We start from the raw sequence: 53,116 nt of genomic DNA, 5'->3' as shown, positions 1-53,116 counted from the left end.
GCGAACCCGTGCGGAACAGATCGGCCACCTGGTTCGGGTTCTCGCCCAGCGTCATCACGTGATCTTTCAACTGTATCAGCTTCTTGAAGCCCGGCTCGATGTTCTGCTGCGAGCCGCCATTCATTTTCGCGGCGATGATCGCGAGGTCCACCGCTTCGGCCCATTCGGGCGGCGGCAGAAACAGGCGTCCGGCGTACTTCGGGTCCCACAGGGCTTCGTACGAAGACGGCGCCGTCTTGACCGTCGACGTGTTGTAGATCAACCCGTCCGACCACAACAGATAACCGATGCCAAAGCCGTTCGCGCCCGTGCGATATTGCGGCGCGACTTCCTTCAGGTTCGGCAGCTTGTCGAGATCGGGTTTCATCAGCAGACCGGCATCGCCGAGACCCGCCGCGCCGACGCCGGCCAGCGTGATGACGTCGTATGTGGGGCGATCGCCCGCGGCCTTGACCTTGGCGACCATGCCGGAGGTGCCGTCGGCGCGGTCGGCGATCACCTTCGCGCCGGTCTTCGCCGTGAACGTGGCGGCGATGTTACGCAAGGCGGCGGCGCCGGTGTCGTCCGACCAGGTCAGCAAGCGCAATGTCTTGCCGGAAAAGTTGTGCTCCTGTGCCCGCACGTTGATGAACGGCATCGGCAAGGTGGAAGCCGCGAGTGCGGCGCCGATCGTTTTGATGGCCTGCCTTCTACCCCGTTTGATCTCTTGCATGGCGGTCTCCTGTGTTGAACGCCTGTTGCGTGGTGATATTCGCTTTGACCGCTGCCGCTGCATCGCCCATTCGCGCTGCCTGTCGTACCCAACCCCATGTACCCAACCCCACGCGATACCGGATGTGTCGCGTGTTGATGCACTCTAGGTTTGCCAAAATCCTCCAACAAACGAAATATGCGCATGGAGCGCATGACGGAATCTCATGGCCTGGTTGTCGTGCGACGCTAGCGGCGGTTTTGCTGCGATCCGTGGGAACGCCAATCCAGTGGCGTATCGGGGTTAACATCCATGATTTTTTTGCGCGGGCGGGCTGGCGGGAGGTATGAGGAAAGCTCGGTTCTGGTGCGGTATCCGGCGGGTATTGCCCCGAGTTGGTGCGAGCGAATGGGTTCAGACCGGAATTGACAGACAGGTCATGAGCGGAATGCATGCCTATTTGCCCGCGTACAACGCGTGCGTATCATTCTGATCGCGTATCCTGTCGCCTCAAGGGGCGTGATGGCATGCAACGCTGCACGCCCGGGCAATGATTTTTCCTGATCCTGGACTACCCTGATGCGACGTCTCCCGCCGCTCAATGCGCTGCAGATTTTCGAAACCGTCGCGCGGCATCGCAGCTTCACGCGCGCCGCCGACCACCTATGTCTGACGCAGGGCGCGGTCAGCCGGCAAATCATCGCGCTCGAGGACTATTACAAGTTTCCGCTTTTCAAACGCCACGCGAAAGGCCTGACGCTGACCGCCGAAGGCGAATTGCTGCTGCCGGCCGTGAAGGAGAGCTTCGCGCGTATCGAAGAGATATCGCTGCGTCTCACGCGTCAGCGCACCGATCTCGCGCTGAAAGTGCCGACCTGCGTGATGCGCTGGATGTTGCCGAAGATCATGCGTTTCCAGTCCGAGTATCCCGAGCTGCACGTCCAGATCACCACCACCTGGCAGCACGACGTCGACTTCCAGCTCGAGCCGTTCGACGCCGCGATCATCTATGGATCGTCACCGGGCGCGGATGTGCAGGCGGTGCCGTTATTCGAGGAGCGTTTGACGCCGGTGTGCGCGCCGGATCTGCTGAAAGACAAACCGTTGGACTCGGTGGCGGACCTGGCGCGCCACACGCTGCTGCATCCGACGCGCGATCATCGCGACTGGAAGATGTGGCTCGCCAAGGTGACCGAGGCCGATGCCGCGAATGCACAGGGCGTCGACGCCGAACATGGCCCGAGCTTCGACACGCTCGACATGGCGACCAACGCCGCGTTGCAGGGCTTCGGCGTCGCCATCAGCGATCTTGCCCTGATCGACGAAGACGTCGCGGCCAAGCGTCTCGTGCGGCCATTCGATACGGTGCTCAAGACCGGCTGGCGCTATTACTTCGTGTATCCGGACTCAGTCGCGCATCAGCAGAAGCTGAATCTGTTTCGCGACTGGATTGCGGAGCATTGGGAGGAGTAGGCGGGAGTCGGCTGTTTGCGCAGCGCGCGGCCCCTGCCTGGGTGATGCCCGGAGTCACGGCGCGAAGGATAGAAACAGATACGCCGCGAACAGTGACAGATGCACGGCGCCTTGCAGGATCGTCGTGCGTCCGGTGCTCAGCGTCAGGGTGCCGACCACCAGCGTGAGCATCAGCAGCACGGTTTCCTTGCCGTCGATACCGAGTATGAGCGGCTGACCGGTCCACAAAAACACGGCGGCGACGGTCGGAATGGTCAGCCCGATACTGGCGAGCGCCGAGCCGAGCGCGAGATTCAGGCTGTTCTGCAAACGGTCGGCGCGCGCCGCGCGCACGGCGGCAAGTCCTTCAGGCAACAGCACCAGCGCGGCGATGATAATGCCGACCACCGCCGGCGGCGCGCCCGCGTTCTTCACGGCGGTTTCGACCACGGGCGAGAGCACCTTGGCCAGCAGCACGACGGCGACCAGGCACACCACCAGCAAGCCGCCGCTGGCCAGCGCAACGCCGACACTCGGCGGAGCGGCATGGACGTCCTCGTCGGGGACGCCGGCAAGAAAGTAGTCGCGATGCCGCACGGTCTGGACGAACACGAACACCCCGTACAGCACCAGCGACGACATCCCCGCGAACGCCAGTTGCGACGACGACAGAAGCGGGCCGGCGCTAGTCGTCGTGTAGTTCGGCATGACCAGCGTCAACACGGACAACGACGCGAGCACCGCCAGCGCGGCCGCCGCGCCGCGACTCTGAAAATCCTGCTCGCGATGCCGGATGCCGCCCACCAGCAGGCAAATGCCCACGATCCCGTTGCAGACGATCATCACGGCGGCGAATACGGTGTCGCGCGCAAGCCCGGCCTTTTCCGGACCGGACGTCAGCATGACCGAAACGATCAGCGCGACCTCGATCACCGTGACGGCCACCGCCAGCACCAGCGTGCCAAACGGCTCGCCGACCCGATGCGCGACCACTTCCGCGTGATGCACCGCGGTGAACACCGCTGCGCACAGCGCGACCCCGATCAGCGCGAGCAGCAGCCCGTTGCCCGGCAGGGCATACGCAACACCCAGCACGATCCAGGCGACGAAGGGCGCGGCGATGGTCCAACGGGGCAAAACGGTCGCGGGCGTGGTCATTCAGGGCTTCCTTTCATTGCGTGTTCTGGTTACTTGTATTGGACCGGTGCGACGCACGCGGACGAGCGCCAATGAGCGCCGATGAGACCCGAGGGCGAGCGCGAATGCTAAACCTTCCTGTCAATAACACGCTCTAACATATTAAATTATAAAGGATAATTAATAACGATCGAGGCACCGTCATTTCACGCTTCGGATTATGCCGACGCCGTGGCGAAAGCAGCCGGACAGGCAACGGCTGTTCTGAATCTGAAGGAGTGTGACGCGGGATCGCGCGGAGAATGCAGCGCGTTTTCGAGGGATGAAACGTCATCAGACCACCACCGCCGGGCTGACAGCTTCAGGGAAAGAACCGGATGTTTGGGTCCGGGCGCACCGTTTCGTGATGAAGCGATGCGCCCAGGTGCAGCGTTACAGCTAAAGCCGACCGCCGTGGCGGTTTACTGACCGACCGGACGGATCGACAGGGCGTTCTTGACCGACGTCACGCCCGGCACGGCTTGCGCGGCCTGGGTTGCCAGGTCGACTTGCGGCTGCTCAGGCACGGTGCCGGCCAGCGTCACTGCGCCGCTACGCGCGCGCACAGTGATGTTGGTCACGCTCAGGCCCTTGGTTTTCGACAGTGCGCCGCGCACTTTGCGTCCCAGTGCACGGTCCGCCTGCTTGACCGACTTGGCGCTAGGCGCGGACGAAGCAGCCGCCGGAGCCGCAGCGTCGCTGCTTTGCGCGTAGGCGTTGATGGATGCCAGAACGATCAGCGCACCGCCGACCATCTTGATTGCCTGGAATGCTTTCATTCAATTCTCTCCTTTTGTCATGAATACGACGGCCCACGGATGGGGCCGGTGTAGTGCACCAGCGGGTACTTCGGGATCAAATCTGGATGGTACGTTGCTGCGGGTCGTGCGATTTCTTGCAAACTGTAAGTTGATCAGGCACGTCTAAACGCACGCATGCCGGCAAGGGCTGTGCTGCAGGCCGGAAACACACGATACTCCAATTAGTGCCATGGTGAATGCGACGGTGCCAGGAAGTGAGGTTTTGGTACAACGAATGGGCCGATGAAGGCAGGCTGATGGCGCGCTACCGCTTGGTGCGGCGCGGGTTGCACGTCCGTTGGAGCGTCTGCTGCGCTGCCACGTCGCACATTGATCGAACCCTGCGCCCAGGCGCCTAACGACCCCCGGTCCGGATCGCATGCCAATTCAGCCGCTGTCTATTCTCCCCTTATCTCGTGACGATTTGCCGCTCGATACCGTCGCGCTGGCGCGTTTCATGATCGGCAAATATCTGGTGCACGATCTTCCTGAAGGCCGTATCAGCGGGCGGATCGTCGAAACCGAGGCGTATCCGCTCGGCGATTCGACCAGTCATGCGTTTCAGGGCCGCCGCGCGTATAACGGCTCGATGTTTCTCGCCCCCGGCCACGCTTATGTCCGGCTCACCTACGGGCTTTCATACATGCTGAATATGTCCGCCGAAGCGGAAGAGGTCGGCGCCGGCATTCTGCTGCGCGCCGTCGAGCCGCTGGAAGGCTTGCCCCTGATGGAAGCGCGGCGGCCAGGCGTGCCGCTGCGCGATCTCGCACGTGGTCCAGGCAGGCTCACCGTCGCCTTAGGCATCGATCAGTCGTTCGACGGCCGCGATCTTTGCACCGGGCGCGGCCTGTGGATCGGCGTGATCGAGATCGGCGACGTACCGATTGGCGTGACGACGCGAATTGGCTTGTCGCGCGAGATGCATCGGCCGTTAAGATTTTTCGAACCGGGCAGCGCGTTCGTCAGTGGGCCGCGAAAATTGCTGCTCCCGCCTCATGCCGGCGCGTTGTCGGGTGCGCAAATCTGACCATTGGCAACAGGCAATACGGAAAAATATGCTCAGCGGCGGGCGCATTGTCGAAATATCAGACAGAAAGGTTACGATCCCGACAATTATTACGGTAATGCGACGACATTGATGATGCGCAGCGGTAAATTTCGCCACATTCTTGCGATTTAAACAATTATCTATCTCGCAATTAAGGGTTTTCCCGTGATGATCGGGTGACTAGACTGAAATCACTCGCTTCTCACATGGTGTGGCAAGCGAAGCAAAAAAACCAGGTCTGGAGGTAAATCATCATGAAATCGCTCATCAAGGCAATCGCCATTGCAGCTGTTCTCGCCGCCCCGGTCGCTTCGTTCGCTCAATCGAGCGACCAGCCCGTGACCCGCGCGGAAGTCCGCAGTCAGTTGATCCAGCTTGAACAAGCGGGTTACAACCCGGCCGCCAGCAACGACACGAACTATCCGGGCGACATTCAAGCCGCCGAACGCCGTGTGCAGGCGCAGAACCCGGCCGTCGCGCAGACGCAGGAACCGGTCGCGGATACCAGTGGGTATGGTGGCGCGGTGAGCGGGTCGTCACAAGCGGGTGGCGTCGTGCAGCCGATGTCCGGCCCGAAGTCGGTTTATTTCGGTAACTAAGTTCGATGGCGGCCAGCGGGTCCCGCCGGCCCAATTAACCTGATCGAAACGGAACGTGCGCGACGCGGTTGAGCGCACGTTCTGCGATCAGCAGGCAGTCAGCGCGTTGATGCGGGTAGGGAAATGCGCGCTTTATGCGATGCGCATCGAGGAATGGTGTGCGTCGCCGTCTCACCACCATGCGGCTGTTTGTGATTGTTCATGCCGCCAGCCTGACCATGCCGCCGCGCCGCACCTGCTCGCGGTCCACAATTCAGGAACCTCCGCTGCCGCAAGGTAGCTTCGCCCAACCTTTTTCAAGGATTGGGCTTTTTTTGCTCCCTATTTCAACAGGATACGACGCCGCGAACGGCGGCGCGGCGGCGATAGGCTGCGAACTTCAGGGCCGCTCGCCGTGAATATAGAACTCGAGTTGCTGAATCGTGAATTGCTGCTCGGCGATGATGTTCTTCACCAAGTCACCGATCGATACCATGCCCACCAGCCGATCGTTTTCGATTACCGGCAAGTGGCGCATGCGCCGTTCGGTCATGAGGGCCATGCAATCGTCGGTGGTCTGGTCGGGACGGACAAAGCGCACGGCTTTGCTCATGATGTCGCGCACCGGCGTAGCCTTCGACGAACGGTCCATCAGGACGACTTTGCGCGCATAATCGCGCTCCGTAATGATTCCGGCGATGCTGTCGCCGTCCGTCACGACCAGTGCGCCGATACCTTTTTCGGCCATCAGCTTGATCGCCTCGTAGACGGAATCGTCGGCCCCGATGGTGAAGACGACGGTGTTGTTCGGTTTCGTTTTAAGAAGTTGTGCAACGCTTGTCATGGAGCGGCTCCGTTTCGCAGTGCAGCACGCCGATGCGGCGCGCTGTCGTGAGGGACAGGCCATTCCAGTATAGGCGCGACGCGCGCCCGAAGTACCTCGGGAATACCTGTGGCGTGCGCTGCGTTCAGTCTGATCTGGCGCGCGCGAGCGGCGCGCGGCCACAGCGGTTCCTTGTGCGGCGCATGGACATCCGGGTGCGTTGCGCCGATTAGCGGTAAACTCCCAGTCCATACCTTATCCCCGGGTTGATCGGGTTCATGTCAGCACCATTGTCCAACGCCATGCTCACGTCTCACGATCCGTCGCAAGCAGCAGACGGCGCAACCAGCGGCGAATGCGTCGTTCTCGACGCTACCGCCACGCTTCCCACGCGCTACGGCACGTTTACCTCCTACGTGTTTCGCGTGGCCGAAAGCGGCGCCGAACATCTCGCGCTCGTGATGGGCGACGTCGCCAACAAGTCGTCCGTGTTGACGCGTCTGCACTCCGAGTGTCTGACGGGCGACGTGCTCGGCTCGTATCGCTGCGATTGCGGCGAACAACTCGACCTGGCGCTGCGCTATATCGCGGCTGAAGGCTGTGGCGTGCTGCTGTATCTGCGCGGTCACGAAGGGCGCGGCATTGGCCTGTCGAACAAGATTCGCGCGTATGCGTTGCAGGAACAGGGCCGCGACACCGTCGAGGCCAATCTCGATCTCGGCTTGCCCGACGACTCGCGCGAATACGATTCGGCGGCGGGCATTTTGCGCACGCTTAAGGTCACCTCGGTGCGCCTGATGAGCAACAATCCGGAGAAATTCGACACGCTGTCGAAGCATGGCATTCCGGTATGCGAGCGGGTCGCGCTGGCGATTCCGATGCGCGAGGAAAACGAGCGCTATATCCGCACCAAACAGTTGAAGTTTGGTCACTACTTTGATGAAAACGAATAACCGGCGCAGGGGTGTCGGCCGCCTTTTGCAAACGGCGGCCGGCGTTGCGGCGGCGGTTTCGTCAAGGTGACGCGGCGTTGTCGCGCCGGTTTCGTCAAAGCAGTGCGGCTTTATCGCGGCAGGTTTTCGCGGTATTGACGACGCCGCGGCGCAGGTCTTCAGCGTATTTTCGGCGTGGCTTAGGTGTGTCGGGCCGAGCTGGGTGGGGCCCGCCGAATCGATTCGAACCGCGGCGGATCAGAACAAGCCGAAGTCGTCGTTGCTATCGGGAATTGCGTTGAGCACGTCCCGAAGCGCTTGCCAGCCTGTCAGTCCCGCAAGACTTGCCCGAATCGCCATCCGGTAGCGTGCGCTCGTGCTCGCGCGCGTCCGCGAGATTCGACGCGCCACGCTCTTCCGCGATTCCATCGATGCGCGCAGCAAAGGGCAGGTATGCATGCTATTTCTCCTGTTGCGCCCGCCGTTTAGCGGGCTTCGTCCGCGGCATGTGCTGTTGCTGTTGACGTTGCCGCGACGCGCGCCAGGATCGACGCAAACACGTCCGCTAGCGCGGTCGTGCCGAAGCGCCGCTCGCTGATCTCCCTTTCGACGTCGATACGGCCCGCGTTGTGCGCGTCGTACAGATCCGTGATGAGCCGCGCGTGGTGCTCGCCGAGTCCCGCGCCATGGAGCATGGCGGCCCATTCGCCGCGTGGCACTTCGTGGGCCGTGATCTGACGGTGCGTCAATGCACCGAGCGTGTGGGCAACATCCAAAGCGCTGACGCGCGTTTCACCTTCGATACTCACTATCCGTGGCGACACCTTCGCCGGTCTGTCGTCGAGCAACAGTTCGGCGGCCAGCAGTCCGACGTCCTGGGCGGCGACCGTCGGAAACAGCTTGTTCAACGGGTGATGCAGACTCGGCAGCACGCCCCTCGCGAGCGCGATCGGCAGCACGCGACCCCAGTTGTGCATGTGTTCCGCTGAACGCAGAAACGTCAACTGTGAGGCAATGGGCGCGAGTTTCGTTTCGAGGCTGTGAAACAGCGTCGTGATGCCGGTGCCGCTCGCGTGTTCCGCGCCGTAGTCGGACAGCGCGAGCACGCGTTGCGGCGGGTTGGCGCGCAATGCGTCCGCGCTCACGTCGATCATGCGGCGCATCGTGATTGCAGGGTCGGCGTCCGCGTGCGGCACTGGACACAATACCTGGACAGCGTATGCGCCTTCGATCGCGCGTGCGACCGAAGCGGGATCGAGCAGATCAGCGATGGCGATTTCACAGCCGATTTCCGCCAGCACGTCGCCTTGCTTACTGTGGCGCACGACCGCGCGCACTTCATGGCCCGCCCGGCGCAACGCCGCCGCGCTCACTCTGCCTACATTGCCTGCTGCTCCGAAGATCACAAACACGTCGAACTCCTTGCTGGGTCGCTATGTCGCCATCATAGGGAGACGTGGATCGGGAAACGCGCGGGCACGGATCGTCGTGCGCAGATTCGGATGATTGTTTTTCCTTGTGGCGACGCAGCATTGCTATCGAGGCGGTGCAAGCCAAGCGAAGGAGTGAAAAACGCAGCACAATGCACACACATTGGCCGCCATCTACGAGGGGAAACAATGAATGCCGTGACACCGATACCGCAGCCGCACAGCGGTTCCCGCATCGCGCTGCTCTCGAGCAAGTCGCTCGGCTGGCGAGGCTTCGGCGCGGAGCTGGTGAATGTGTCGGCGGGGCTGCACCGGATTCCCGCGCTCAAGCATCATCGCGTGGGCGTGCATGTCGGCGCGCCGGTCAAGGCGCGTTGCATGTGCAATGAGCGCCGTTACTCGCGGATTCAGGCGCATGGCGACGCGGATGTGATTCCCGCCGGCGTCGACGGGCAGTGGACCGATGAGGCCGCCTGCACGATTTTCAGCGTGTGGATCGGCGAGGATTTCGCGCAGCGGACTGTCGAGCAGTTGGAATTGAAGACGAGCGAAGCCCGGCTGCGTCCGCAGTTCCAGATGCGCGACCCGCGCTTTCAGCATCTGGCCTGGGCGTTGCGTGCGGAACTCGAAGCGGACGATGCGTCCGATCCGCTTTACGCCGAAAGCCTGTGTACGGCGATGGTGGTGCGATTGATCGGCAGCGCGCCGGTGCTCGACAGGCTCGAGAACAAGCGCCGCACGCTTGCGCCGAAGACCGCCGCTCGCGTGATCGAGTTTATTGAAGCGCACCTCGATCAGCGCCTCACGCTTGACGAACTGGCGGCGCACGCCGAACTGAGTGTCCCGCATTTCAAGGTGCTGTTTCGCGAAACGCTCGGTATGCCGGTGCATCAGTATGTGGTGCAGCGACGCGTGGAGCGGGCTAGAGCGCTATTGCTTCAAGGCAGGCTGAGCGCGAGTCAGATCGCACTGGAGACGGGCTTTGCGCATCAGAGTCATATGGCGCATTGGATGGGGCGCTTGTTGGGCGTCACGCCGCGAGAGTTAGTCAAGTCAAGTGCGAATGCAGGCCGCATTGTCGACCTCGATGCTTTCAATGCCCGCCGCATCGCAACACCGCGCTAAACCTTCAAAACGCACTGCAGCATAAACAGTTTGGAGTTCCTGCTCTATTGCCCTCAATCGATTTGTATAGCTAAATACGCGGACTTCGCAACCGGAGGCCGTCACATGTCGAAATCGAAGGGTTCTCGCATCGTCGCCTGGGCGATCGCGGCTGTTGTCGCCAATGCGCCGCTCGCCGCGCTTCTCACCCTCGCCACACCGGTTGCCATCGATCGCGCCGTTGCCGCGACCTCAACCACCCGTGCCGACGATTACGCGGCAACCCGCTATCCGATCATCCTCGTCCACGGCCTTACCGGGACCGATAAATATCTCGGCGTGCTCGACTACTGGTACGGTATTCAGTCGGACCTCCAGCAGCACGGCGCAACCGTTTATGTGGCGAACCTGTCAGGCTTTCAGAGCGACGACGGTCCGAACGGCCGCGGTGAACAATTGCTTGCCTACGTGAAGCAGGTTCTGGCCGCAACCGGCGCGCAGAAGGTGAACCTCATCGGCCACAGCCAGGGCGGCTTGACCTCCCGCTATGTCGCGGCGGTAGCGCCGGAGCTCGTTGCTTCGGTCACGACGATCGGCACGCCGCATCGCGGTTCGGAGTTCGCCGACTTCGTGCAGGACGCGTTGCAAAAAGACCCGACTGGTCTTTCGACACCGATTATCGGCGCGTTTGCGAATATATTCGGCATCCTGACGAGTAGCAATCACAACACCAATCAGAATGCAGTCGCCGCATTGCAAACGCTGACCACCGCTAACGCAGCGGCCTACAACTTGCGTTATCCGAGCGCCGGCCTCGGCGCCCCAGGCTCCTGCCAAACCGGCGCGGCGACTGAAACCGTCAACGGCAATACGCATCTGTTGTACTCGTGGGCGGGCAGTGCGATTCAACCGACCTCGATACTCGGCATTTCTGGCGCCACCGACACCAGCGTCGCCCCCATCGATTCCGCCAACCTCCTTGATCCGTCGACACTCGTGCTGTACGGCACCGGCTCGATCATGCTGAGCCGACAGTCAGGGCAGAACGATGGACTCGTCTCGGTGTGCAGCGCGCTCTATGGCAAGGTGCTCGGCACCAGCTATAAGTGGAATCATCTCGACGAGATCAACCAGTTGCTCGGCGTGCGTGGTGCAAATGCAGCGGATCCGGTGGCAGTGATTCGCACGCAGGCAAACCGGCTGAAGACACAAGGCGTGTGAAGGGATGCGGCGATTGGCGCGGCAGCGGGGGAGTGCGCGGAGTCAGTGGCTGGTTTTCGTGGTGGTGGGCGCGATGTCGGCAGGCGCCGCGCTATGGCTGAACCGCCCGCCTTCTGCGCATGATGCGTCAGCGCTGCATGCGACGAACGCAGCGAATTCTGCGCAACCCGTGCTCGCTTCGGGCAAGAACGTGGCCGCCGACGCGTCGATGGCCGGCGCATTACCCGCTTCGCTCGACGGGTCGTCGCCACCGCATCTGCCAACCGACGGCCACGGCCACCTCGCACGTACGCGTGCGGTCCGCGATTTCTTCGATTATTTCCTGACGGCGCAAAATGAAATCCCGGCCGCAACGCTCGACGCATTAGTGCGCCGGCAGATTGCCGCACAACTCGACGGCACGCCGGCCGTGGACGAAGCGGTGAGCGTCTGGCAACGCTACAACACTTATCGCACGGCGCTCGACCAACTGCCGCAAACCTCGCCAATCCCAAGCCCGAGTGGCGCAAAACTGGACTTCGACGCGCTGCAACTCTCGCTCGACCAGCGCGATGCCTTAGGTGCCCGGCTAATGGGCGAGTGGAACGAGCCGTTCTTCGGCGCCGAATCGCAGCGGCAACATACGGATCTGGCGCGTTTGCGCATCGCGTCAGATGGCTCGTTGAGCGCCGCGGAAAAAGACGCGCGTCTCGCCACGCTAGACGCGGCACTGCCGCCGGAAACACGCGCGGCCCATGAACGGGAACGCCAGCAGCAGGCCGCGCTCGATGCCATCAGTCAGGCGCAGAAACAGGGTGGGTCGCTCGATACGATGCGTGCGCAGATCACGCAGACGCTTGGGCCTGAAGCGGCGCAACGCGTCGTGCAGATGCAGCAGGCCGATGACGCCTGGCAGGCCCGCTACGCGGACTATTCGAGCCAGCGTGCGCAGATCGACAAACAGGATGTGCCGCCTCAGCAACGCGACGCGCAGATCGCGCAGTTGCGCCAGCAGTTCTTCGCCAATCCGAGCGACGCGATGCGCGCGGCGTCGCTCGATCGCGGCAGCGGGTCAGCACATTGAACCCGCTATCGCGACGTGGCGCGGTATCTCAACCCGGCGCGGCGCCCGTCAACTGCGAGTACACGTCATGCGACAGTTGCAACAGCAGCTTGCGATCGATCCCGCCTGACACTGCATATCCAAAGTCGCCGTCGACCCAGTAGAACACGTTCACCGGTCCATCCTGATACAGCTTGAACGCGGTGGTATTCGAATTCACCTGACGGTGCGAAATGCACAGCGTCACGCGTTCGCCGTTCGGCCCGCGATACATGAACTGCGCGGTCGGTCCATCGGCGCCCGGCAACAGGCGGCCGCCCGAGAGGTTGAAACCGCTCCGCGAGAGCATCGGCGGATGCACATTGGTGCCGAGCCGGTTGGACAGCCATTGCACGAAATCCTGTTCGTGATCCGCGGTCATTTCAGCCGGACGGTCGACGGCGGGCATATAGACGACATGCGCCACCGCGGCTTGCCGTGCGAACATTTCCGAACTGTCCGCACTGACCGGGCGGGTGTCCGAGTGGCCGGCGACCGGCGCTATGACGTCCTGTCCCATGTGCGTGCCCACGCCGATGCCCACGCCTAACACCAGCGCCGCCGCCATCCCGGCGAACTGCGGCCAGTTGGCGGCAATGCGCCAGCGGCGCCCGCTGGCAAGCGGCGTCTGCAGACGTTTGGGCACGGGCTCGCTCAGCACGCGGTCATAGCGGTCATGAAACATGTTGTTCAGCGCGAAATAGTCGCTGACGCGTGTGGCCAACTCGGGGTTCTGTTCGAGCGCGCGCTCCACCGCGACGCGTCGTTCGTCGGACAGCGTGCCGTCCACGTAGGCGTGCAGGTCTTCTTCGCCGATCGGCGTGTGTTGGTCGCTCATCGCACCACCTGTAATTTTGCACCGGGCTGCGTGCCCGCCATCAATGCCCGAAGCCGTTCGCGTCCGCGTGAAAGGCGCGACATCACCGTGCCGATCGGGATGTTCAGCGCGAGCGCGACATCGGCATAGCTCATTTCCTCGAGACCGACCAGCAGCACGACTTCGCGCTGCTCCATCGGCAGACGCTGCAACGCGTAGTCGAGGTCGCGCATTTCCAGCGAACGGGTCTGATCGGATGGCACGGCAAATTCGCTTTCGTGGACGCTGTCGTCGTCGACCGCCACGTGGACCGCGCGCGCCGACGCCTTGCGCGCCTGATTGGCGAACACGTTATGCATGATCGTGAACAGCCACGCACGCAGGTCGGTGCCGGGCTGGAACATGCCAGTGCGGCCGAGCGCGCGTTCGAGCGTGTCCTGCACCAGATCGTCGGCGAGATCGCGGTTGTTGATCAGCGCTCGCGCATAGCGCCGCAAGCGCGGCACATGCTCCATCAACTCGTCACGGACATCCATTTTTCATCCCAGTCGTGGGGCTTCTCGTGGGGCGCCGGGTAGGCGGCCATCGATTGAACCGCCACGCGCACTCGAGATACAAACACGCGTGGACGCATTTTATTCCGTTGTTTTTGTTGCATTGCGAAAAAACTGGCAAGGCCTTACCGCATGGTCATCACATCGGCGGCGCGCATCAGGCCGTGGGTGCGGGCGTCGCCGGCGACCACGAAGCGCTGCCATTCCGCCGTCCAGGTCAAGAGCCTGATCTCGCCGATGCGCAGGGCGACCCACTGCGGCTGGGCCGGCGCCAGTAGTGCCAGCGTGGAAATCAGCACGACGGGGCGGTTGTCGCCGTTCAGATAGATGAATTCGGTGGCGCGTTGGAACGGTCCGAGCGATAGAACCCTTTGGTCCACGAGCCGCAATCCGATCGCCGCGAGATTGGGCGCGGACACGTCGGTTCGCGTCGGCGAGGCAGTGGAATACGATGCGGCGGCGGTTTCCGCCAACGCCATCACAGCGGCATTGTTGAGTGCCTGACGGGAGACCTCGGTGGCGGCAAGCCAGCCGCTTGCCGCCACCAGCGTCAGAATGAGCACGCCGAGCACGTTGAGCGTTTTGCCACGACGTTTCGCGGCCTTCAGCCGGTCGAGTGCGCCGCGCCATCCTTCGGCGCGAGTCGAAACGGGTTCGTCAGTTGTCTGGAAGGCCTGTTGCATCTGCGCATTGAGCCGGCCGTAAAAGGCCACGCGGCGCGCTTCGGCCGGATCTTTCCCCAGATAGTCCTGCAGAAACGCAGCGCGTTCCGGCGTCAGCGTGCCATCGGCGTAGGCCTGAATGTCAGCTTCGGAAAGCGGCGAATCGGAGGGCGGGGGGCTTGAGTTCATGATGTCGGCATGGGTCGGATTTCAGCTATCGAGTGGCGAACACATGCAAGTGTCGGTTTATTCCATGGATTTGGCACGCCATTTTCGCCGCCGTCATCACACTGCCTGGACATTGCTGAACGGCGAGCAAACCCGTTTGCATGCTGCTTTATTCCGCGCTCGGGATATGTTTTTCCTGAAGTGAAAACGCAGGAATAAAAACCGGCAGCGCGTGGTTTTCCCTCATGCGAACCCGCACAACACTCTCTGGAGTTCATCATGAAGAAGATCGCTTTTGCCGCATTGTCCCTCGTCGTTCTCGCCGCTTCATCGAGCGCATTTGCAGAAGGCAAGACACGTGCTCAGGTCTACCAGGAATTGATCGAAGCCCAACAGAACGGCCTTAACTATGTGACCGACGCATCGTATCCGGATGTGAGTCCCGTATTCGCACAGCAGGTCGAGCGCAACAAGGAAGCATTCGCCGCCCAGGCGGCCGCCGCGAGCCACGTCGCGAGCGGCAGTATGGCGACAGGCGGCGTCAATTGAGGAAAGCGATATCTGGCGCGAATCACGAACGGACGCGCCGGATATCGAATGGAATAGATCGCCGAATCGGGTGTTAGCCGGTAAGTGCGTCTTTCCGAAAGAAGGAGTTGTCGTGACAAAACCATCCGTTCCTAACGCTGGACCTATATGTGTGCCATGCCGGCTCGCCGCGATCGGCGCGGTCGTGCTGGTCATGGCAGGCGGTTTCGCCTACGTGGCCGGCTGGCTCACGCCACAGCGCCTGACCCCGCATCGTGTCATCAATGCCTTCGAAACCGACAACGGCAGCCATCCGGGCTTTCGCCGCAATCATGCGAAAGGCGTGTGCGTGTCCGGCTATTTCGACAGCAACGGCAATGCCGCGGCCCTCTCGAGCGCGAGCGTATTTGCGCCGGGGCAAACGCCGGTGATCGGCCGTTTCGCGATTCCAGGCGGCAATCCGTCTGCGCCCGATACCAGCGTGCCGATCCGTAGTCTCGCCTTGATGTTCACACAGCATGATGGCGAACAGTGGCGCACCGGCATGAACTCGGTGCCCGTGTTCCCAGTTCATACGCCCGAGCAGTTCTATCAACAACTCGTCGCCGCGAAACCCGATCCGGCCACCGGTAAGCCCAACCCCGCAGCGCTCAAGGCGTTCTACGCAGCCAATCCGGAAACGCAGCCGTTTCAGGCATGGGTCAAGGGGCATGCGCCGTCGTCCAGTTTCGCCAACGGGTCGTACTACAGCGTGAATGCCTTCCGCTTTGTGGACGCCAATGGCGAGGCCCGTGCCGTGCGCTGGGCAATGGTCCCGGAAACACCATTTGCACCGATCACCGATGCACAAAAGAACGAGAAGAACTTCCTCCAGGCCGATCTCGCCCAGCGGCTGCAAGACGGTCCACTGCGCTGGCATCTGATCGTGACGGTGGCCGCACCCGGCGATCCCGTCAACGACGCCACGCTGCAATGGCCTGCCGGCCGCCAGCAGGTGGATGCGGGCATGCTCGTGATCGAACACGAGACCTCGCAGGACGACGGTCCATGCGGCGATGTCAACTTCGATCCCACGGTGCTGCCAACCGGTATCCAGCCTTCGGACGATCCGTTGCTCGCGGCGCGTTCTGCAGCCTATTCGCTTTCGTACAACCGGCGCACTCGCGAAGAAGCGCTCAACCCCAATCTGCACCACCCACAGCCGAACGGAGGCCGGTCATGACGTCGACGCATGCACATTTCAGCCCGCTACAGAGACTGCTGCATTGGACGATGGCCTTGCTGATTCTCACGATGCTGTTCGTCGGGATCGGTATGGTCGCGACGGTTTCTCATGCGCACGATACATTGATCGCACTTCACCGTCCGCTCGGCATTGCGATACTGCTGCTGGTGCTGCTGCGTATTGGCGTGCGGCTCAAGCGCGGCAGCCCGCCGCTGCCGGACGATATGCCGGCGCTGCAGCGTGGCGTCGCCAAACTGTCGCATCGGGTGCTGTATGCGCTGATGCTGGCGATGCCGCTGATCGGCTGGTCGATGCTGTCGGCTGCGGGTTACCCGGTTACGCTGTTCGGCACGATCCATTTGCCGCCGATCGTACCGCACGACGTTCGGCTCTATGCCTTGCTGCGTGCCTTGCACACGTATCTGGCGCTTGCATTATTTCTGACCGTGCTGGGTCATCTCGCCGCTGCGCTGTTTCACGGCTTGATCCGCCGCGATGGGGTGTTTTCGAGCATGGCGCGCGGCGCACGCCGGGCATGAAGGATGCGCCGCCCCCGTCTTTCCGGCGAGGACGGCGCAGTGTCGTAGGGCAGGGGCGGACCCTGCTGATCGACCTTGACGGGGTGTTAGCGGAACACCACGGTTCGATGTCCGTTGAGGATCACCCGATGCTCGAGATGCCACTTGACCGCCCGCGACAGGGCGACACATTCCACGTCGCGTCCGATCATCGTCAGCTCGTCGGGATCCATGGCGTGATCCACGCGTTCAACCGCCTGTTCGATGATCGGTCCTTCGTCGAGATCGGTCGTCACGTAATGCGCCGTTGCGCCGATCAGTTTCACGCCGCGGTCGTAAGCCTGATAGTACGGCTTGGCGCCCTTGAAGCTTGGCAGAAACGAATGGTGAATGTTGATCGCGCGGCCGGCTAGCTTCTCGCACAGGTCCGCCGATAACACCTGCATGTAGCGCGCAAGCACCACCAGATCAATTGCATGTTCTTCTACCACCTCCCAGATCTTCGTTTCTTGCGCGGCCTTCGCCGCAGGTGTCGACTGCAGGAGCGGGAAATGATGGAACGGAATGTTGTAGCTCGCGGCTAACTGATAGAAATCCTTGTGATTCGACACAATCGCGGGAATTTCGATGTTCAGTTGTCCGGTGCGATAGCGGAACAACAGATCGTTCAGACAATGTCCGATCTTCGACACCATCAGCAGGACGCGCGGTTTGTGCGATGCGTCGGCGATCTGCCATTGCATGTCCAGGCGTTGTGCGAGCGGTTCGAACTGCTTGCGCAGATCGTCGCAGATCGCGCCGCCGCCACCGGCTTGCAACTGAAAATGGGTGCGCATGAAAAAGCGCTCGGTGCGGCGGTCGCCGAACTGCGCGGAGTCGACGATATTCGCGCCGCTTTCGAGCAACGCGGCCGAAACGGCGTGCACGATACCCGGCTGATCGGGACACGACAGCTTCAGGATGTAGCTGTTTTCAAGGTGTGGCATGAGCGGTTCCGGTTCGTTCAGCTTTTGACGCGTTCCGAGCGCGGGTCGTAGGGCGCTTTGAGATGCACGGTGGCAGGCAGGAGGTCGCCGGCCACGTCGATCTCGTAGCGGCCGCTGCCCAGATACGCCGTGTCCGCGGCGCCGTCCGGATTGTTGATGTAGCCCATTGCCACCGGGCAGCCGAACGTATGGCCGAAGGCTGCCGAGCTGACGAAGCCGACGGGCTTGCCGTCGCGCAGGATCGCCTCGCCGCCCCACAGCATGTGATCGGCCGCGCCGTCGGCGGTGAGTACGACCATGCGCCGGCGCAGCGGCTGCCCGCGCAGTTTCAGCAGGGCTTCACGGCCGCGGAACGGAATGTCTTTATCGAGCTTGCAGGCGAACGAGAGACCTGCCTCGAACGGATTCGAGTCCGGCGTCAGTTCACGGCCCCATGCGCGATAGCCTTTCTCGATGCGCAGCGAATCGATGGCGTAATAGCCTGCGTTGACGAGGCCGAACGGTTGGCCCGCCGCCTGCAGCGTCTCGTAGACACCCGCCGCGAATTCAACCGGCACGTACAGTTCCCAGCCTAGTTCGCCGACGTAGGTGAGGCGCGTGGCGCGCACCGTCGCATAGCCGATATCCACTTCGCGGCTCTGGCCGAACGGAAATGCCGCATGACTCCAGTCCGCCTTCGAGATGCTCTGCAGCAGCTCGCGCGAGCGCGGGCCCATCACCGCCAGCACTGCGTATTGGCCGGTGACGTCGACCAGCGTGCAGTGTTTGTCGTGTGGGATCGATTTTTCGATGTAGTCGAAATCGCGCGTGGTCTGCGCCGAACCGGAGACGATCAGGTATTGATCGTCGGCCAGACGGGTTAGCGTGAAGTCGGACTCATAGGTGCCGCGCTCGTTGAGCATGCCGGTGTAGACGGTGGTGCCGGTCGGCACGGCCACGTCGTTGGTGACGATGCCTTGCAGCACGTTCTCGGCATCGCGCCCCTTCACGAGGAATTTGGAAAACGAGGTCATGTCGAACAGCGCCACGCCTTCGCGGCAGGCGCGATGCTCGGCGCCGCTCCACGGCAGCCAGTTCTGCTGACCGAAGGCGTAGTCGATCTTCGCTTCAGCCACGCTCGGCGCAAAGAAGTTCGGACGCTCCCACCCCATCTTGCTGCCGAAACTCGCGCCCTGGTCGCGCAGCATCGGGTAGAGCGGCGAGCGGCGGAACGGGCGCGCGGTATCGAGTTCGCGATTCGGCCAGGGCATCGCGTAGTGCAGGCCGAGGGTTTCCTTCACGCGGTCGTGCAGCCAGGTGTCGTTGCCGTTAAAGCGCGCGAAGCGGCGGATATCGACCGGCCACAGGTCCATCGTGGGTTCGCCCGCGACGATCCATTCGGCGAGCGCCATGCCCGCGCCGCCCGCCGATGCGATCCCCATCGAATTGAAACCCGCGCCGACGAAAAAGCGCCGCAATTCCGGCGCTTCGCCGAGCATGAAGTTGTTGTCAGGCGTGAACGACTCCGGGCCGTTGTAGAACTGTTTCACCTGCGCTGTTTCGAGCGCCGGTACGCGCTGCAGCGCATTTTCCATCAGGATTTCGAACTGATCCCAGTCGTCGGGCAGCAACTGGAATTCAAAGTTGTCCGGGATGCCGGTCATGCCCCACGGCTTCGCGTTCGGCTCGAAGCCACCCATGACGAGGCCGCCCACTTCTTCCTTGAAATAGATGAAGCCGTCTGGATCGCGCATCACCGGCAGGTCCGGATGCACGCCGGCAATGCGTTCGGTGACGATGTAGTAGTGCTCGGCCGAATGCAGGGGCACGGTCACGCCGCACAGGCGGCCGACCGCTTTGGCCCACTGGCCCGCGCAGTTCACGACAACATCCGCGCTGATCGTGCCTTCTTCTCCGTCCTTGTTGCGCCACGCGAGGCCACTGACCTCGCGTGCGCCTGTCGTGCCGTTTGCCTTGTCTTCGAGCGCGGTGCGCGTGTGGATTGCTGTGACGCGAGTGTTCTCGACGATACGTGCGCCGCGCGTGCGGGCGCCGCGGGCGAGGGCCTGGGTCAGATCGGTGGGATTCGCTTTGCCGTCGCCGGGCAGCCAGACGGCGCCGAGCAGGTCGTCGGTGCGCATCACCGGCCACAGATCGCCGGCTTCCTGCGGACTGATCACGTCGCATGCCACGCCGTAGGCGCGCGCGACGGCGGCCGTGCGCTTGAGTTGCGTCATCCGTTCGGCCGTGCGGGCTACCGAGAGCGAGCCGCATTGCTTCCAGCCGGTCGCGAGACCGGTATCGGCTTCGAGTTCGGCGTAGAGGGCGGTCGAGTAGCGGATCAGTTTGGTCATGCTTTCCTGCGCACGCAGTTGGCCGACGAGGCCGGCCGCGTGCCAGGTCGTGCCGCACGACAACTGACCTTGTTCGAGCAGAACCACATCGGTCCAACCCAGTTTGGTGAGGTGGTACGCGACCGAGCAGCCAATGATGCCGCCCCCGATGATGACGACGCGGGCGTGGGTTGGGATGGGTGTGGACATGTGTGGAATTAGGTTGAATTGATGTGCGTAGATTGCAACAAAATTTGGCAAAAAGCAACGATCGATTGGACTGATTTGGGATCAAAGGATGCGATGGATGCATTGGCGCCGCCGCAACTACCTTTTTATAACCAAGTAGGTTAATGTTTGGGAGGAGGCACGATTGGAACTTGAAGGAGTTGTGAGCATGAAATGCCCGAACTGTGGCGCGGCCGAACTGGTGCGCGATACGCGCGATATGCGCTATGTCTACAAGGGGGCGACGGCCGTCTTCGAGGCCGTCACTGGCGACTACTGCCCGGCCTGCGACGAGGCAGTGCTCGGCATGGACGAGGCGACCCGCACGGGTCAAATGATGCTGGCCTTCAACAAGGAGGTGAATGCATCGCAAGTGGATCCCGCATTCATTGCTGCCGTACGTAAGAAGCTTGAACTGGATCAGCGAGAGGCAGCGGAAATTTTCGGCGGAGGGGTGAACGCTTTTTCACGGTATGAGAATGGCAAGACCCGGCCGCCGCTCGCGCTTATCAAACTGTTGAAGGTGCTGGACCGGCATCCGGAGTTGCTGGCGGAAGTGAGAGCGGCTGAGTTTTAGCGTGTCGTATGTGGGTTCATATGGAGGTGAGTTGGGATTTCTTGGTGAATGATGAGGTGTTTGCTAGACTGGGCGCGGTTATCTTTGCTGCCATCCTATGTTTTCCACTGAACGCCAAGCCGAAATCCTGCGACTCGTCCGCGAGCAGCGCACCTGCACGATCACCGATCTGGCTGGCCGTTTCGAGGTTTCCGACGAAACCATTCGTCGCAATATCAAGCCGCTGATCGCCGATGGTCTGCTCATCAAGGTTCACGGCGGCATCATGCTGCCCGAGCGTCTCGACGAGCCACCGTTCCAGCGGCGTATGGTGGCAAGCCGTGAGGGCAAGCAGGCGATTGGCGCGCGCGTCAGCGAACTGGTGCGGGACGGCGAGTCGCTGATTCTCGAGGGCGGGACGACCTGCCTGCATATCGCTCAGGCGCTCACCGCGCGCTCGCGGCTCACGGTGGTGACCAATTCCATCGAAGTCGCCCGCGTGCTGGCGTCGCGCAATGGCAACCGGGTGTTCATTGCGGGGGGCGAACTGCGCGCCGACGACTCCGCTGCCGTGGGTGACAGCGTGCTTGCTTTTCTGCGGCAGTTCCACGTGCGCTATGCCATCGTCTCGGTCACCGCGATCGATATGCAGGGCCGTTTTATGGACGCGCTGCCCGCCGACGTGGCGTTTTCGCTCGCAGCCTTCGCGCAGGCCGAGCGGCGCGTGGTCGCGGCGGATCACGCGAAATTCGGCCATAGCGCGCTGGTACACGCTTTCGGTCCTGATTCGGTCGATCTGCTGATCACGGATGAAGCCCCGGCGCCCGCGCTCGCTCAGGTGTTCGCCGCAGCCGGGCTGGAAGTGAGCGTCGGGGCATCTGCCAATCCTGCGCGCTGAGCGAAGCCTCGCCGTCCCTCTTCCTTGCACCGCCTTCGAGCCCGTCTCCACAGCCGATTGCGTCCAACGCGTAAAATGGCGGGTTACCACGGGCAATCTATGCGGGACCGAAACTGCGTGGGCAGTCGCCATTCATCGCCTGCCGCGCCGCTTCTGGGTCTGTGCCCAGGCGCCTTCGCCGGCTTGAAAAGGAATGGACCCTGATGTCGTCAGTTTTCTTCGATCGGGAACGGATTACGGAATGGCTGGGTGAACACACCGTCGCCAAGGCGCGCTCGGTCGGCGCAGTCACGAAGGTGGAGTGGCGCGGCGACACGCTCAGTGGCCATGTGCAAGGCACGCAACATCAGCCCTACCGCACGCGAGTGCGATTTCGCACCGACGGCGGGTCGCCGTGGGCGCAGGGCGACTGCAGCTGCCCGGTCGGCCGCAACTGCAAGCACGTCGCCGCGCTGCTGTTCGCCGAGCTCGAGTATCACGACGAGATGGACCACATCACCCACGTCGACATGGGCTCCGATGAACACCCGTCCACTGGCGATCCGCGGACGCCGTCCGGATCGGCACTCCAGGCGCCGTCCGGCGTGCGCCCCGAACTGGTCAGCTGGCTCGAGCGTTTTCGCGCGCGCGCCGAAGCCGCCGATGCCGTTGCCCAGAAGGCGAGTGCCGCACGGACCCAAACGCTGGCCTATCTGCTGAACTGGTCCAGGTTCCACATGCGCCATGAGGTCGTCCTGTATCGGGCGCGCTGCAATCCGGATGGCAAGATTGTCGAAGTCGACGAGCCTTGGGGCAACGTGGAAGCGGCCCTGCTGAAGCAACCAAAATTCGTCTCCGACGAAGACCTGTCGATCCTGCGCGGGCTCTGGCTGGGGCGCTCACGCGAGGATTTCGGCCAGTTCATTCTGCGCGGTACGAGTGGCGCGGAGATGTTGCAAAAGCTGATCGCCACGGGGCGCCTCTTTTTCGAGTTCAAACCCGCGCCAGGCCGCTCGGAGCCGGCACCACTGTCGCTCGGCGCCGAGCGGCCCGGGCGGATCGAATGGGAGCCGCTGGTGGACGAACGTCTGCGACCCGTCCTGTGCACCGAGCCGCGCGCCACCATGGTGTTGCCCACCGAGCCGATCTGGTATGTGGACGGCGTCGCGAATGAAGCAGGCATCGTCGAATCGTCGTTGCCGTTCCAGCAGTTGCCCGATTACCTCGCCATGCCGCCGATCTCGCTCGCCGAAGCGCCGCTCGTCGCCTCGGTGTTGCGTGAGATCGCGCCCGATCTGCCGCTGCCGCCCACGCACGACGCCTCGTCGATTCGCGTGATCGACGTCGACCCCGTGCCGGTGCTGACGCTCAATAGCCATGCGCTGCCGTCTGCGGCCAAGGTGGGCCAGCGCAAATCCGAGGCGGTCGAGCTGGCTGGCGTGAGCTTCGACTACGACGGCGTCAGCATCAATGTCGACAGCAGCGTCACGCTGGTGCCCATGCCGGGCGGCGACGTCATCCATATCCGCCGACGCTACGAAGCCGAGAAGAAGCGCTTGCTCGAACTGCGCAAGACCGGGCTGCAGAAAGTCCCGACCAGCCGCATTTACGCGTCGCGGCTTCTGCCCGACACAATGCTCGGCTTGCCCGATGCCGAAGCGTGGTCCGCCTTCGTCAACGACGCCGTGCCGGAGCTCGCGAGCAAAGGCTGGCGCGTGACGATGGCGCCGGAATTCCGCTACAACGTCATCGAGATCGACGCGATCGACGGCACCGCGCAGCAAGCGGGCGATGGCTGGTTCGATCTGGAGATGGGCATCCGCATCGGCGAGCGCAATGTTCGGCTCGAACCGCTGCTTGCCGATCTGTTCCGCCGTGACCGGCGCTGGCTTGGCGGCGCACTCGAGGCCATCGCGGACGACGAGCCGATCGAGTTGAAGACCGAAGAAAACAAGCGTCTGCGCCTGCGCGCCGACCGGTTGAAGCCGGTGGTGCGCGTATTGGTCGACCTGTTCGACGCACTGGGCGGCACGTTGGCCGACGGCGCGCCGCTGCGCGTGCCTTCCGTCGATGCGGGCCGGCTCGAAGCATTGAACAGCACCGGCCGCTGGCAATTCCAGGGCGACGACTCGATTCGTCAACTGGCGCAGCGTTTGCAGGCTGGGCCGGGTTTGCATGAGGTGCCGGTGCCGCGCGGCCTGAAGGCGGAACTGCGCGTGTATCAGCAGCAGGGCCTGAACTGGATGCAGTTTCTGCGCGAACACGATCTGGCCGGCGTGCTGGCCGACGACATGGGTCTTGGCAAGACCGTGCAAACGCTCGCGCACATTCTCGCGGAGAAAGAAGCCGGACGGCTCGATCGTCCGGCGCTGATCGTTGTGCCGACCACGCTCGTGCACAACTGGCGCGAGGAAGCACGGCGCTTCGCGCCCGAACTGAAAGTGTTGATATTGAACGGGCCGCAACGCAAGGAGCGTTTCGAGCTGATCGGCGAGCACGAACTGATTCTCACGACTTACGCGTTGCTCTGGCGCGATCAGAAAGTACTCGCCGAGCATGACTATCATCTGTTGATCCTCGACGAGGCGCAGTACGTCAAGAATGCCAGCACGAAAGCCGCGCAGGCGATCCGCGGATTGCGCGCGCGGCATCGGCTGTGCCTGACGGGAACGCCGCTGGAAAATCACCTCGGCGAACTGTGGTCGCAGTTCGACTTTCTGTTGCCGGGTTTTCTCGGCAGCCAGAAAGACTTCACCAAACGCTGGCGCAATCCGATCGAGAAGAACGGTGACGGCGTGCGCCGTGCGCTGCTGGCGCGCCGCATCCGGCCGTTCATGCTGCGCCGTCGCAAGGACGAGGTCGCGAAGGAATTGCCGGCCAAGACCACCATCGTCTGTTCGGTCGATCTGGAAGGCGCGCAGCGCGATCTATACGAAACGGTGCGTACGGCGATGCAGGAGCGGGTGCGGGCGGCGGTCAGCGCGCAGGGTCTCGCGCGCAGCCACATTATCGTGCTCGATGCCTTGCTGAAGCTGCGCCAGGTTTGCTGCGATCCGCGCCTCGTGCGGAAAATCAAGGTTGACGAGACGCCGGGCGAACCGGGCGAGAAGCGCGGCAAAGCGGAAAGGGTGGAAAGGGGTGAAAAGGGCGAAAAGGGCGCGCGCGCCACCCGCTCGGCCAAGCTCGATTTGCTTCTGTCGATGCTGCCTGAATTGATCGAGGAGGGACGGCGTGTGCTGCTGTTCTCGCAGTTCACCGGCATGTTGTCGCTGATTGCCGAAGCGCTCGAGGAAGCCGCGATTCCCTATGTGATCCTGACCGGCGACACGACGGACCGCATCACGCCGGTCGAGCGTTTCCAGCAAGGCGAGGTACCGTTGTTCCTGATCAGTCTGAAGGCGGGCGGCGTGGGTTTGAACCTGACCGCCGCGGATACCGTGATTCACTACGACCCATGGTGGAATCCGGCCGCCGAGAATCAGGCGACCGACCGCGCGCATCGGCTGGGGCAGGACAAGCCCGTGTTCGTCTATAAGCTGATTGCCGCCGGCAGCATCGAAGAAAAGATCGTGGAGTTGCAGGAGCAGAAGGCGGGACTCGCCGACAGCATTCTTTCCGAAGACGCCGCCGGCGCTGCCAAGTTCTCGGACGACGATCTGGATGCGCTATTCGCACCGATGCCGGAGATTGAAAGCAGCAGGTGAAAGGTGCGGGCTGCGTTTATACCCCCAAGGGCTGAATTTCCTGCCAATGGGTCAAAGGTCTGGTTTCAATCAAAACGATCTAACAATCCTTAAAGGATTGTGCTGAGCCTTTATTGGTAGGGTTGCGTCAAAAAAGTGACGCTGGATCTGACGCTGAACCCGATGAATTTTTCTTCCTCGGCGGCAACGGCTTCGGCTCAGCCACCATCTCAGCAGCCGGAAACAGGTTCAGGAATGACCTCGCCTCGTCGGTCGAACGTGCACCCAACCAGTCTCCATATTCCTCAGGACGCAGGATCACGACGGAACGTTTCTCGGCACCGGGTCGGTGGAATCGCTTCATGAGCGGATGCTCATCGGCGTTGACCGTGAGCATCGTGAACGACAGCGACGGGCCGTCTGGATCGTCCCACGCGCGCCAGAGTCCCGCGATTGCGAATGGTCGGCCACCTTCAACGCCGATTTGCCACCGTACCGCTTTGCCCGTCTCCCAGTTCGGCTCATAGAAGCTCGCACACGGAATCAGGCAAAGTTGCAGTTTCTTCCAGGCTCCGCTGAAACTGCGCTTTTCGCCGATCGTCTCCGAGCGGGCGTTCATCGTGTCGAATTTCTTGATGTGCGCCGGTATGTGCCTGTACGGGACAAGCCCGAACGTCGCCGGGTCCGTACTGTGCTCGCCGTCGTTCAGCCTCAGGATCGGCGCGACGTAATCCTTGTACGTCTCGCGAGGATAGTCGAACCGCGGCGCCGGGAAATCCGTGAACGCTTCGAACAGGTCTGCCTCTGGCGGCCGGTAGTTTGTACACATGGAAACCTCCGTGGATGTTCCCATGATAGTGCCAGATGCGGTCCGCAGAATCCTTGTTACACTGTATGGATATACAGGGTTTTGCAATGGCACTTCCTGACTTCGAAATTCCTACTATTTACGACTTGCGCCGCCTATGGGTTGAGCGCAAAGGTGATCGCGAGGTCCGCTGTCTCATTCTTGAGATTGAGCGGACGCGTCGCGTGATGCAGGAGATCAAGCGACTGCATGCCGTAATCGACAAGTGCTGGAAAGCGGACGTCGGTGGGAATCTGGTGGCCCTGGAAAATCTCAGGGTGATTCTGCTGGAAGAAGGCTGGCGCGATGGGGCAATGGACAAAGGAGGGACCAATGACTCTGGATGATTTGAAGGCCCTGGGCATCGTCGTCGGGCATATCGTTGATGCCGAGCTCGGCAACAAATTTATTGCCTGCGTCGGCACGGTCGGTCCGGGTGGCGTCAGGTCAAACGATGACCAGTACTGGATGGGCGATACCGAGCTTGAAGCGGCGAGGCGCTGCTATGATGATTTGGGACTTGGCCTATCGCCTGAACGGGAGGGGGGATGAAGGTAAGCGAGCTGAAGGGCGAGTTACTCGACTACTGGGTCGCGCGGGCTTTGGGTTATGCATCGCGAGATGATGTGCCATCCTCCCTTACGGGCGAATGGGCCGAAAATGGATTCAAGAATGAGTGGCAACCATCGATTGATTGGGCGCAGGGTGGCCCGTTCATTGAGCGCGAGCGGATAGAGCTTGAATGCAATTCAGAAGGAATGTGGTATGCCAAGCGTCTTGAAGATGAATACATGCGGCACGAAGAAGGGGCGACGCCATTGATTGCCGCCATGCGCGCCTACGTTGCTTCAAAGTTCGGCGAAGAAGTGCCGGGATCGGCTGACTGAAGCGCTACTTGCGTAGGCTGGGAGGAAGGGGATGAGGCGAGCACCATGGCCTGACTTCGCGGGAAGGCTGATTCACGAAGGCGATCAGATCGAGCATCCGACCTCGAAGGAGCGCGGCCGAGTGATCTACTTGCCGGACGAGGGTCCGGACGAGGTTGATAGGTGGCGAGTTCGATATGACAACGACGATCTGTTTTTGTCTCGCCTCTGCTTGCAAATCGGATCGAAGGGGCAGGCTGTAGTGGTTGGCGCGCCGCTAGTGCGGGCTGATTGATCATCGCCAATGGCGAGAGGAGAGGGGATGAGCGATGGATGGACAACAATCTATGGCCGCGATGCATACGATGGCGTCATAGCTTTGGCGCGGTCGGGTCAGGAAGTAGTGATTGATGGATATTTGCACATTATCACGCACGTCGAGTTTGACGGCATCGAGAACCGCGGGCGCTATAAGGTGCAGCAAGTCGACCCACTGCCGTTTGGTGGGCTCGTTCATGCACTTCACGAGCCAGACGACAACAAACCCCGCGAGAACCACATCCGCGATGCTGTGCGGGCGAATCGATAGGAGGGAGTGATGCCGAACCGCGGAGAAAATTATTTCCCGGAACTCATGGAGCGCGTCAAGCGAGCGTGCCCCGATCTAGATGAAGGCGCGGCTCGCTATGCTTGCAACAAGATCACGAACGAGTTGCGGCGAGCGCCCTACGATGTATATCAAGTCGGAATTAGAGGCGTCCCATTCGATCCGGCCCCCGGTTACTTTACGCACTTCACTGTCGAAGCGAGTGGTCAAACGATATATGTGAGGGTGGCAGTAGACTGACGCGCAGCCCAAGGCCGGCTGAGAGTGGTGCGCCCAAGGCCGAAGCCTCGGACGGGATAATGCTTTATGCGGCTGCGTTGCTCCAATGCGAGCCACCGCCGCCGATTCTCACTCCACTCCAAAGCAGAAACGCGCGCCAGGCAGGAACACCAGACACCAGAGCGGCTTCGCGCAGGACGGCATCAGCCACGCTCCGCGGCACCCAGTGATAGGTGTAAAGCGCATCGTGCACAGCGCTGGCCGCATGAGCAGAATCGCCACAGAGCATGAATGCCAGCGCGACCCTTGGTACGCTTGCAAAGTCCGTCTCGAACCCCGCTGGCACCGTGAACGTCCGCTTTGCCACATCCGACTGATACACCAGCGGCGCAGTCAGGCGCCATGTTCCGCGCCCACTGTTTGTTGCGTCGCTGACGAGTTCGACCTGAAGGTCGGACAGGAAAGCGCTCATTACGCACTCGCGCCAATCGGAGCCGATGCGGGCGTTGGAGCAACAGCCGGTGCGCCATACACCAATAGCCAGTTCGACAAAGCGAGCGACGCTGCGCCCAGTGCAATCCTGACCGTGTTCCCCGTGGCCGCATCGATCGGCAACAGTGCAACCAGTCCGATTGCTTGCGGAATCACCGTGTTGATTAGGTTTTGCACACTGGTGGCGTCGAGTGCGACCACTGCGGCGCAGAGTTTCCCATTGTCAGCGGTAAGCAGCGCTAGATTGGCGTCACCCGGCATGGATGCACTCAGGTTGAGCAGTACGGGCTGAACAATCGTGCAGGCTTGCGAGACTTGCGTTTTAGCATTGGCCGCCACCGCATCGATGGTTTGTTGCTGAGCGACGGTGCATGCACCGAGAGCAAGCGTGACGAGACACACCGCGAAGGCGGTGAGGATATTCTTCATGGGGAACTCCAGAGGTTTGGTACAGAGGTCCGGAGGTGAGGTCCGGAGGTTTGCTGCGGCGGGGAATTACTGAGCGGTGGTTTTGGGTGCGGAACGTGCTGCAATCTGCTGACCGGCCCAATGCGCCGCAGCGACCAGACCTACGGCAATCGAAACCTGCGCATCAGGAGCCAGGTCGATGTTGTAATGCTTGACGAATGCCGAGATGAGAGTCAGAACGGCGCCAGTGACCGTGCCGACCGTGGCTGTTTGCATGGGCGTCGAATTCATTGATGCTCCTTGTGAAGTGCTTTCAGTTCGTCGGGCGAATACACAAAGCCCTTGATGAGAAATGCCTGGACGTTCCAGACGGGATCGGTCTCTTCATGGCGACCGTGGTCTTTGCCGCGATGGTGAAGCTCGCAAAGAGGTAGCTGGTTGTAGACACTGTCCACAAATGTCTCTGGTTGCGAAGCGTCGAACGCATCCCAATCGAAGCCCTGCGTCAGCCGGATCAAATCCCACACCGGGTGCTTCTTTGGGATCGGCACGGCGCGCTGGAGCTTGTGCGACCACAACGTATCGACCTGGTTGAGTGCTACGCTCTTGATCCACGCAAAGTCGATCGCATGGCTGTACGCCCATTCGAAAAATCGATGATGCGACTCCACCGTTTGATCGTCGCCACATACGGCGCAGACATAGCCCCCCTCCTGTTTCATCTCGTGCTTACTGGCTCGAAACAGGGCCGATTCGGTGCGCGGCTCATGATCGGGATAAAAGACGTCCTCGGCCAAAGTCCGATGCGTTTCATGTGTATTTTGGGTTTCGGCCATCAAGGCTCCAAAACAAAAAACCGCCCGAAGGCGGTGTGTGGGGTAACGGGGCGTAACGTGGCGGGGTGTTACGGGGAACATTTAATAGCAACCGGCTGAATATCCTTTACTGCCCGTTATCTGACGACTGGCATGGAACTGGCTTTCACATTCATTCGGAATGTTCGCTCGGTACACAAGAAATTATTTAATTCGGGGATTGATGCATGCTTGAGAAACTAACGGACCCCACCTATCAGATCCTGTCTCGACCGGACAAGTCCGTCCTTCGATACCTCGACGCGATTATGGCCAGCAACCCGATGCATCCAGTTTTCTATGAAATAGGCATAGGGATCGGCGCAACTACGCTTCCCGTCACCGAAAAAATGAATAACAGTGGAGAGATCCTGCTTTTCAGCCGTGAGAAGGATGTGCGCGCGCTGGCATCTGATCTTCTCGAACGCGGGTATTCAAACGTCAATGCAAATTGGGGTTCACCCAACAATACATACTCTGGATATCATTTTGAACTGGCGATCGGTGCGGTGGAAAAACGGTTGCCTATGTTCGACTTGGCGTATATTGACGGCGGCCATGTTTTTCATCTGGATGCGCCGACAGCCTGCGTGCTGAAGGAACTGTGCAAGCCAGGTGGCTACATGATCTTTGACGACTACGATTGGTATCTGGGCAAATCACCGACGTGGTCGCCTGCAAAGCGCCCAGCAACGGCTATCGAATATGATCAACGGCAGATCGAGACACGTCACGTGAAACTGGTCTGCCAACTATTCATGGACACCGACACACGCTTCGAATTTGTTGGCATGGATAGCGACACCGTGACCTATCGGCGCCTTCCTGACGCTACCCGCTGAAACGCCAATAAGAAGCCGCCCGAAGACGGCTTAATTTGCGACGGTGGTTATGGGACTATTGAGCGCAGAGAGCCACGCGCAGGGTAGAGCCAACAGCGTTCGATCCAGCGATGAAAGTCGCTGGCAATGCGCCCGTAGCCGTTTGAGAAAATCCGGCCGTTGCTGACATGGCGGCAGAAAGCGACGTCGCCCCAACCGTCTGCAAGCCATTTCCGTTGACGGTCACTGTTGGTTGTGTCGTTGGCGCGCCCTGAATCGCGCCACCGATCCAGTACAATCCCGGCGCAAGCGTCACCGGCGATCCGAATGTGATCTGCTGCGCAGTGGCGCTTGTTCCATCAATCGTCCCAGCGTCGATGATCAGGTTGTTTGGATAACCATTCAGGTCGGCGTAGATGCCCAGCCGGATGACAGCCCCACTCGAACCCGCCACCGTGACATTGGCACCGATCGCCGTGAAGGTCGAGGCCTGATGAACGAAGAACGGCGACACACGGAAGTTGCCATTCCCAAGGCTACCGGACGTTGACGGACTACCTTGGCCACCGCTTACATAGAAGCGCCCCGACGTGAAGAAGTCATACGGAACCGAATGACCATTCAGTTCGTCGGTCGTGGTAGCGGGGGTTACGTTCGTCGTGTTGCCAATGAATTTCACGTGCCGATATTCGTTAGCACCACCCAGATTATTGATGCCGTTGTTGTTGTTCTTGATGATCACGTCGTGAATACGACTGCTTCCATCAAACAACTGGAGGCCATCCTGTGCTGACGCTACACCGCCGTCGATGGTGCCACCATTCAGATTAACGGCGATGCCTGCCGCAGTCGTTGCGATGCCGGCACTTTGATATCCCCTGATATCGATGTCGTTGATATTAACGATCGCACCTGGGGCGTCACAAAGCACGCCGTATGACTGAACGCCTTGCACACCAACATTTCTGATCGTTGTGCCGCGGACACTATGATTCAGCGTCATTGCTCCGGTCACCGGATTAGATGCGGGTATTTCGGAGCGGATACCGGCACGACGGCAGTTGATTAATTGACCGCCGACCACTGACACATCCGAGCACCGCATTTCGACACCATCAAAACAGCCGTGCGCATTCGGCATAATCGTGATTCCGAAGCCTTGCTCGTGTGTGTCGAACGCAACGCTTGTCGTGTCGTATGCGTAGACGTTCGGACCGTAGATGCAGGCCTCTGGCTCCCCGGAGCCTTGCAAATCAGGGTAGGCAGACGAGGTGGGCAGGAATGTGCCCGGGAATCCACCGCCCGTGGGGAATACCGACAGTGTAGTGATACTGTGACGCACTTTGGTGACGGTGCCGGATGCAAAGTTAAATCCTCGACATGCGCCACGCAATGCCACGCCGTACCCCGTGTGACCGTTCGTTACATCGTCCAGCAAATCGTGAATATGCGAGTCATTAAATGAGCCGCCAACGCAGTGCGCCAGTGCGATACCAGGACCGCCATTTTCACCGAGTGTCACGCCGTTGAAGTCAGGGGCGTAACATAACTGGAAATCAAACAGCGTCATGAAGTTGGTCTGGTTCAAGGATGACGTGTAGTTTCCGCCTTCGAACACAACCTTGCCTCCCAGCGTCGCCTGATACATCCGTGTAGACCCTGATCCCTGATCGCGATACAGCGCTGCATCAAAGAAGATGACGTTATTTACGCTGTCAACTTGAGTAATCTTGCGAAGACATGCAATAGCCGATCCAGCCGTGACATTAGGCGTGTGATTGCTCCCGTGGATAAAAATCCAACCATCGGTCGTTAGTCCACCGTATGTGCCAGGGTTGACACTCACGCTCACCGCACCAGTCAGGGGTGCGCCATTGATCGCAATCGCAGAGCCTACAAGCTGCCCGGCCTTCGCATAGATCGGCAGATCAACGGTCTGCGTAATGGTCGCGCCGGGCGCCATGAGAATCTTCTTGACAGTCTCGGGCAGCGAAAGTGTTGCGTCGATAATATAGCCGCCTGGCGGAAAATATACAGTCGAACTGCCGGAATTGAGCGCGGCCTGAATCAGTGCTGTTTCTATCGACGCTCCATTACCCGTCACTCCAAACCGCTTCACACTGACTGGAAGGTCGAGAAGCTCCGCAATGATCGTACGGGCAACCAGACCAGTAGCGGCACCGACGAAAAACGTAAAGACTGACTGAACGAACGTCGCCAACTGCGCCGCCGTCATCGCCCGCTCACCACTACCCTGATCGGTATAGATGACGTCTGTACCGCTTGCGGGACCCGCAGCAATGAAGTTGATCAGACGTTTAACTGACGCAGGGAGAGCCATATTGGATGCTCAAAGAGAAAACCCGCCGAAGCGGGCTTGGTGTTGCGAGAGGGGAGTCAGGCGCTTAAAACTTGCTTCGCCGCGCCATAGAGCGCGAGCCGTTGCGAATACCCGTTCGGCGTACCAGATGCACCGGCACTGCCAAGATTGATGACCTTGCACACCTGAAGAAACTGTCCGGCATCGGCATACGTGTTCAGCTTGCGGGCAGACCAGTACCAGGCAGACGCGAGCGCAGCATTAGCCGGTTGCTCGAGCAATTCGGGGTGAGAAATCAGGTCGAGTCCGATGCCGACTCCGCAGAGCTCGTAATTGCGACGTCCGCTGATCTGCAGGCACCCGCGGCCAATGAATCGCCATCCATCACCGCTCGCTTCATCGCCATTGCCATTCCGGTTCGCATACACGCGATTGGCGATCATCGGCGGCTTGCGGGCGTATTCCTGCGCCTCGGCTGCATCGAAGTGACTGGGGAATGTCGAGAGCAGGCCATCGGCGCTGTAGTTCATGTTCTCCACGACCGCAGTCAACCGGGCCGACTCCACGCCGACGTTTGCGAGGAAGGCGGCGAGACGTAGTGGCGTGTTGATCTGGAAGTGATCGCAGGCGGCTTGCAGCGGGGCAATCCATTGCGCTGCGCGAAGCTGCGTTGAGCCGCAGGCGGCGGCGATGATCGTGGAGGTGAGATTCATAGCACCGCCATCAGCAACTTGATCCCAGCGGACACCCATTCAGGCAATTCCTCGTGCCTGACGATGCGGGCCAAGGTCCATAGACCGGCGAGGGGAAGGACTACGGGGATGAAGACCTTGCGCAACAGAAAGGTCCACGACTCGGCGAGCCGGCAGAAGAAGCGAACGGTTTTCACGCCACCGTTCCACATCGATACGACGTCCTCGGTCCCCTTAACCACCTTGTCGATTTTTCCCGTCAGATCGGCCATCGTCGCGTCCTGACTTTGCAGATGCACCGTGATTTTCGACAGGGCCTCTGTTACCTGAGCGAACCGCTCATCGCCCTTCTGCAAGCGCTCGTTGATCACGTCGATCTCGCTCATTGATGCCCCGGTAGAGATAGGTGGGCCGCTCTTTGGCGGCCGTAAACGAAAGAACCCGGCGCTTGGCCGGGCTCAGTGAGATAAAAGTGAAGGTTGCATCTGATCAAGCAGGGCATTCATTTCGCCCAGTCGCTCTGGTTTCTCGTCCTGCCAGTGACGCATCTCGCGCGCGCAAGCACTGATCTTTCCCTTGCGTGTCTTGTATTCGAGCTCCTTGCGCAAGTAGTCAAACTGCAAGCCCTCGCGCTGATTCTTGATATACGCCGCCATGGCATTGAAGGCGTCGATGTAGGCCAACTTGAACCCCAGCGCCCTCTTTCCGGTGAACCCCATGGCGAGCAGGGTGAAGCCGTCACGAGAAATGCAGTAGCTGGGCGACGGGATCGCAGCGCCGCCGCTCGGGTTCGCGCGCATCTCGACCGTCTCGGCGAAATATCCCAGACGGTCATCGGGCAATTCGGCGGCCAGCGCGCGGATACGCTTCAGCAAATCGTTGTGATGCTTGCCAAATACTGCCGCGACTTGTTGGGATGTCGTTGTGAGTTGATCGCCATCGGCGGCGATGAAATCACGGAAATTGAGAACAGGAACAGTCACAGGGGGATCTCCCGCAGATACCCGGAAATGAGGGACTGCGGAAGTGCGCCCGGGAAGCGCACGTTCGGTCGGCCTGACCTATCCGCAGTCGTAAACGAAAAAAGCCGCCTCGAAGGGCGGCCCGTAGTTGATCGTTATTTGATGCTTGACATTCACCCTAGGGGTGATATTCTGAAGTCTACAGGGCTAAGCACTCCGCGGTGCCCGACATCCGAAAGGAACCATCATGAAGGTCACATTTCGCGCGCTCGGTCGCGCATTGGGAAATTCCGCCCATGCATTACAAGCCGCTCACGCCAGCCGCGCTTCTCGCCCTCAGGGACAATCTCGGCTATACGAATGCCCAGATGGCCGAACTATTCGGAGTGGCGGGTGGCCAGCAGTTCCACAAGTACATCTCCATGTCCGAGAAGAAAGGGACGAGCCGAGAAATGGGCTTTCATGTCCTGATGTACGGGATGCTGCGTCTTCGCCTCATGAAAGGGCCAGTCGAGTCCATCGAACAACTGTACGAGGAAGCTCGAGAGCACGGCGCGGTTATCGACCCGGATACCGTTGGCGAGCCGCCGCAGTCGCAGGACTGAGCGCCTGTCTCGCGGCCTGTGGTGGCAACGACAAACCCGTCGAGACATCGCCCATCGTCAAGGTCAGCATGCCAGTTCCGGTCAAGGCGACTGTTGCTCCGTCATCGCCTACCGAACCTGATCCAACTACGCCGGCGCCGGCAGCATCTGTTCCGGTTGCGGCGTCGAGTCCCGAGCCAGCGTCTACGCCTGCCGCAGTTCCCTCAACGCCAGTCGTGCTGATCAATGTTTTCGGCGATGACTCGATGGAAGGCATGTCATCAATGATGACTGTCAGCCAGCAGACCGAACCAGACGTCTCCCAGGCCATCCTGCAAGCCCAACTTGACGACACTGGCATCACCATCGCAAACCATGCGACTGGCGGAACATCCAGCAGCCTGCAAAACGAAATGCTCGGCGTGGATGGAAACGGCGCACCGTTTGCGCAACGCGTCGCGCTTTCTAAAGCCAGTATCGTGATCGACAACCACGCGATGAACGATGCGCTCGGCGGCGAGACACTGGACGACTACAAGCAATATCTGCCGCAGTGGATCGCCGCGGTGCGGGCAGCAGGCAAGACGCCTGTCCTCGAAGAACCGAATCCGGTCTGCGATGGCAATCATCCTCAGCTTGGCGATTACGTTCAGGCGATGGAAGATGCGGCTTTTACGTACGGTGTGGCGCTGATCACCCAGTACGCATATCTGCAAACGGTCCCGAACTATTGCAGTCATCTGAACGCCGGGTTCTATCCGGATGACGCGATTTACGCGATCAAGGCACAACGCCAAGCTGCGGCACTCGCACCACTTGTTCAGGCGATCATCGGGAGCCAATCATGAAAACCATCCAATCTTGCCGCGTCCGCCACAGTGGTCGCGTAGCAGTTCGTGCTGAACGGAAGCCGGGTAGGGCATGGCGCACTGCTGCTGTGGCGGCTACGCTTGGATGTGCCGCAGTTTCGGCGCATGCAGAGTCGTTTTTCTCGATCGAAGCGGGGCTCGGCGCATCGCGCGCGATCCGTGCTGGCGACATGCAGTACTTCGATGAAGGCCTACCGCACAAGACGCCGGTCGATTCCTTCGCCGCTCGAGCTGGAATCGCCGTCAATCTGATCGACGCGCCAGTCCGCTCATGGGTACCGGGCATGCGTCTGCATTTGACTTATTCCTACTGGGGCAAGCTCAACTGGACTGCGACCGTCGCCCAAGACTCCGGCAACTTTCCGCAAGGCAACGGCGGCTACAGCGCGGCCACCAAGTCATGTATCGACAACAATTGTGGTCAGATGCGAACGTTCAACTCATCTGGCGTCACGCATTCCATCAGCCTGGCGGCCGAAGCATTCTGGAACCTCGGCAACGATTGGGAAGTTGGCCTGTCGGCTGGACCGGCGATTTACTTTGGTCCGTGGCGCTCGACCTACATTGCCAACGAGGACGGCGTGTTCGGCCCCGCGGGCAGCGCGGAGCAGGTATCCCATCGGATCGTGCCGCACTTAGGTGCCGTAGCCGGATTCTCGGTCTCGAAGGGCGCGTTCTCGCTGGGCTACAGCTATCTCTATGCACCGCCGCACTTCGCTGGAACGGGAGATGACGTGCCTAGCGGGATCAAGGGGGCGCACATGGTGTACTTGGGGTATCGGTTCTAACCTTCAACCGTTCGGCCAGAATGCGGATGCGCGTTAGCCGAAAAGTGCTCGCGCGCATATCTCACATAGAGGTTGCACAGCAGATGTTGAATCTTCATCAGTTCGGGCGTAAAGCTTGATGCCGCGTCTGCTGCATCGATGATCGGAGCGATCCCCGTCACCAACTCGCGCTCATAGTCCGTCAAACAGTATGCGGAAACGTCTGGCAGCGGATATGCCGCGACTCGGATCGTCGGTTCGAGTGAAAGGAACGTGCTAAACAACCGTTCGATGATGAACGGTAGGAACGGCGCGGCATCGGTGTGCCATGTTTCACCCATCACTGCGGTGACAGCGGGGCTATTCGGATTACGCTCGATATGCAGCGCAATCCGGTTGAGCACTCCGCCCACATACCTTTCCCAGAACGCCTCACTACCAACCCAGAAATTCGAGTAGCACAGTACGCGCGCATCGTGGCGTGGCACGCGCGACAGATCCCAACCAAAACCACACTCATCAAGAAGTGCCTGCGCACATCCGGTGAGGCCGGGATGATTGATCTCGCCTTGCATCCAGACGTTGTACGAGTAGCACGCGATCTGCGGGAAGGGATTGATGAGGCATACATCGGCAGACGCGTTTGATTCGCAGAACACTAGAAACTGCTCTGCTGAAACCTTTGCCTTGAGGCCGAATTTCGGTGAGAAGATGCCAATGCGATCGCCTAGATGAGCCTTGCGTCGGTAGAAATCGATGAGGATGCGGAACTCGCGCCATGCCGCGTGCGCGCTATCCGGCAATAGCAAGGGCTCAAACAGGGGCTCAGTGAGATTCGGGTTGCCTTCGTAAATCGGCTCGAAGATTCGGGTCACAATCACGCTCCACGCGGTTTAGAGCGCGACTATGACCTGGGCACAGCGCGACGTCAAATTGTCATGACGTGACCGGTGCCGGCATACCAATCTGCACCCAAACTGGCTGACTATCGAAATACGTCTTCCATCTAGCATCACTTGATTCCACCGTGCCCAGATTCGAATATGAATCTGGGTCCTGCGGACCAGAAAAATTAGACACGATAGCTGTATCAGTGGCATCCGAAAACTGAACGGTTATGGTTGTCATAATTAGATCGTATATCCAGCAATGTTGACTTGCCCACTGAAGCTACCCGAGGCCTGTTGGAAATAGTAAAAGATGATCTGTGGCGTGATGATCGGTATCTTGTAGTAGGTTTGCCCCACCTGGTAGAAGGTAGGGATGATCAGGCCAGGACTGTTCGTAGTACCGGCTCCGCTCGAACCGACCGATATAGTCAGCGTCGTACCCGTCGATGAAGCGCTTACATCGCCAAACACCTCGCGCGCATTCTTTGGGACGAGCGATGCGATATTCAATGAGGTTGACGAGGCGGCCGCCGTAGTGGAATTAACAGCTTGAACCCGATTAATATAGATCGTTCTATCAACCTGCACGCCTTGAACAAACTGCCCACTCCCGTTCGTCGGCACGACGGAAACAAGCCCCGATGCCGTATACCCGCTCGGCATATTCGCGCCACCATACACGCTCGGTGCAACAGCGGAGGTGGCGTTCGTCGCCAGCAGCGCAGCCGTTGCCGTGGTCGGATTGTAGATCGCATACAGCGCAACATAGCCCGATACCGGCGCTGTCCCAGTATCCATCCCGCCCACGCCCGTCGTCGCAAGATTGATCGTCTTGCTGAAGTTCGGAAGGCAATAGCGCAAGCCGCCCAGCGCACTTTCAACAACAATTTCATCCGCGCTCAGCGTAGCCGTAGCACTTGCTGCGGTAACGCTCATCACCAGATTCCGGACAGAGCCGACTACTCCCGCTACCTGCCCGAACTGCACCGCATGCTGGCTTGCGGTGGCGGCGCCTACGACTAGCGGTTCGTACTGACGAAGTGCGGATCCCGCAGTTGCCTGCCATAGCCCGCTTGTGGATGAGGCATAGAACGAGAGATCATCACCGGGCTGCATGACGATGGATGTCACCTGACCAGTTGCCACGACGAATTTATCGCTGCCGTTGGCCGTCAGGGTCAGCGCTGCCGTGCCGTCGTTATATACCGCAGTGGGCGTCAGAGACGGCACGGTCGACTGAGCGGGCATCGAAAACGTTGCCGCAGAAGTTCCGGTGAAGCCAACCGACTCACCCGCAATGGCCGCAGTCAGGGTCTGGGACGAGCTAAACGACGCCGACGCCTGATACTGCGTGCGCATGGTCGCAAGGCCAGCTGTGCCTGCCGTAGGCCCGCAGAATGCGAAATCGCCTACGTTCCAGTTGAGCGCAGACGTACCTTCCTGTCCGCGTAGCACCGTCAACGTCGCACCGCTGATAGCGGTCACATATACGGTTTCGTAAATCGCGCCAGTTGCCGCATCATTAAGCGTGAGCGGCATTTGCTGACCGATCGCAGTATTGAGCGTCGGTAGATTCGCGCTGCTGGCGAGAGTCACCGTGGTTGACCCTGCGCCGGACGACGGCAATGCCGCTGCAAGCTGGGTATTAACGTTGTTCGCGACGACGAATTGCGCCATTTGGATGACCCAAAAGAAAAAGCCCGCTCAGTGGCGGGCTATGAATAAAGTGCTGCGGATTGTTGCGGAAGGCATTCCGGCTGGCGGATAGCCTAGAGGGCTACAACATATGACCCATCCGAGGTCACTACCGAGTCTCCGTCGCCGGTCAGCACAAGCGAGAAAACGGGTGGTGCCGGGATGATGACGACGGTGAATCTCACCTGAAAAGGAACTGCGAGGTAGCCTTCATTGAACAGCGCCTGGAAAATCTGCGAGTTCTGTCCTGCGGGGATCGCGATGGTCAGCGACCGGGCGGCAAGATTCTTTCGGGTCTTGCGCGTTCCATAGGCCTGCGTGTTGTAAGGCGCGCTGCCGAATGAGCCGGTAAATCCGGTTGAAGAACGGGAGATGCCGACTTGCCAGAAATAGTCTGCGGGGATATCCGAACCATTCGCGCCGAACAGGAAGCGCGCCACCCGGCGCCGCAGCCATTCGACCGACATTTGCCGACCATCGCCCAGATAGGTGTACCAGGTGAGCGTGCGTTTGTAGATATCATCGCTCGCCGACTCGGCAGTCCCTGAATTGATATGTTGCCGTGTTCCATATGCGCGCGTGTTGTAGGGCAGCGTGTTGTATGCCCCATATGACCGCGAACTCAGCGTCGATATGACTGGCCGCTCAATGCCATAGATTCCCTGACCTATCCAGTCAAGCAAGGGGCCGTTGATATTGGGCGATGTATAGACCGATAGCGGCGTCTGTAGAAACCAGTCCACATAGCCCTGTGCCGTCGTGTTCAGGCCTGCGAAAAATGCCTGAATATCAGGGTCGTCGGAAAATTGGCCATAGACATAGGTAGGTATGACGGTATCTAAGGGCGACGTAGCAAACTCTTCGATCTGCATTCATCACCCCTGCGTGACCGTCACAGCCGTATTTGATGCCTGGAAATATGATTCAGGATCGCCGAGGATCAATTCCGTGCCCGCCTCCGGTGTAACGACGGACCCGTTTATCGTGACTGTGAAGGTGAGTGCAGACAGGTTTGCAACCGGCAGCACCGAAGCGATCGCCGCCTGAAATGCAGCAGACATGGCGTTCAGGTTCATCGGTTGCCCAACGATGATGCTATTGATGTAATTCTGGATCGCTGGAGCGCCCAACTGATTCACCTGTGCGCCAGCCGTGAAGTTCGGCAGATTGGTGTTCCATACTGCCGTGATCGACACAACCTGCTGCGGCGGGTTGACGTAAGTAATGTTGTACTGATTCGGCGAGGCCGTAATCGTGACGGTGACGTTGCGTGACGTCGTGTTCGATCCGACGATCGTCGATAGATCCAAGGTTCCGGCATAGATCGCGCCAGCCACCTGATAGGGATCTCCGCCGCCACAGAGTACTTCCCAGCCAAACACTGATTGCAGGATGGAAACCAGCCGCGGCGTGACTCCCGGAACGACAGCGGGATTCGTGAGAAGGGTTTTAAGATAGTCTGGAGTGCCTTGTCCCGCCACCTGATTTGCTACCATGATTCTCGAGCGATAGCTTTGCGGTGACTCAGTCGAGGTCGCGGGCGTGCCGGCCTGCGGATTGCTGACCGTCATCGTCGTGTTGTACGGAGTCGGCAGCGAAGTAACGAGCTGATTCACCGAACCCGATGGCACGGACCAGGTACCACTCTGGTTTGCCACAGCAAGCAATGGTGCAGTAGACCCGTCTGACGCGAGCACGCCACCGTCCCGTACGACGTACTGGTATGTGCCGTCACTGACCACAAATCCAACCGGGATGACATATCCTGGTGCGGTGATATCGGTGAATACGACGAGGACGCTTGTATTTGTCGGCTGGCCTTGCGGAATGCCAAGCATCACGCCTTGTTGTGCGAGGATAAAAGCGTTCGCGCCAAGCGGCGTAACGCTGTTGATTGCGTCCACGCGCGCCTGATCCATCTGTGCGAGCGCTGCCGTTCCGGTGGAAGTCAGATCCTCAAGCAACAGGCCAGGTAGATTGGCCGTAAAATCGGGGTCTTCCGCCTGCACCGTGGCAATCAGGTCGCTATTGAGCGCAGCCGGCGAGTTCGGCACCGGGCCGCTCGCGGTCATTACGACGGGTAGCGTCATGTCGGGATATTCTGGCTGATGATGGCACCGGAATGAGTCACGGCGCGCACGTTATACTGAGGCGGGATTGTTCCCGGAACACGGCTGATGGTCAGCGATGCGAAGTACTGGGCATATTGCTGCTGGATCCGGAACATATAGAAATCCGGGAATGTCTGCGTTGCGATTGTCTGGATTTGAGGGATGCCTGAATTTGCATAGATTGGGCTCTCACCAAGATTCAATTTCAGGCACTGGGCGAGCGCGGTAATGTAGAAGGCGTCGTTTAGACCGTTCGCCTGGGTCGAGGCCGCAACCCATTGATAGGTTCCGTCCTTGTTGTACGTTCTGCCCCATGCACGCATTGCACAACCTTTATCTAGATATGCCCGATCTTCAGTCGCCCAGCTTCTTCACGCACGAAAGCCTGTGTACGCTATCGCGGGATTACCTTGTGCTTGCATTGTTCGTGAACAGCCGGTCAGGGGCTTTTGATCTGGCGATGGACGTTGCGAGTCGCGCGCCGCTATTCGTTGAGCACGATCTCGGAACGATGAAAATCTATGTGTCTGGCTTTGCGCAGACCTTCGAAGGCGCTACTCAGGCGATCGACCTGATTCACTACATTCGCGGGTGGAAGGGAACACACTTCTACGCACAAGGGCGAATGGTCATTGGCGAAATGAAACAGGCGTATGACCTGGAGTCTGTGCTCCAATGCTTTTCCGAATCATGCGCAACGGACAACTTTCAGGCGCATTGTCATAGAATGGTCGATACGCCATATTTCCCGGTTCATGCGAGGCTGAAGCTCGAGTTTATTCACCCGATGTTTAGACACATCACTGCGGCGTCCGACGAAGGAAATTTCGTTTTCCCATGTTCCTACATGCTGCAATGGTTCGAAGCACAGGAGCATCATCCGGCGTCTGTGCGAGACCAGATTCAGGCCGAAGGCGTTGCCAAGATGTGCGATGTATGCCCGAGGTTTAACCCTGACGACTTTAAGAAACGAGAGGAAGGCAATGACACAAACGATTCAGAGAACCGGTAAGCCATATAAGGCGATGATTGCGTTTGGCGCTGCATCGGTCGTCATCGGCACGCCGGTCCTGTTTTTTAGTCACCATGGCTATGCGGCGGGCATTGCGCTCCTTGGCGGTGCGGCAATCTACGTTGTTGGCAAGGCTGGCGCTTGGTGGAATCATGGCTAGCCAGTCATCGTTCCGGTATTCCCAGTGCCAGTCTGCACGCCTGGATGAATGTGCGTGTTGACGGCGCCATTCGGCAGGATCACGTCAGGCGCCTGAATCGGCAGCGTCGAGACAGCCTCAGAGCCGCCCCACGTGAACGTCTGTCCACCAACCGTTAACGTGATGCCCGACGCATTGATGATCAGTGTGGTGGTCTCAAATGTGATTGTCGTGCCGGTTGCATTCGTCACAATTGATGACGTCGGACCAGTGGTCGTCTGGATGATCGCGCCGTTGGGACCTTGCACCTGAGCCGCATTCTGATCGATTGGCGGCGAATTTGCGCTACTGACTGGCGTGAAGACGAGATTTGACAGATTGCCGCGGCGCAGAAAACTCGCAACGCCTTTGCCGATTCCAGAAATGCCGCCAAGATAGACATCTGCCGGCGCGGTGTACCCGAAGTCTCCAACCTGGGTCGGCATGCGCACCCAGTTGCTTTCGGCTTTCGGGATCGTGATTGGCGGCAACGTCCATGGCGACGTGTCCATCTCGAATTCAACTGTCACGATCGCGCCGGATACTGCCGTAACACGACAGGGAAGTGCACGCCCCTGTTTCTGTATCTCCTGCGCAGCCCGATTAATGGCCAACTGATTCTGACTTTTTTGAAGCCAGAGCTTGGAAAAGTTATCAGCCATTCTGAGGGGGCGTAAAAGGCACGCAATTTATAACCGTCACCCAGGATCCGCCATCGGATGAGCGAAAATTCCCTATATGGCGCTGCTCGACTATCTGGAATGAACCTGAGAAGGTCGTCAGATAATTCGTGCTCGACGGCAATGAGTTTCCAGAGGTGAGAACCTGACCCGCCTGACCAGACAGCCCGACTGGCATCTTGACGGTCGTCCCTATCTGTAGATCGCCGCGCATCACCAGTTTGACCTGAAGCGTGTTGACATCGATCCAGGTGGGCTGCCCGACCAGGTCCGCAAAGTTGAGTTGAACCGTGGGCGGCTGCCATGTGTTATCAAATACCGACAGCGCGCCACCTTGCATGGCGATCTGCACGCCAGGATAGGTCGGGCCGAGAAACTGCCCGTTCGTAATGCCTTGTATATATTGCGCCAGTTCCTCGAGTGTTCCGCAGTGATGCACTTCTTGTGCCGACTGAACAAGTTGGCTACTGATATTCATTGTCAGCGGAAAGCCAGGATAGGCCACCGAAAGACAGTTCTGCAGTGCGCCAGAAAGCGGTTGTCCAGCTTGCCAGTTCAGCACGAAATTACCAGGGTTATCCGAATCGAACCCACCCGGATTGATGACGAAATCAAGCGTCATCTCCGTGCCTTCCCAGTTGCCAAAGGCTTGCCAGACTTGCCCCTTGAGCAGCGTTCCTTGCTGGGCTGGATTGGCGAGAGGAAGACCTCTTCCCATGCCGCCCTTCAGGACCAGGGTCATGCCAGGCTGCGTCTCGCCATTGACGATCTGAGGGGCGAATTGCTGCGGTTGCATCAGGTCGGCAATCGAGATGCCCTCAATCGTGATCGACTGTCCGCCGATCGGCGTTCCATAGGGGGCAACCGTCAGGTCAAATTCGACATTCAGAGCGCCAGGATCGAATTGATCTCCCGGAAACGATGTCCAGGTGCGCGCGGGCGTCGTACTGCCCGGCGCATAAAGGTCGATTTCGTAAAAGCGCATTTATGGGGTGATTTCGAAATTTCCGGAGTCTTCGCGATAGATGATTTTCGAGGTCGTGAAAATCCCCGGCGCAAGCGGGATGTCATAATCAAGCGGGGAACCAACCAAGGCGCCATACCACGCCACAGTCCCGGATGCGCTCACTAGCGACGCATACCAACGTTGTGCCGCGAAATTCCACATCGCTGTGAGGTTGTATGGCACGGTGTCGAGCGTCACGGTCACCTGAAACGGCGGCGTCTGAGTAGGCGACGGCGCAAAGGGAATGACTGTCATGAGGATGGGTAAATGCCAAAGAGAGTCGATGCGCCCTGAACTGGCGTTCCCGCGACTTGAGCGGCATCACTCCATGACGAGGTCGTAAGTTGCTGGCCGCCTGAAATCATCGACAGCATTCCATTCCATGCCGTCTGTGCCTGTTGCTGGGTGATCAATGGCTGCACGAAGTCGATCTGCCACTGGATTTGCTGCTGGTATCCGCCTCCGCTTGTGACGTCTGTCATGGTCGCCATCACGCAGTCAAAGTACGGATACGAGGGCGTGATGACGTGATAGGTCCCACCTGCTGCGGTATGCGCCTCGAATGTGCTTTGCAGGGCCATGAAGGTGGCCTGCTTCAGCAGATACCCGCCAACCGAATTGACTGGCGCAATCATCAGCAGCGAGATGTTTTTCGGGTTACGGATTACCGCATTGCCAGCCACAAACCGGTTGGCAAAGGGATAGGTCGCAACCGTATTGCTGATTGCTGTTGCGCCAGGCACTGGCACAAATTTCACAGTTGATGCTGAATCCGAACCGGTCACATCGTTAATCAGACCGCCAAGCAACGTCAGAATCGGTGCCATGCCGCCCAGCGATGACGAGAACAGACCGCCATTAAATATGATTGGAGATTGCTGGTAGGCGAGGTCATAGGCGCTGCGTGCGGCATTCCCTAATGCATTTGCTGTACTCATGATCCTGTCGCTGACGCATTAGTGGAGACCGCCACGCGGGCGGACGTGCTGTTCTTCACGTCGACCTTGAGATTCACTGTCGACTTTTGTGCGAGGGCAGAAGTGATCTTGTTCAGATAGTTGCGCGTCTCGGCAGGCAAATGGGATTCCCACTGATTGCCATTCTGCGCGATATCGCGGTCAACATTGCCCGCGCCCCAGTTATATCCAGCCAGGGCCTTTCGTATATCACCCTTGTACTTGCGCATCAGATCGCCCATCATGCGGGCGGCAGCGGCGGCAGAGTCGTGGAGATTGTAGGGATCGTCAAGACCGTACTGTTTGGCCGTATCGGGCATGAACTGGAACGGACCCATCGCGCCCCGCGGCGAGACTGCGCCGATCTTTCCGCGTGACTCCACCATTTCCTGCGCGTATAACGATCCAGCCGGCAGACCTTGCGATTTTTCGAACGCACTGAAATAGCTGGGCTCGCCACTCATCTTCTGGACCGTGCCAGCCAATTTGTCAGTGAATGTGGGAGATAGAGCCTGATATTTCGCCGCATTACCATTCATTGCCGCAGTGAACCCAGCCACTGAGCCGTGCGTCTCGCGCTGAACCTCATTGGCATCAAGTGAGCCACTGGTGCTGGTGTTGGAACTGGTATCAATTCCGAGAAATTTGGCCGCCTTCCGTATGGCGCTGGCGACACCGCCTATCAGTCCGGCGATATCCTTCAAATCCTGCCGGAATTGCGTCGATCCCAGGTACCCTGCGAAATCATGTAAAGCATCCCCGACCGACTTCAAATTCTGGGGCGAGAGCACGTCATCAATCAGTATCTTTGCGTCACCGCTCAACCCACTAACAAACTCTCTCAGGTTCGGCGCCAATTCAGCCAGGCGATCCGTCAGGTCTGTCTTGAGCAACTTTCCAGCCGCTTCGATCTCGCGCTCAAACCCGTACCACGCATCCGTACTTTTGTCCGAGACGTTGAAGGATTTCACATCCCCGCGGTAATTCGCGCGTGCTTCGCTGAATTCCTGCGGCGTCATCGCGCCGAGCTTGCGGACTTCCTCGAATGACATGAACTGGTCAAGCCCAGTCCCGCGCAACGTTTGCGCATTGCGTGCAGCGACTGGCGTGTTTGCGTACCAGTCGTGTGCGCGCTGCATCATGCGAAGCGACAATTCATCCGGGCTTTGATTCTGGATTGCAGACAGGCTCTGTCCGGTGGCCAGCATTGCGTATGGGATCTTCCGCATGTCCGACTGCGCATCCGCGGCACGGTTCAGAATGGACGGATCAACATAGCGGCCGAAATCCGTCTCGAATGCCGAGAGTTGTCCGATCGATACGCCAATACTTCGCGCCTCGCCCTGCGTCGAAATGGCCGAGCGCGCGAGATCACGCAGCCCGAGACCCGATAGAATCGCTCCGACACCAGTCAGGCCAAACCCAATGGTTCCGATTTTCATCAGAAACTTGCCGATGCCGAAGACTTCGGATCCGAGCGTCTTGGCGTGCTTCGCCATTTTCTCGAGCTCGGAACTCCCGTTACGGGCGACGCTGGCGAACTCCTTTTGTGCCTTGATTGCCTCGCCGACAGACTTGCCGATAGCATCCGCCTGGATTGCCGCCAGCATCAATGCGTCTTTCGACGCGTCTGAGTATTTGGCGAAGTCAGATGCAAATTTGCCGGCATCTTTCGTCGCACCAGAGACCTTCTTCCAGTCATCCGGCATTTCTTCTACCTGGGTCGAGTATTGCTGGAACAGTTCGTAAAAAGCGCGAAACTGCTGATCGTTGACATCGACCTCAATGACTGGCTTATTGCTCATAGATTGGGCCGCAGGACTTCGAGGATAAAGCGCTCCCGAAACTGCCGGGCGCTATGAAAGGGGATATCGTGCCGCTCGGCGAATTCGGCAAAACCCTCGCGCGAGACGTATTTCAGACAGGCAGCGATGAGGCCGTCTTCGGTGTAGGTTCGACCTTCATCGAGGTCTGCAAGGAAGCGGCGAATGCCGTAGGTGACAACGCAGTAATCGACCCACTCAGGACTGAAGCCGTCGCTGCTGCGATGTTCAGGCGATTCGCCTTCCGCGCTGTCATCGCATGACACGTAAAAAAAACCAGTGCGGCCTCCAGTTCGCTCCAGTCTTCCTCATCGATCTTCCCTTGAGAGATGGCCGCGTCGACAGGGATCAGTTCGTAACCATTCGCGCCCGGCGCTAGCAACATCGTCAGGCGCCGGATTTCCGCCAGCAGTACGGGCGTGCGATCGTCGATCACGGCGCCCTTGGCATCAAAGCTTTCCCGTTCCGCAGCATCTTTCTCGCCTTCGTCCTTGAGTACGAGATTGGCAATGCGCGGACCCGAACCCATCTGGTAGTGAATACCCTTGCGCGACAGCGCCGCCTTGACCGCATTGATGACGCTGTAATGCATCTCATAGACCTGGCGCGAGATCGGCGTGTGATACGCCGTCATGCCATCGCCAACCGGCAGCGCAAGATTCAACGAGTCAGTGATCTGCATCAGAAGGTCCAGAGTCGGTTGTTAATCGGCAGCGCTCCGCGGAGTACCAATTGAAAATCCGGGCTCGTACCATCGAAAGGGCCTGGATCCATATGGCTCGCGACTACACTTTGCAATGCGATCGGGGGGAATGTAGAGGTATCGCTGTAGATCGTTGCATCCTCGACATTGCTATCCAGCAGGATTTGCGAGAACCACGCTGCCGCAATGGCTTGCGTGCGCAGCAGGGCAATCGTGATCGTCGCAATCACGAACGGTTCGGGAGAATTCACCAGGCCGGTACCGGTGGGGATCTGGTTGACCAGTTGTCCCTCGAATGCGATACGGGCCAGCGAGCGGCCCATGTTCGCGGAGATGATGTTCAGCGATGGTGAACTGGGTACGACCACCGAGCATTTGACACGATTCAGGACGCCTCTGGCGATCCCGGGATTTTGCGTAGGCATTCAGGATATCCTTTAAGAGGCGAATTGGATCGCGTCGAGCTGAATCCCGACCTGGAGGAAGCCGTTCTGCCCCACGATGTTGGCGCCCAAGCCCTGATAGATGCCCGCCTTGTAATTAGCGGGATTGGCGGTCGTATAGGATGCAAACGAGGCGGCAGTGACCGTTCCGCTCAATGCGCAGCCATAGGAAATGGCGGTGTTCAGATCGCGTTGGGCGACGCCGGCAAGCTGGTTGATACCATCCTGGTCATATAGGAGGGGAGGTTCTTCGTTCGAACCATTGATGACCTCATCGGCTAGGTCATTGGTAACGGCAATCTGATACCAGTCGATCCCATACCACCACGACGACTGCGAGCCATCCGAAGTCGTACCCTTGAAAATGCACGTGTTGGTGATGCCACCCTGCGGAGGCACGAGATTGATGTTCCCGTAAGCCGACAGAACTGTCTGGATGTTCGCCGAGTAGCCAGTGGCGGGCCACGGCGTTACACCATTCAGGAACCGATATGCCATCGGTGCGAGTTTGCTGGCCGGGCCGGGGTTGTTCACCAGCCACTGGTAGAAGTGGGCTGCCGCACCAAACTCCTGCGACGTTGCAGTTGGGCTCGGAACGAACGCATACACACTCTTGTTCGGCTGATATGTTGCAATGTTTGCAACTGTCGTTGTGATGAAGAAATACGTGCGACCGGTCGGACTAGCATAGTTGCTGGCCACGATGTTCAGTTCAGCCGCAAGATTGGCCGTGCCAGTCGCAGTTGTGCCGGAACCTGGGGCAGAGAAGGCTACGGTGGGTGCAGTCGTGTAGCCTTCGCCAGGATTGGTGATTGTCACCGAAACAACCGAGCCACCCTGGATAACTGCGGTGCCTGCCGCGCCAGACCCGCCGCCACCACCCGAGAATGTCACGGTAGGAGCGGAGGTATAGCCTGTGCCGCCAGCCGTGACAATGACGCTCCCGACCACTTCATCCTGGTTGTCCCATTCGGCGGGCACCAGATACGCGTAGAAGATCCCTGGGTTATCCGTGATCCAGGTCTGCAGCGCTTCGATGGCCGCCACGCTGGAACTTTGCGTCCCCAATTCAAGCACGTAAGCGCCCACCGATGTACCTTGGGCATAGAACGTCGTACCCATCGTATTCAGTTCGACCTGATTACCTGAGCCGCTCGTTTGCAGCACGGCCTGCAATGCGGAAAGTTGGCTGCAATATAGATAAGAACCGGTCGCCAGGGTGGTTCCGCCCACCGATACAAACGCACCGCTCCGCTGAAGCTGTGACGGTTCGGGCGCGACCGTAAGTACTGCCGTCAGATTGACGATCTGCGGAGTGATGGTTGTTGCCATGGAGGCTCCAGAAAAACGAAGCCCCGCTCAATGGCGGGGCTGGAATGAATGCGTGATCTCGGAGTTAGGCGTACGACACGGATACGTTTCCGCCCGTACCCGGCACCACGACGATACCGTTGAGGCACGGAAATTCGAGGGTAACGACGGTCTGTGCGGCAGTCGCGGTGGCACCTTGCCAGATCAGATTTGCGGCGCCAAAACCTGTCACGGTCGCAAAGTCATAGACGGCCGGCGCGGTGGTCGATGCAGTATTGAAAACGAGGCGGAATACCTTGCCCGGAGCACCCTTTACCAAGGTGTTCGTCGTGACGTTGAGTGTGGTTTGGGTGCCGCCAGGCGGAATGGCGTACGGGTATTGGGGCATTTCGAAAACTCCAAATGAAAAAGCCCGCTCGAGGCGGGCAGGAAACTAGTCGGGATGCCCCGCTAGGAAACGGTGACGGAACTGAAACCGGCAGAAAGAATCAGACGACGCGCGATTGCGTCAGCCGTGCCGCTGTTGTATGAAGCCTGGATGACGAAGGTTTTCTTCATTGCGAGCGCGGCAATTTCAACCTGCCCGCGCTTGTCATCGACTATGGCTGGAGAATTGCCGAAGCCAAAGTCATCGGAGTTGACCGAGTAATCCATCAGCGCAGCATGGAACTGGATTGCCTGCTGGTTCGTGAAGCCGTAGAACATCAGCTTCACGGTGTCGCGCATCAACTGGAAGCTGGGCACGTCGTAGAGTGGCGACGGATCACCGTTCGGATTGCTCCTTGCTGACCAGTCAAAGTAGGGCGCTGCTTGTTGCGTGATCGTGAGCGATGGATCGATATGAACCGCGATATAAGGCGGCACGACGTTGTCGGGCACGAGGAACGACGGATAGATCGGAGCGTAGCCAAACGGCGAATAGACCGCCGCTTGCGACGGCAGTCCCAGCCAGATGGGCAGGCTGTTCGATACGATCGGCCCAAGCGGCAAATCTGCTGCGCTATCGATCAACTGTGAGGCGAGGGCCGGATAAACCGCGAAGCCGCGGTAATGCCACAGTCCGGCCTGTTGATAATTCATACCGGTCGCAGAAAAGGCGACCTGTAGCGACGCGCCGTCGACGTTCCATGCCCCAACCCACATCGAGTCAGGAGCGATCGCGTTTAGTTGCGATACCTCTTCCTCGGCGGTAAAGACGAACTGGTTTGCCGCCAGAGTCTGGTCTTCTTCCTGCCTGCGCTCGCTCAGGATGTGCAGCGAGCCGGCGAACTGTTGCGCCGATCCAGTCGCCACCCAGAACACATAACCATCGGTCGGGATGGTTGATTTCGTGTACTGCTGAAACGTGACGGTCTGGTCGCTGGAAATATCATCGACGCCAGCGGCCAGGGCGGTCGCTAACTGACTCGGCGCCGCTGCGGCTTCATTGATGATGCTCATGTTTCCAGCCAGGCTCTAAAAGAGGCCTGATAGAGGCCGGTGTCAACGAACGCCGCGCGCGCCTTATTGGTACTCGCGGTGGGTCGCTTCTTGCGGGTACTGACGCCAGTGTCTGCGGCTTCAACTTTCTGGCCGCTCAGTTGTTGCCACTCGCGCGCGTCAAGGTAATCACGGAAAGCCTCTTCGATCTTCCCGTTGACGCTTTGGCCGGCGATGACGCGATCGCCCAGATGGGTATCGACATCCCTGCCAAAGATCGTGACTGGCTTGCCCTGCGCGAGCGATTCAATCTCGCCAATCATTGCGTCGGCCAGAAACTCGCCGATCTTGTCCTCGTACATCTCGAGGAACGTGCGCATGACGTGATACTCATCCTCAAGATAGCCAGCTACGTCTCCCGTGGTCTTAGCGCCGTCCCCATCCGAATAGGCCACATCAACCACGCCCAGCATCAACTTTGGCACTAGCTAACCCCAACGATGTTCGGTCCATACTGTTGGCTGTAATCCAGATACTCGCGACCCCAAGGCGTCAAGAGGAGATCTAGATCCCCCATCGTCAAGCCCTTGAGAAAATCGGGCGTGACGAGCGTTTGAGACGTCGCCTGATCGGCGGAGGAACCGACAGGGCCAGCCTTGAATGACAGCAGTTTGAATGCGGCGCGCTGGTCTGCGAAGAACGTCTGGCCAGGCTGATCCTGCCCGATCTTCAGCAGTTTGTGCATGCCGTAGTTGTAGACCGCCATCACATACAGGATGGGAGGCATATTCGACGGTGGGATGAGCGTTACGCCGAGGGCGCCAATGAACGCCCATGCCAGATAGGGCGACCACGCTGCGGCACTCGCGGCTTCAACTGCAGAGGTCGGCACAGGAACCGCCGTCCCCGCGCTACCGGCCCATGTGGCGATGTAGGTGTTGACGGGTATGCTCGATCCGACCAGAGCCATGCCGGCGGCGATTGTCCCGGTGGTGCTTGCTGCCGTCAGGTTGCCAGACGTACTAATGCCAACGTTCGTGAGCGTGCCGCTCGGCAGATCCGCCAATGGCACACCCTGATTCAGAACGAAGGCATTGAAATCAGCCAGATTCGGCTGGAGCGGGTTTGTGAACATCACACTCTCGTCGTAACGACATGACCGCCAAATGACATGTAATCGGGCAGATCGGCTGCGGCAGGGAAGGCCGCAACAAACGGCGCACCTAAGGCCTCAGCGATCTTGCGCGGAGCAAACGCCCATACACACCACTGACCGGTGACGGTGATTTTCATGCCCTTCGCCATCAGCGCCTTGACTTCTTCGGCGCGCGTCATGGCCGGCGCATGGGTGGCCGCGCCGAGAGCGGCATTTATAGATGCCCGGGCTTCATCGGAAAGTCGGCATGATTCCATGATCAGATCGCCAGTTTCGAGCTTTCCGGCGCGGCCGAATCAACGGACACGCTCATCTTCACTTCTTTCCCCGTCGGCGAATCGCGAGGACCAATATCCTGCTCGACCTCGACCGCCGTCACCTTCGCTAGGCGCTTGCGGCGATCACCCGGGAGCCGGTTTGCCTGATCCATCGCGAGGGCACCTCGTTGGGCTTCCACCGCCGATATCTTTTCCTGCGCCTCGACGCGGGCATCATGGCCGCTGCGGATCTGGGTTTCGCTTGTCGCTTTATCGATGCTGTACATCCAGCCCGAGAAGTTCTCGAGCCGACCGTTCGTTTCGCTCGATCGGCGGAAACCGGCGCTCTCAAGTTGTTTGATGAGGTATTCGACACTTGAATCCGTCAAGCCTTCGCCAATCATTTCCTGGCGCCCGGAATGCACATCCAGTTCGTGGATGCGGTTCGATTCAGGCAGGCGGTAATTGAACTTCAGGCGTTGCTTTGTGCCATTGGCAACATAGATCTTGGTCATCTTCATTCCCTAAAATGAAAAACCGCCCGAAGGCGGTCGTTTCCCTGAATAGTGAACCCGCACCAGGCCGGACAGGGACCGGCTTTTCGGAAGCGCAATCCTAGGTGCGGGTTTGATCGTTAATGCGGAATGTTGAGAATGTACAGACCTGCGCCGCGGACATTCCACCCCGAGCTGATCCGGTTTTCATATACCGTGGTGAT

Annotated in this window: 64 protein-coding genes (2 of these 64 cut by a window edge); 24 read left to right on the top strand and 40 right to left on the bottom strand. The window is 59.6% G+C overall.

What is annotated here, in order from left to right; all coding sequences use genetic code 11:
- Nucleotides 1-712: the 5' portion of an ABC transporter substrate-binding protein gene (locus PQQ95_RS26660; RefSeq protein WP_408442714.1), read on the bottom strand. Its footprint begins 383 nt before the window's first position; the window shows 712 of its 1,095 coding nt (coding positions 1-712); the start codon lies at nt 710-712; its stop codon lies off the left edge, out of view.
- 558 nt (nt 713-1,270) lie between these two features.
- Here PQQ95_RS26660 and PQQ95_RS26655 point away from each other — a divergent pair.
- Nucleotides 1,271-2,164, top strand: a complete 894-nt coding sequence (locus tag PQQ95_RS26655) for a LysR substrate-binding domain-containing protein (RefSeq protein ID WP_408442711.1) — start codon at nt 1,271-1,273, stop codon at nt 2,162-2,164.
- 54 nt (nt 2,165-2,218) lie between these two features.
- Here the strand turns inward: PQQ95_RS26655 and PQQ95_RS26650 are convergent, their stop codons facing one another.
- Together PQQ95_RS26650 and PQQ95_RS26645 are read right to left on the bottom strand one after the other, a co-directional pair.
- Nucleotides 2,219-3,301 carry a calcium:cation antiporter gene (locus PQQ95_RS26650; RefSeq protein WP_408442708.1) on the bottom strand — a complete coding sequence of 361 codons (1,083 nt, stop codon included), beginning with the start codon at nt 3,299-3,301 and terminating at the stop codon, nt 2,219-2,221.
- Nucleotides 3,302-3,741: 440 nt separating this feature from the next.
- The gene (locus PQQ95_RS26645; protein ID WP_408442706.1) at nt 3,742-4,098 is read right to left on the bottom strand and encodes a BON domain-containing protein; all 357 of its coding nucleotides are present in this window, start codon (nt 4,096-4,098) and stop codon (nt 3,742-3,744) included.
- Nucleotides 4,099-4,498: 400 nt separating this feature from the next.
- Here PQQ95_RS26645 and PQQ95_RS26640 point away from each other — a divergent pair, with 400 nt between their 5' ends.
- The gene (locus tag PQQ95_RS26640; RefSeq protein WP_408442703.1) at nt 4,499-5,146 is read left to right on the top strand and encodes a DNA-3-methyladenine glycosylase; all 648 of its coding nucleotides are present in this window, start codon (nt 4,499-4,501) and stop codon (nt 5,144-5,146) included.
- 275 nt (nt 5,147-5,421) lie between these two features.
- Complete coding sequence (locus tag PQQ95_RS26635) at nt 5,422-5,766, top strand: DUF4148 domain-containing protein (RefSeq protein ID WP_408442701.1); 345 nt, start codon at nt 5,422-5,424, stop codon at nt 5,764-5,766.
- Nucleotides 5,767-6,145: 379 nt separating this feature from the next.
- On the opposite strand, the gene PQQ95_RS26630 is transcribed toward PQQ95_RS26635, so the two are convergent.
- Nucleotides 6,146-6,589 carry a CBS domain-containing protein gene (locus PQQ95_RS26630; RefSeq protein WP_408442699.1) on the bottom strand — a complete coding sequence of 148 codons (444 nt, stop codon included), beginning with the start codon at nt 6,587-6,589 and terminating at the stop codon, nt 6,146-6,148.
- A gap of 281 nt (nt 6,590-6,870) precedes the next feature.
- On the opposite strand from PQQ95_RS26630, the gene ribA reads away from it, so the two are divergent.
- On the top strand, nt 6,871-7,521 hold the full coding sequence (gene ribA / locus PQQ95_RS26625; RefSeq protein WP_408442807.1) for a GTP cyclohydrolase II: 651 nt from the start codon (nt 6,871-6,873) through the stop codon (nt 7,519-7,521).
- Between the two features lie 237 nt (nt 7,522-7,758).
- On the opposite strand, the gene PQQ95_RS26620 is transcribed toward ribA, so the two are convergent.
- Together PQQ95_RS26620 and PQQ95_RS26615 are read right to left on the bottom strand one after the other, a co-directional pair.
- Entirely contained in the window at nt 7,759-7,959 is a 201-nt protein-coding gene (locus PQQ95_RS26620) for a hypothetical protein (protein ID WP_408442697.1), read from the bottom strand.
- Nucleotides 7,960-7,985: 26 nt separating this feature from the next.
- A complete protein-coding gene (locus tag PQQ95_RS26615; RefSeq protein WP_408442694.1) occupies nt 7,986-8,912 on the bottom strand; it encodes an NAD(P)H-binding protein in 927 nt (308 codons plus the stop codon).
- A 207-nt stretch (nt 8,913-9,119) separates the two neighbouring features.
- Between PQQ95_RS26615 and PQQ95_RS26610 the strand changes: the two genes are divergently transcribed.
- The 3 genes from PQQ95_RS26610 (at nt 9,120) to PQQ95_RS26600 (ending at nt 12,318) form a co-directional block, all read left to right on the top strand.
- Nucleotides 9,120-10,055, top strand: coding sequence for an AraC family transcriptional regulator (locus PQQ95_RS26610; RefSeq protein WP_408442692.1), 936 nt, complete (start codon nt 9,120-9,122; stop codon nt 10,053-10,055).
- A gap of 105 nt (nt 10,056-10,160) precedes the next feature.
- Nucleotides 10,161-11,255 carry a triacylglycerol lipase gene (locus PQQ95_RS26605; protein WP_408442690.1) on the top strand — a complete coding sequence of 365 codons (1,095 nt, stop codon included), beginning with the start codon at nt 10,161-10,163 and terminating at the stop codon, nt 11,253-11,255.
- 4 nt (nt 11,256-11,259) lie between these two features.
- Nucleotides 11,260-12,318, top strand: coding sequence for a lipase secretion chaperone (locus PQQ95_RS26600; protein ID WP_408442687.1), 1,059 nt, complete (start codon nt 11,260-11,262; stop codon nt 12,316-12,318).
- Nucleotides 12,319-12,346: 28 nt separating this feature from the next.
- Here PQQ95_RS26600 and PQQ95_RS26595 read toward each other — a convergent pair whose 3' ends face one another.
- The 3 genes from PQQ95_RS26595 to PQQ95_RS26585 form a co-directional block, all read right to left on the bottom strand.
- Entirely contained in the window at nt 12,347-13,174 is an 828-nt protein-coding gene (locus PQQ95_RS26595) for an anti-sigma factor family protein (protein ID WP_408442684.1), read from the bottom strand.
- Nucleotides 13,171-13,689, bottom strand: coding sequence for a sigma-70 family RNA polymerase sigma factor (locus PQQ95_RS26590; RefSeq protein ID WP_054036380.1), 519 nt, complete (start codon nt 13,687-13,689; stop codon nt 13,171-13,173). Before PQQ95_RS26590 ends, PQQ95_RS26595 begins: the two co-directional genes overlap by 4 nt.
- A gap of 143 nt (nt 13,690-13,832) precedes the next feature.
- Complete coding sequence (locus tag PQQ95_RS26585; protein WP_408442681.1) at nt 13,833-14,558, bottom strand: anti-sigma factor family protein; 726 nt, start codon at nt 14,556-14,558, stop codon at nt 13,833-13,835.
- Between the two features lie 43 nt (nt 14,559-14,601).
- Here PQQ95_RS26585 and PQQ95_RS26580 point away from each other — a divergent pair, with 43 nt between their 5' ends.
- The 4 genes from PQQ95_RS26580 to PQQ95_RS26565 all read left to right on the top strand — a co-directional run bounded on the left by PQQ95_RS26580 (nt 14,602) and on the right by PQQ95_RS26565 (nt 16,829).
- Nucleotides 14,602-14,742, top strand: coding sequence for a hypothetical protein (locus PQQ95_RS26580; protein WP_408442678.1), 141 nt, complete (start codon nt 14,602-14,604; stop codon nt 14,740-14,742).
- Between the two features lie 74 nt (nt 14,743-14,816).
- A complete protein-coding gene (locus tag PQQ95_RS26575; protein ID WP_408442676.1) occupies nt 14,817-15,086 on the top strand; it encodes a DUF4148 domain-containing protein in 270 nt (89 codons plus the stop codon).
- Nucleotides 15,087-15,198: 112 nt separating this feature from the next.
- On the top strand, nt 15,199-16,287 hold the full coding sequence (locus tag PQQ95_RS26570; RefSeq protein WP_408442673.1) for a catalase family peroxidase: 1,089 nt from the start codon (nt 15,199-15,201) through the stop codon (nt 16,285-16,287).
- The gene (locus tag PQQ95_RS26565; RefSeq protein ID WP_408442670.1) at nt 16,284-16,829 is read left to right on the top strand and encodes a cytochrome b; all 546 of its coding nucleotides are present in this window, start codon (nt 16,284-16,286) and stop codon (nt 16,827-16,829) included. Before PQQ95_RS26570 ends, PQQ95_RS26565 begins: the two co-directional genes overlap by 4 nt.
- 86 nt (nt 16,830-16,915) lie before the next feature.
- Here the strand turns inward: PQQ95_RS26565 and purU are convergent, their stop codons facing one another.
- Together purU and PQQ95_RS26555 are read right to left on the bottom strand one after the other, a co-directional pair.
- Entirely contained in the window at nt 16,916-17,794 is an 879-nt protein-coding gene (gene purU, locus PQQ95_RS26560; protein WP_408442667.1) for a formyltetrahydrofolate deformylase, read from the bottom strand.
- 17 nt (nt 17,795-17,811) lie between these two features.
- Nucleotides 17,812-20,316 carry a GcvT family protein gene (locus PQQ95_RS26555; protein ID WP_408442664.1) on the bottom strand — a complete coding sequence of 835 codons (2,505 nt, stop codon included), beginning with the start codon at nt 20,314-20,316 and terminating at the stop codon, nt 17,812-17,814.
- A 187-nt stretch (nt 20,317-20,503) separates the two neighbouring features.
- On the opposite strand from PQQ95_RS26555, the gene PQQ95_RS26550 reads away from it, so the two are divergent.
- From PQQ95_RS26550 to PQQ95_RS26540, 3 genes are all read left to right on the top strand, one after another.
- Nucleotides 20,504-20,911: a type II toxin-antitoxin system MqsA family antitoxin gene (locus PQQ95_RS26550; protein ID WP_408442806.1), complete on the top strand. Its 408-nt coding sequence runs from the start codon at nt 20,504-20,506 to the stop codon at nt 20,909-20,911.
- A gap of 97 nt (nt 20,912-21,008) precedes the next feature.
- Nucleotides 21,009-21,788, top strand: coding sequence for a DeoR/GlpR family DNA-binding transcription regulator (locus PQQ95_RS26545; protein ID WP_408442662.1), 780 nt, complete (start codon nt 21,009-21,011; stop codon nt 21,786-21,788).
- 203 nt (nt 21,789-21,991) lie between these two features.
- Nucleotides 21,992-25,471, top strand: a complete 3,480-nt coding sequence (locus PQQ95_RS26540; protein ID WP_408442659.1) for a DEAD/DEAH box helicase — start codon at nt 21,992-21,994, stop codon at nt 25,469-25,471.
- A gap of 127 nt (nt 25,472-25,598) precedes the next feature.
- Here the strand turns inward: PQQ95_RS26540 and PQQ95_RS26535 are convergent, their stop codons facing one another.
- On the bottom strand, nt 25,599-26,279 hold the full coding sequence (locus PQQ95_RS26535; RefSeq protein WP_408442657.1) for an SOS response-associated peptidase: 681 nt from the start codon (nt 26,277-26,279) through the stop codon (nt 25,599-25,601).
- Nucleotides 26,280-26,365: 86 nt separating this feature from the next.
- Here PQQ95_RS26535 and PQQ95_RS26530 point away from each other — a divergent pair, with 86 nt between their 5' ends.
- From PQQ95_RS26530 to PQQ95_RS26515, 4 genes are all read left to right on the top strand, one after another.
- Nucleotides 26,366-26,644: a hypothetical protein gene (locus PQQ95_RS26530; RefSeq protein ID WP_408442655.1), complete on the top strand. Its 279-nt coding sequence runs from the start codon at nt 26,366-26,368 to the stop codon at nt 26,642-26,644.
- Nucleotides 26,631-26,849: a hypothetical protein gene (locus tag PQQ95_RS26525; RefSeq protein WP_408442652.1), complete on the top strand. Its 219-nt coding sequence runs from the start codon at nt 26,631-26,633 to the stop codon at nt 26,847-26,849. The genes PQQ95_RS26530 and PQQ95_RS26525 overlap by 14 nt, the downstream gene beginning before the upstream one ends.
- Nucleotides 26,846-27,184, top strand: coding sequence for a phage protein NinX family protein (locus tag PQQ95_RS26520; RefSeq protein ID WP_408442649.1), 339 nt, complete (start codon nt 26,846-26,848; stop codon nt 27,182-27,184). Before PQQ95_RS26525 ends, PQQ95_RS26520 begins: the two co-directional genes overlap by 4 nt.
- 301 nt (nt 27,185-27,485) lie before the next feature.
- Complete coding sequence (locus PQQ95_RS26515) at nt 27,486-27,752, top strand: hypothetical protein (protein WP_408442647.1); 267 nt, start codon at nt 27,486-27,488, stop codon at nt 27,750-27,752.
- A 322-nt stretch (nt 27,753-28,074) separates the two neighbouring features.
- Here PQQ95_RS26515 and PQQ95_RS26510 read toward each other — a convergent pair whose 3' ends face one another.
- The 4 genes from PQQ95_RS26510 to PQQ95_RS26495 form a co-directional block, all read right to left on the bottom strand.
- Nucleotides 28,075-28,461: a DUF1353 domain-containing protein gene (locus tag PQQ95_RS26510; RefSeq protein WP_408442645.1), complete on the bottom strand. Its 387-nt coding sequence runs from the start codon at nt 28,459-28,461 to the stop codon at nt 28,075-28,077.
- Nucleotides 28,461-28,910, bottom strand: a complete 450-nt coding sequence (locus tag PQQ95_RS26505) for a hypothetical protein (RefSeq protein WP_408442642.1) — start codon at nt 28,908-28,910, stop codon at nt 28,461-28,463. The genes PQQ95_RS26510 and PQQ95_RS26505 overlap by 1 nt, the downstream gene beginning before the upstream one ends.
- A 66-nt stretch (nt 28,911-28,976) precedes the next feature.
- A complete protein-coding gene (locus tag PQQ95_RS26500) occupies nt 28,977-29,180 on the bottom strand; it encodes a hypothetical protein (RefSeq protein ID WP_408442639.1) in 204 nt (67 codons plus the stop codon).
- Nucleotides 29,177-29,725, bottom strand: a complete 549-nt coding sequence (locus PQQ95_RS26495) for a hypothetical protein (protein ID WP_408442637.1) — start codon at nt 29,723-29,725, stop codon at nt 29,177-29,179. The genes PQQ95_RS26500 and PQQ95_RS26495 overlap by 4 nt, the downstream gene beginning before the upstream one ends.
- Nucleotides 29,726-29,931: 206 nt before the next feature.
- Here PQQ95_RS26495 and PQQ95_RS26490 point away from each other — a divergent pair, with 206 nt between their 5' ends.
- Nucleotides 29,932-30,585 carry a class I SAM-dependent methyltransferase gene (locus tag PQQ95_RS26490; protein ID WP_408442634.1) on the top strand — a complete coding sequence of 218 codons (654 nt, stop codon included), beginning with the start codon at nt 29,932-29,934 and terminating at the stop codon, nt 30,583-30,585.
- 55 nt (nt 30,586-30,640) lie between these two features.
- On the opposite strand, the gene PQQ95_RS26485 is transcribed toward PQQ95_RS26490, so the two are convergent.
- From PQQ95_RS26485 to PQQ95_RS26470, 4 genes are all read right to left on the bottom strand, one after another.
- Nucleotides 30,641-32,905: a glycosyl hydrolase family 28-related protein gene (locus tag PQQ95_RS26485; RefSeq protein ID WP_408442631.1), complete on the bottom strand. Its 2,265-nt coding sequence runs from the start codon at nt 32,903-32,905 to the stop codon at nt 30,641-30,643.
- A 56-nt stretch (nt 32,906-32,961) separates the two neighbouring features.
- Nucleotides 32,962-33,597: a glycoside hydrolase family 19 protein gene (locus PQQ95_RS26480; protein WP_408442628.1), complete on the bottom strand. Its 636-nt coding sequence runs from the start codon at nt 33,595-33,597 to the stop codon at nt 32,962-32,964.
- On the bottom strand, nt 33,594-33,962 hold the full coding sequence (locus PQQ95_RS26475; protein WP_408442626.1) for a hypothetical protein: 369 nt from the start codon (nt 33,960-33,962) through the stop codon (nt 33,594-33,596). The genes PQQ95_RS26480 and PQQ95_RS26475 overlap by 4 nt, the downstream gene beginning before the upstream one ends.
- Before the next feature lie 72 nt (nt 33,963-34,034).
- Nucleotides 34,035-34,559 (bottom strand): Rha family transcriptional regulator, encoded by a 525-nt coding sequence (locus PQQ95_RS26470; protein ID WP_408442623.1) that lies wholly within the window; start codon nt 34,557-34,559, stop codon nt 34,035-34,037.
- A 275-nt stretch (nt 34,560-34,834) separates the two neighbouring features.
- Between PQQ95_RS26470 and PQQ95_RS26465 the strand changes: the two genes are divergently transcribed.
- From PQQ95_RS26465 to PQQ95_RS26455, 3 genes are all read left to right on the top strand, one after another.
- Entirely contained in the window at nt 34,835-35,143 is a 309-nt protein-coding gene (locus PQQ95_RS26465) for a helix-turn-helix domain-containing protein (protein WP_408442621.1), read from the top strand.
- Nucleotides 35,144-35,406: 263 nt separating this feature from the next.
- Complete coding sequence (locus PQQ95_RS26460) at nt 35,407-35,970, top strand: SGNH/GDSL hydrolase family protein (protein WP_408442618.1); 564 nt, start codon at nt 35,407-35,409, stop codon at nt 35,968-35,970.
- Complete coding sequence (locus PQQ95_RS26455; RefSeq protein WP_408442615.1) at nt 35,967-36,779, top strand: hypothetical protein; 813 nt, start codon at nt 35,967-35,969, stop codon at nt 36,777-36,779. Before PQQ95_RS26460 ends, PQQ95_RS26455 begins: the two co-directional genes overlap by 4 nt.
- Here the strand turns inward: PQQ95_RS26455 and PQQ95_RS26450 are convergent.
- From PQQ95_RS26450 to PQQ95_RS26430, 5 genes are all read right to left on the bottom strand, one after another.
- Nucleotides 36,776-37,633 (bottom strand): hypothetical protein, encoded by an 858-nt coding sequence (locus PQQ95_RS26450; RefSeq protein WP_408442612.1) that lies wholly within the window; start codon nt 37,631-37,633, stop codon nt 36,776-36,778. The genes PQQ95_RS26455 and PQQ95_RS26450 overlap by 4 nt on opposite strands.
- A 255-nt stretch (nt 37,634-37,888) precedes the next feature.
- The gene (locus tag PQQ95_RS26445) at nt 37,889-39,325 is read right to left on the bottom strand and encodes a hypothetical protein (protein ID WP_408442609.1); all 1,437 of its coding nucleotides are present in this window, start codon (nt 39,323-39,325) and stop codon (nt 37,889-37,891) included.
- Nucleotides 39,326-39,417: 92 nt separating this feature from the next.
- Nucleotides 39,418-40,215, bottom strand: coding sequence for a hypothetical protein (locus tag PQQ95_RS26440; RefSeq protein ID WP_408442607.1), 798 nt, complete (start codon nt 40,213-40,215; stop codon nt 39,418-39,420).
- Between the two features lie 3 nt (nt 40,216-40,218).
- Complete coding sequence (locus PQQ95_RS26435; RefSeq protein WP_408442604.1) at nt 40,219-41,433, bottom strand: baseplate J/gp47 family protein; 1,215 nt, start codon at nt 41,431-41,433, stop codon at nt 40,219-40,221.
- A complete protein-coding gene (locus PQQ95_RS26430) occupies nt 41,430-41,777 on the bottom strand; it encodes a hypothetical protein (RefSeq protein ID WP_408442601.1) in 348 nt (115 codons plus the stop codon). Before PQQ95_RS26430 ends, PQQ95_RS26435 begins: the two co-directional genes overlap by 4 nt.
- Here PQQ95_RS26430 and PQQ95_RS26425 point away from each other — a divergent pair.
- Together PQQ95_RS26425 and PQQ95_RS26420 are read left to right on the top strand one after the other, a co-directional pair.
- The gene (locus tag PQQ95_RS26425; protein WP_408442599.1) at nt 41,768-42,466 is read left to right on the top strand and encodes a hypothetical protein; all 699 of its coding nucleotides are present in this window, start codon (nt 41,768-41,770) and stop codon (nt 42,464-42,466) included. The genes PQQ95_RS26430 and PQQ95_RS26425 overlap by 10 nt on opposite strands.
- Complete coding sequence (locus tag PQQ95_RS26420; protein ID WP_408442597.1) at nt 42,438-42,626, top strand: hypothetical protein; 189 nt, start codon at nt 42,438-42,440, stop codon at nt 42,624-42,626. The genes PQQ95_RS26425 and PQQ95_RS26420 overlap by 29 nt, the downstream gene beginning before the upstream one ends.
- On the opposite strand, the gene PQQ95_RS26415 is transcribed toward PQQ95_RS26420, so the two are convergent.
- From PQQ95_RS26415 to PQQ95_RS26345, 15 genes are all read right to left on the bottom strand, one after another.
- Entirely contained in the window at nt 42,623-43,306 is a 684-nt protein-coding gene (locus PQQ95_RS26415; protein ID WP_408442594.1) for a hypothetical protein, read from the bottom strand. The two genes, PQQ95_RS26420 and PQQ95_RS26415, sit on opposite strands and share 4 nt — an antisense overlap.
- Nucleotides 43,299-44,309, bottom strand: a complete 1,011-nt coding sequence (locus tag PQQ95_RS26410; protein ID WP_408442592.1) for a hypothetical protein — start codon at nt 44,307-44,309, stop codon at nt 43,299-43,301. Before PQQ95_RS26410 ends, PQQ95_RS26415 begins: the two co-directional genes overlap by 8 nt.
- A complete protein-coding gene (locus PQQ95_RS26405; RefSeq protein ID WP_408442589.1) occupies nt 44,310-44,585 on the bottom strand; it encodes a phage baseplate plug family protein in 276 nt (91 codons plus the stop codon). It lies immediately after the preceding gene.
- Nucleotides 44,582-45,268: a hypothetical protein gene (locus PQQ95_RS26400; RefSeq protein ID WP_408442586.1), complete on the bottom strand. Its 687-nt coding sequence runs from the start codon at nt 45,266-45,268 to the stop codon at nt 44,582-44,584. Before PQQ95_RS26400 ends, PQQ95_RS26405 begins: the two co-directional genes overlap by 4 nt.
- Nucleotides 45,265-47,091 (bottom strand): lytic transglycosylase domain-containing protein, encoded by a 1,827-nt coding sequence (locus PQQ95_RS26395; protein WP_408442583.1) that lies wholly within the window; start codon nt 47,089-47,091, stop codon nt 45,265-45,267. Before PQQ95_RS26395 ends, PQQ95_RS26400 begins: the two co-directional genes overlap by 4 nt.
- Before the next feature lie 112 nt (nt 47,092-47,203).
- On the bottom strand, nt 47,204-47,791 hold the full coding sequence (locus tag PQQ95_RS26390) for a hypothetical protein (protein WP_408442580.1): 588 nt from the start codon (nt 47,789-47,791) through the stop codon (nt 47,204-47,206).
- A complete protein-coding gene (locus PQQ95_RS26385; RefSeq protein ID WP_408442578.1) occupies nt 47,791-48,237 on the bottom strand; it encodes a hypothetical protein in 447 nt (148 codons plus the stop codon). The genes PQQ95_RS26390 and PQQ95_RS26385 overlap by 1 nt, the downstream gene beginning before the upstream one ends.
- 12 nt (nt 48,238-48,249) lie before the next feature.
- On the bottom strand, nt 48,250-49,587 hold the full coding sequence (locus PQQ95_RS26380) for a hypothetical protein (protein WP_408442575.1): 1,338 nt from the start codon (nt 49,585-49,587) through the stop codon (nt 48,250-48,252).
- 64 nt (nt 49,588-49,651) lie between these two features.
- The gene (locus PQQ95_RS26375; protein ID WP_408442573.1) at nt 49,652-49,954 is read right to left on the bottom strand and encodes a hypothetical protein; all 303 of its coding nucleotides are present in this window, start codon (nt 49,952-49,954) and stop codon (nt 49,652-49,654) included.
- A 62-nt stretch (nt 49,955-50,016) separates the two neighbouring features.
- The gene (locus tag PQQ95_RS26370) at nt 50,017-51,006 is read right to left on the bottom strand and encodes a hypothetical protein (protein ID WP_408442571.1); all 990 of its coding nucleotides are present in this window, start codon (nt 51,004-51,006) and stop codon (nt 50,017-50,019) included.
- Nucleotides 51,003-51,470 carry a hypothetical protein gene (locus tag PQQ95_RS26365; protein ID WP_408442569.1) on the bottom strand — a complete coding sequence of 156 codons (468 nt, stop codon included), beginning with the start codon at nt 51,468-51,470 and terminating at the stop codon, nt 51,003-51,005. Before PQQ95_RS26365 ends, PQQ95_RS26370 begins: the two co-directional genes overlap by 4 nt.
- Complete coding sequence (locus PQQ95_RS26360; RefSeq protein ID WP_408442566.1) at nt 51,470-52,120, bottom strand: hypothetical protein; 651 nt, start codon at nt 52,118-52,120, stop codon at nt 51,470-51,472. Before PQQ95_RS26360 ends, PQQ95_RS26365 begins: the two co-directional genes overlap by 1 nt.
- Nucleotides 52,120-52,320 (bottom strand): hypothetical protein, encoded by a 201-nt coding sequence (locus PQQ95_RS26355; protein ID WP_408442563.1) that lies wholly within the window; start codon nt 52,318-52,320, stop codon nt 52,120-52,122. The genes PQQ95_RS26360 and PQQ95_RS26355 overlap by 1 nt, the downstream gene beginning before the upstream one ends.
- A gap of 80 nt (nt 52,321-52,400) precedes the next feature.
- A complete protein-coding gene (locus PQQ95_RS26350; protein WP_408442560.1) occupies nt 52,401-52,913 on the bottom strand; it encodes a hypothetical protein in 513 nt (170 codons plus the stop codon).
- Between the two features lie 119 nt (nt 52,914-53,032).
- A protein-coding gene (locus PQQ95_RS26345) for a DUF2184 domain-containing protein (RefSeq protein ID WP_408442557.1) crosses the window boundary here: on the bottom strand, nt 53,033-53,116 show its 3' portion. 942 nt of this gene lie beyond the right edge of the window; only the last 84 of its 1,026 coding nucleotides appear in the window; its start codon lies off the right edge, out of view; the stop codon is at nt 53,033-53,035.

The sequence above is a fragment of the Paraburkholderia caffeinilytica genome (assembly GCF_046030355.1).
Lineage (GTDB): Bacteria > Pseudomonadota > Gammaproteobacteria > Burkholderiales > Burkholderiaceae > Paraburkholderia > Paraburkholderia caffeinilytica_B.
This window is presented reverse-complemented; position numbering and strand designations above follow the sequence as displayed.

What these genes read in the sequence shown, in the direction of transcription:
- PQQ95_RS26655 (WP_408442711.1), top strand. Translation starts at nt 1,271, where the DNA reads ATGCGACGTCTCCCGCCGCTCAATGCGCTGCAGATTTTCGAAACCGTC.
- PQQ95_RS26650 (WP_408442708.1), bottom strand. Translation starts at nt 3,301, where the DNA reads ATGACCACGCCCGCGACCGTTTTGCCCCGTTGGACCATCGCCGCGCCC.
- PQQ95_RS26645 (WP_408442706.1), bottom strand. Translation starts at nt 4,098, where the DNA reads ATGAAAGCATTCCAGGCAATCAAGATGGTCGGCGGTGCGCTGATCGTT.
- PQQ95_RS26640 (WP_408442703.1), top strand. Translation starts at nt 4,499, where the DNA reads ATGCCAATTCAGCCGCTGTCTATTCTCCCCTTATCTCGTGACGATTTG.
- PQQ95_RS26635 (WP_408442701.1), top strand. Translation starts at nt 5,422, where the DNA reads ATGAAATCGCTCATCAAGGCAATCGCCATTGCAGCTGTTCTCGCCGCC.
- PQQ95_RS26630 (WP_408442699.1), bottom strand. Translation starts at nt 6,589, where the DNA reads ATGACAAGCGTTGCACAACTTCTTAAAACGAAACCGAACAACACCGTC.
- ribA (WP_408442807.1), top strand. Translation starts at nt 6,871, where the DNA reads ATGCTCACGTCTCACGATCCGTCGCAAGCAGCAGACGGCGCAACCAGC.
- PQQ95_RS26620 (WP_408442697.1), bottom strand. Translation starts at nt 7,959, where the DNA reads ATGCATACCTGCCCTTTGCTGCGCGCATCGATGGAATCGCGGAAGAGC.
- PQQ95_RS26610 (WP_408442692.1), top strand. Translation starts at nt 9,120, where the DNA reads ATGAATGCCGTGACACCGATACCGCAGCCGCACAGCGGTTCCCGCATC.
- PQQ95_RS26605 (WP_408442690.1), top strand. Translation starts at nt 10,161, where the DNA reads ATGTCGAAATCGAAGGGTTCTCGCATCGTCGCCTGGGCGATCGCGGCT.
- PQQ95_RS26600 (WP_408442687.1), top strand. Translation starts at nt 11,260, where the DNA reads ATGCGGCGATTGGCGCGGCAGCGGGGGAGTGCGCGGAGTCAGTGGCTG.
- PQQ95_RS26595 (WP_408442684.1), bottom strand. Translation starts at nt 13,174, where the DNA reads ATGAGCGACCAACACACGCCGATCGGCGAAGAAGACCTGCACGCCTAC.
- PQQ95_RS26590 (WP_054036380.1), bottom strand. Translation starts at nt 13,689, where the DNA reads ATGGATGTCCGTGACGAGTTGATGGAGCATGTGCCGCGCTTGCGGCGC.
- PQQ95_RS26585 (WP_408442681.1), bottom strand. Translation starts at nt 14,558, where the DNA reads ATGAACTCAAGCCCCCCGCCCTCCGATTCGCCGCTTTCCGAAGCTGAC.
- PQQ95_RS26580 (WP_408442678.1), top strand. Translation starts at nt 14,602, where the DNA reads ATGCAAGTGTCGGTTTATTCCATGGATTTGGCACGCCATTTTCGCCGC.
- PQQ95_RS26575 (WP_408442676.1), top strand. Translation starts at nt 14,817, where the DNA reads ATGAAGAAGATCGCTTTTGCCGCATTGTCCCTCGTCGTTCTCGCCGCT.
- PQQ95_RS26565 (WP_408442670.1), top strand. Translation starts at nt 16,284, where the DNA reads ATGACGTCGACGCATGCACATTTCAGCCCGCTACAGAGACTGCTGCAT.
- purU (WP_408442667.1), bottom strand. Translation starts at nt 17,794, where the DNA reads ATGCCACACCTTGAAAACAGCTACATCCTGAAGCTGTCGTGTCCCGAT.
- PQQ95_RS26555 (WP_408442664.1), bottom strand. Translation starts at nt 20,316, where the DNA reads ATGTCCACACCCATCCCAACCCACGCCCGCGTCGTCATCATCGGGGGC.
- PQQ95_RS26550 (WP_408442806.1), top strand. Translation starts at nt 20,504, where the DNA reads ATGAAATGCCCGAACTGTGGCGCGGCCGAACTGGTGCGCGATACGCGC.
- PQQ95_RS26545 (WP_408442662.1), top strand. Translation starts at nt 21,009, where the DNA reads ATGTTTTCCACTGAACGCCAAGCCGAAATCCTGCGACTCGTCCGCGAG.
- PQQ95_RS26540 (WP_408442659.1), top strand. Translation starts at nt 21,992, where the DNA reads ATGTCGTCAGTTTTCTTCGATCGGGAACGGATTACGGAATGGCTGGGT.
- PQQ95_RS26535 (WP_408442657.1), bottom strand. Translation starts at nt 26,279, where the DNA reads ATGTGTACAAACTACCGGCCGCCAGAGGCAGACCTGTTCGAAGCGTTC.
- PQQ95_RS26530 (WP_408442655.1), top strand. Translation starts at nt 26,366, where the DNA reads ATGGCACTTCCTGACTTCGAAATTCCTACTATTTACGACTTGCGCCGC.
- PQQ95_RS26525 (WP_408442652.1), top strand. Translation starts at nt 26,631, where the DNA reads ATGACTCTGGATGATTTGAAGGCCCTGGGCATCGTCGTCGGGCATATC.
- PQQ95_RS26520 (WP_408442649.1), top strand. Translation starts at nt 26,846, where the DNA reads ATGAAGGTAAGCGAGCTGAAGGGCGAGTTACTCGACTACTGGGTCGCG.
- PQQ95_RS26515 (WP_408442647.1), top strand. Translation starts at nt 27,486, where the DNA reads ATGAGCGATGGATGGACAACAATCTATGGCCGCGATGCATACGATGGC.
- PQQ95_RS26510 (WP_408442645.1), bottom strand. Translation starts at nt 28,461, where the DNA reads ATGAGCGCTTTCCTGTCCGACCTTCAGGTCGAACTCGTCAGCGACGCA.
- PQQ95_RS26505 (WP_408442642.1), bottom strand. Translation starts at nt 28,910, where the DNA reads ATGAAGAATATCCTCACCGCCTTCGCGGTGTGTCTCGTCACGCTTGCT.
- PQQ95_RS26500 (WP_408442639.1), bottom strand. Translation starts at nt 29,180, where the DNA reads ATGAATTCGACGCCCATGCAAACAGCCACGGTCGGCACGGTCACTGGC.
- PQQ95_RS26495 (WP_408442637.1), bottom strand. Translation starts at nt 29,725, where the DNA reads ATGGCCGAAACCCAAAATACACATGAAACGCATCGGACTTTGGCCGAG.
- PQQ95_RS26490 (WP_408442634.1), top strand. Translation starts at nt 29,932, where the DNA reads ATGCTTGAGAAACTAACGGACCCCACCTATCAGATCCTGTCTCGACCG.
- PQQ95_RS26485 (WP_408442631.1), bottom strand. Translation starts at nt 32,905, where the DNA reads ATGGCTCTCCCTGCGTCAGTTAAACGTCTGATCAACTTCATTGCTGCG.
- PQQ95_RS26480 (WP_408442628.1), bottom strand. Translation starts at nt 33,597, where the DNA reads ATGAATCTCACCTCCACGATCATCGCCGCCGCCTGCGGCTCAACGCAG.
- PQQ95_RS26475 (WP_408442626.1), bottom strand. Translation starts at nt 33,962, where the DNA reads ATGAGCGAGATCGACGTGATCAACGAGCGCTTGCAGAAGGGCGATGAG.
- PQQ95_RS26465 (WP_408442621.1), top strand. Translation starts at nt 34,835, where the DNA reads ATGCATTACAAGCCGCTCACGCCAGCCGCGCTTCTCGCCCTCAGGGAC.
- PQQ95_RS26460 (WP_408442618.1), top strand. Translation starts at nt 35,407, where the DNA reads ATGATGACTGTCAGCCAGCAGACCGAACCAGACGTCTCCCAGGCCATC.
- PQQ95_RS26455 (WP_408442615.1), top strand. Translation starts at nt 35,967, where the DNA reads ATGAAAACCATCCAATCTTGCCGCGTCCGCCACAGTGGTCGCGTAGCA.
- PQQ95_RS26445 (WP_408442609.1), bottom strand. Translation starts at nt 39,325, where the DNA reads ATGGCGCAATTCGTCGTCGCGAACAACGTTAATACCCAGCTTGCAGCG.
- PQQ95_RS26440 (WP_408442607.1), bottom strand. Translation starts at nt 40,215, where the DNA reads ATGCAGATCGAAGAGTTTGCTACGTCGCCCTTAGATACCGTCATACCT.
- PQQ95_RS26435 (WP_408442604.1), bottom strand. Translation starts at nt 41,433, where the DNA reads ATGACGCTACCCGTCGTAATGACCGCGAGCGGCCCGGTGCCGAACTCG.
- PQQ95_RS26425 (WP_408442599.1), top strand. Translation starts at nt 41,768, where the DNA reads ATGCACGCATTGCACAACCTTTATCTAGATATGCCCGATCTTCAGTCG.
- PQQ95_RS26430 (WP_408442601.1), bottom strand. Translation starts at nt 41,777, where the DNA reads ATGCGTGCATGGGGCAGAACGTACAACAAGGACGGAACCTATCAATGG.
- PQQ95_RS26420 (WP_408442597.1), top strand. Translation starts at nt 42,438, where the DNA reads ATGACACAAACGATTCAGAGAACCGGTAAGCCATATAAGGCGATGATT.
- PQQ95_RS26415 (WP_408442594.1), bottom strand. Translation starts at nt 43,306, where the DNA reads ATGGCTGATAACTTTTCCAAGCTCTGGCTTCAAAAAAGTCAGAATCAG.
- PQQ95_RS26410 (WP_408442592.1), bottom strand. Translation starts at nt 44,309, where the DNA reads ATGCGCTTTTACGAAATCGACCTTTATGCGCCGGGCAGTACGACGCCC.
- PQQ95_RS26405 (WP_408442589.1), bottom strand. Translation starts at nt 44,585, where the DNA reads ATGACAGTCATTCCCTTTGCGCCGTCGCCTACTCAGACGCCGCCGTTT.
- PQQ95_RS26400 (WP_408442586.1), bottom strand. Translation starts at nt 45,268, where the DNA reads ATGAGTACAGCAAATGCATTAGGGAATGCCGCACGCAGCGCCTATGAC.
- PQQ95_RS26395 (WP_408442583.1), bottom strand. Translation starts at nt 47,091, where the DNA reads ATGAGCAATAAGCCAGTCATTGAGGTCGATGTCAACGATCAGCAGTTT.
- PQQ95_RS26390 (WP_408442580.1), bottom strand. Translation starts at nt 47,791, where the DNA reads ATGCAGATCACTGACTCGTTGAATCTTGCGCTGCCGGTTGGCGATGGC.
- PQQ95_RS26385 (WP_408442578.1), bottom strand. Translation starts at nt 48,237, where the DNA reads ATGCCTACGCAAAATCCCGGGATCGCCAGAGGCGTCCTGAATCGTGTC.
- PQQ95_RS26380 (WP_408442575.1), bottom strand. Translation starts at nt 49,587, where the DNA reads ATGGCAACAACCATCACTCCGCAGATCGTCAATCTGACGGCAGTACTT.
- PQQ95_RS26375 (WP_408442573.1), bottom strand. Translation starts at nt 49,954, where the DNA reads ATGCCCCAATACCCGTACGCCATTCCGCCTGGCGGCACCCAAACCACA.
- PQQ95_RS26370 (WP_408442571.1), bottom strand. Translation starts at nt 51,006, where the DNA reads ATGAGCATCATCAATGAAGCCGCAGCGGCGCCGAGTCAGTTAGCGACC.
- PQQ95_RS26360 (WP_408442566.1), bottom strand. Translation starts at nt 52,120, where the DNA reads ATGTTCACAAACCCGCTCCAGCCGAATCTGGCTGATTTCAATGCCTTC.
- PQQ95_RS26355 (WP_408442563.1), bottom strand. Translation starts at nt 52,320, where the DNA reads ATGACGCGCGCCGAAGAAGTCAAGGCGCTGATGGCGAAGGGCATGAAA.
- PQQ95_RS26350 (WP_408442560.1), bottom strand. Translation starts at nt 52,913, where the DNA reads ATGACCAAGATCTATGTTGCCAATGGCACAAAGCAACGCCTGAAGTTC.